The following is a 57,671-nucleotide window of genomic DNA, read 5'->3' as shown; positions in this document are numbered from 1 at the left end:
GGGCACAGCCTGGCGTTAGCGATTGAACGTTGGCAGCGCGCGGGGCTTTGGGTGCTAACGCGTTCTGATGCTGATTACCCAAGGCTGCTTAAGCAACAATTGCGCACCAACGCGCCAGCGGTCCTGTTCGGCTGTGGTGATATCGCTCTGTTAAATCAACCCGGTCTTGCGGTAGTAGGATCGAGAAATGCCAGCGAGCTGGATTTAGCGTTCAGTCGTCAGGTTGCGGGAAAAGTGGCCTCTGCGGGGGTAAATCTGATTTCAGGTGGCGCACGAGGCATCGATGAAGCCGCTATGCTGGGCGCATTGCAACACAACGGAACCGTCGTGGGTGTCCTCAGTGATAGTCTGCTGACCGCTGCGACCAGCGCCAAATGGCGAAAGGGGTTAATGGCGGGTAAATTACTGCTGCTTTCACCGTTCTATCCTGAAGCGGGCTTTACTGTGGGTAATGCAATGGCGCGCAATCGATACGTTTATTGCCTGGCGAGGAGTGCGCTGGTGGTGCACGCGGGTCACAAGGGCGGGACGCTGGTCGGTGCAGAAGAGAATCTGCGCAATAAGTGGGTGCCGTTGTGGGTTAAGCCTACCGACGATGTACAGGCCAGCAACGCTGAACTGGTTAAACAGGGGGGGCAATGGTGCGCTGCTTACCCCGATGACATTGATGTTGCGCAATGGATGTCGCCTCCCTGTCATCAGCCCCATCAGCAGGAGGATTTATTGAGCCGCGCAGGGTACAAGCTGCCCGACATGACCGCTGTGGTTAATGTGGCTCAGGAACCAGAAGGAATCTGGCATCCATCCGATTTTTATCAAATTTTTCAGGCGCAATTGCCGGCACTGGCCGCCCATCCCGTTACGATCGAGGATCTGGGCTCGCGGACGGGCCTGCATCAGATTCAGCTGACTGAATGGTTGCAGCGCGCGGTGCATGAGGGACTGATTGAACAGCCGACAGGAACAAACTGTTATCAATGGAAGCGGAAAATGTAGCTGCTGTGCGTCTTCCATCATGAAGCCGGACAAATCCGTCCGGCTTCATCGCTTCTAATGCGGCCGCCACTCCCGCAAAAGCACCTCAGTATCACGCACTAACACCGGGTTGCCCGGCATAATCAAATCCGCCCAGACTTCATTATGCTGATTGATCTGCTGCTGTGCGGAAACGTAAGTCCGATCGGCCGTGGTATGCGCATCGGCGGCAACGGTGATGCGATAGCCCAGGCTGGCACCCACCTTGATGGTGGTATCGACACAGTAATCGGTCGCACAACCGCAAATTACAAAGCTCTCAATGCCATGTTGATCAAGCTGAGCCGCCAGGTCGGTTTGCCAGAAACTGTCGCAAGCGGTCTTGTTAACGTAGATCGCGTTGGCTGGCTGATCCAATTCCGGCACGATCTGCCAGCCTTCGCTGTTCACTTCGAGGCCTGGCTCAACGTGCTGGATAAAAATCACCTGATCGGCCGCTGCCGTCAGTTGATTGATGCGCTGACAACGTCCGTCACGATCAAAACGTGGCGAAGCCAGCACGCCGTTTTGCATATCCACTACCACTACCACCCGATTAGCCATCATCGCCTCCTTTATATAGTGGATGACAGTATCGCGATTGTTACGTATGCAGGTAAAGCAAATCTGTTTTGCATTTCAGCTCGCCGCCGCGCATGCTAATTAGCCTGTTTTTAGGAGGTGTGATGTGAAGGTGGTTCCGGAAATCTTTCCTGATAAGTGCGATCAAGCGCAGTTCCAGCATTTTGCTGAACTGCCGGGTATCGAGCTGTATCAGGCGCACATCTCGCGTTACGCCTTTGAGCCGCATACCCATGAAGCTTTCGGTATCGGCACCATTGAATCGGGTGCACAGCGTTTTCGCTACCGCGGCACGCACTATACGGCACCGCAGCATTCACTGGTGATGATGAACCCTGATGAATTGCACACCGGGGAATCGGCCTGTGATGAGGGCTGGCGTTATCGCATGATCTATATTGATCCGCAGGAGATGGAGCGGCTTACCGGCGATCGTCACTGGTGGTTTAGTGAAGCGCTGCGTACAGACGCCCGTCTGGCACAGCCGTTTTCCCAGCGACTGGCGCAGATGTGGCAGGCCACCAGCGCGCTGGAACGCGAGAGTCTATTGCTGGAACTGCTGGAGCTATTACGCCCGCTGGCTCATCAGGGAAAATCCCGACCCGAAGAGGGCGCCCATCGCTTTGATGCGGTAAAAACCTATCTGCGTGAAAACCTGGCGGAGCCGATTCGTCTTGATGAGCTGGCCGCACTGGCGTCGTTGTCGCCGTGGCATTTTCTCCGCAGTTTTAAACACCACTTCCATGTCACGCCACATCAGATGCTGATGGCCTTTCGTCTGTTCGATGCCAAGCAACGTTTGGGGATGGGGGAAAGCGCGGCTTCGGTGGCGGCCGCCGTTGGATTGACCGATCAGGCGCACCTCACGCGCGCTTTTGCCCATCGCTATGGCATCACCCCTGGACGTTATCAGAAGCAAGTTTTCCCCTCACGTTAACCGCAATCTGCTACAAGCCTTTATTATCCGGTTACACCACACTGCGACGGAAAAGTGATAAAGGAAAAGAGAATGTTTGCAGGAATCGTGTTTGCACTGGCCGCAGGATTGATGTGGGGGCTCATTTTTGTGGGGCCGCTGCTGATACCTGACTATCCGGGTACCTTACAATCGGCCGGACGTTACGTGGCTTTTGGGCTGGTGGTATTACCGCTGGCATGGCTGGATCGCCGCCGTCTGAAACAGCTGGCACGTAAAGATTGGCTGGAAGCGCTGAAATTGTCGCTGGTCGGTAATCTGCTCTATTACGCCTGCCTTGCCAGTGCTATCCAGCGCACCGGTGCGCCGATCTCGACCATGATCATTGGCACCTTGCCGGTGGTTATCACCGTAACGGCCAACCTCTGCTACGGCCATCTTGAAGGGCGACTTTCCTGGCGTAAACTCTTTCCGGCGCTACTGATTATTGCAGCTGGGCTGGGCTGCGTGAATGCTGCGGAGATGCAGATGCAGATGCAGGGGCCGGATTTTGACTGGTCGCGCTACCTGACAGGGCTATTACTGGCGATTTTAGCGGTCGCCTGCTGGACCTGGTATCCGCTGCGTAATGGCATTTGGCTGCGCGCGCATCCACAGCATAAAGCCGGTAGCTGGGCGACGGCACAAGGGTTGGTGACCTTACCGCTGGCGTTGGTGTTCTATTTATTAGTCTGCGGTCAGCTTTACTGGCAGCAGCCTGAGTTCGCTCTGCCATTTGGCCCGCAGCCCACGCGTTTTCTCCTCATCATGCTGGCGATTGGGCTGATATGTTCATGGTTAGGCACGCTATGCTGGAATGCGGCTAGCCAGCGTGTGCCAACGGTCATCATGGGGCCGCTGATTGTGTTCGAAACGCTGGCTGGTCTGCTGTGGACCTTCCTCTGGCGACAGAGCTGGCCGCCACTGCTCACTGGCATCGGGATTGGCTGTCTCATCGTCGGCGTGATCTACGCCATGCGTATTAAACCGCAGCCGCAAGTCAGCGCGCTTTAACATGAATTTCTGGCTGCTGAGGAGAAGGGCTCAGCAGCCCTTTCTTCAGTGTTTTTAGGAATTTGCCGCCTCTCTCTTGCGCTCCTCTTCGCCTTTTTTATCTTCAGACACCACCGCGATATAACTTTCCCTCGCTTATCCTTGCCTGTTTTTACCCCACTTTGTCATAACCCATGTTGCATTCAGGGGGGACTCCGGTCACTCAAGCGGATGGTTGAGGGGTGAAAATCCGCGGGGAAGGGTAAAAAAACCGGCGCCGGGAGGGTTAAAAAGGTGTTCTATCTGCATTTTTATTGCGATTTGGCACTGAAAATCACCGCTTCAAGCCACGATTTTCTCAAGATGCTGCTCCGGTGTTGAGAAACATCCGCTGAATTTGCATGAAAAAATGATTAAACACAGCGATGAATTACCGGGCGATATTTCCCATAAGTCGCCATTTTTTACTGTTATTGTTTAGGCGTGATAACGTTTCTAATCCGGAACAATCCTGGTGCGATTATCAGCGCATCACTCTGGCAAAATAGTGAGCTGTGATCATCACCTGAAGTGACAGGTCCAAAAAAAATAAGAGTTTCTGTGAGGGTGATTACATGTCGTTGTTCATGATTGCTTAACAGATTTATCTGTATTCAGTTCTGATCATTAATATCAATTAAGTAATAAAACGAAGCGCCAATCTCACCGTAATGAGATTGGGCTGCGTATGAAAGGCTTGAATAGCGAGACTTTTGCTGATGTGAATCAATTTTACCGCAAAAAAGGAAGCAAATCCGCGATGATATTCATCAGGAAAAAATGGTGCGAATTGTTATGTTACGAACGCCGAATTAAATGATCTTCATCTCTTCTGGTAAGAACAAATCTCAGCATTAAGTCAAATAACAACGGTCTTAATGGTGTCAGCGATTATCGGAGCCTGAAGGATAGTGGTAAACACTACGGCTAATATCCAGCAAGCGGCAGCTACGACGCGTTCCAATGTCGAAGGTGGTTTGCAGGAAGTTAACAGCTTGCCGCTTCTCATTTGTAGTGAAGAAGTTTTTCAGCACGCTTTGCAGCATCTCTTTGTCGGAACTCAGTGACTGCAGTTCACGGGTAAGGTTTTGTAGTTTATCCTCCAAATCTTTGATTTTTCTACCTTCTTCTGAAGAAAGCCCAGAAAATTTTTTCTTCCAGCTATAGAAGGTGGCCTCGGAAATGCCAAGCTCTTCACAAATCTCCCTGACTTTCACTCCCGTTTCAGAAGCTTTAATGGCATTTGTGATTTGCTCTTCGCTATATCGTGACTTTCTCATAAATGCTCTTACCTTTCTTATCAATTAATGGATGAGAATTACTGTATTAATATCTGGTACTGCAAAAAGAGTATTAATGCAGTATTAAAGTGCGCGATTAGAATTGCGAGGTCTAAATTAAGTTATTTGGAATAAATATCATCATGGGATAAATCTTATTTTATTCTGAATGCCATTGAACACCTTCCTGGCTTTGGGTTTTTGATATAGATTCATTTCATCCCAAATGCAGAAAAATACTACAATCATTGGAAATACGGCATAACCTGTTTATGAAAATCACAGGGTGTGCCAGTAAACCTTTGCTTCGAATTTAGGCTGAAATCGTTTACATCCGCAGAGTTTCGCACCAGATTTAATCGGAATTTTCCTGAATTCATTCAAAGAATCCTGATGGAAGTCTCATTTTTCGGACCAGTTTGGTTTGAAGTTATTAATTTCAGTCAGGCCCACTGAGCGCTTGTTAATTCATTTCAAGGACGTTTTAGCGAAAGGCAGTTGCTGTAAGTAATACTAAGGATCAGTCGATGAAATTGAGCGTAATGTCTAATGCCGCCTGGATGATGTCTGAGAAGATCGTCTCGGTGTTCGGCGTCATATTTGTGACCTCCTACGTGGCTAAGTCATTTGGCCCGACCATCTTCGGTCAGATGGCGTTTTCAACCTCGTTGTTTTCGATGGTGCAGACCGTAGCGATTTTCGGTACCGAAACCATCCTGTTCAAACGCATCAGCAAGAGTGCGCCGAAAGGCCTGCGGCTGATGGCGGTGGCGCGCACCTTGCGGTTGGTCTTATTGCTGCTGACCTCCATCCCGGTGTTGATTTGGGTGTGGTACAACATGCAGGAAAATTTCCTCGCATTTGCCCTGGCCTCATTTATCTCCTCCGTATTTGTGACGCAGGATACGTTTAGCGTCTATAACAACGCGCGTCTGGCTTCCCGGCTTAACACGGTGGCTAACTCAGTGGGTCTGCTATTGGGCTTTACCCTGAGTTTCACCATTGCCTGGCTGCACCTCAATCCCTTGTGGCTGACGCTGTCGATTGTGCTGGTCACGCTGGTGCCATACGTCATTAAACGGTCTAACTTTTACCGCGAAAATCAGGACATGTCGCCACCGCAGGAGAAGCGCAATACCTACCTGCGTTATCTGCTGTACGCCGGTCTACCGTTGGCCATTTCCAGCATCTTCATTTCCGTGCAGGTTAAGGCCGCTCAGATGTTTCTGGCGGGTATTGCCTCCGCTCGCGATCTCGGCCTGTTTGCTGCCGCCAATACCATTTCGGCGTCCTGGATATTCATTCCGGTTGCCATCATCACTTCCTGCTTCTCGGAGATCTTCCGGGAGCGCGGAGCAGCCGCCATCAAGCTCACTGCGCGGCTGAACGGCTATGTCATGGGTGTTTCATTGTTGTTGTTAGCGGTGATCGCGCTGTATGGCGAGCAAATCATCATCGCTTTGTATGGTCACGAGTACACACAGTCAGGGAGTCTCATTACGTTACTGTCGTTAGCAACCTGCTTTTCGGCAATGGGGACCGTAGCGTATCGCTACATGGTGAAAGAGGGCGGATTTAACTATCTGCTGAAGAAGATTATCTGCCTGATGGTGATCAGTCTGCCGCTGTCGTGGTGGCTGATCCAGGGCTACGGCATCATGGGTGCCGCCTGGAGCGTCTTCATCTCTGAACTTCTGTCCCTCACCGTAATGAATTACTTCTTCAATAACGGCGTCATTCAGAAGATTCAAGTTTCCTCACTCAACTACAAAACCTACAAATGAGGTCCGATATGCTCAAGTTGAAAGATGAACTCAGAAGAAGTGTCCAGTACTTCATCAAGAAGATGCCCTGGGCTTACCAGGACCGCATCTATTACTTTCATAAATTCCGCAAACTGCCCAATTTGCGTCAACCGAAAGTGTTTAATGAGAAGGTGCTGTACCGGAAATTCGTTTTTGGCGATTACCAAATCTATGGCCGCCTGTCGGATAAATATTCGGTGCGCGAATACATCGCCGAGAAAGTGGGCAGCGAATACCTGATCCCACTGGTGTATGAGACCAGCGACCCGCACTCGCTGCATACGTTGCCGAGCTGGAAGAACACGGTGATTAAGCCCAATCACGGCTCCAATATGGTGGAAATCCTGCTGGAAGAGCCGGATGCGCTGAAGAAGCAGAAAATTATCAGTGACTGCCATCGCTGGTTGAAGACCGACTTTGCCAATGAAGCGCGTGAGATTCACTATCGCTACATCAAGCCGCGTATTCTGGTGGAGCAGTACATTGGTGATGGCAAAACCGCGCCGATTGATTACAAGTTTCACATGTTCAACAAGCGTGACGGCAGCTTTGAATATGTGCTGCAGGTGATTTACAACCGATGTAACCCGTTACTGTCGATGAATTTTTATGTGAACAACCTCAATGAGGCGTACCACAAAATTCGCGATACCGGGCTGGATGTGAATCCACAAATGGCGCAGTTACAGCACGCATTAGCGCTGAGTAAAACCCTGGCGAGCGATTTTGATTATGTGCGTGTGGACTGGTACATCGATGGTGATCGGATTTACTTTGGCGAGCTGACGTTTACGCCAGGTGCCGGGTTGGTGACCGGGTTGGACCGTGGATTAAACCAGATGATGGGTGATATGTGGATTCAAGACCGCCGCGGTACGCAGATACCGGGTGTGACGGTGCCGGAAGTCGTTATTCCAGCCGTATTGAAGAAAATTTGAGTATCACACAGCAAAATAAAAAACCCCGCTTAGCGGGGTTTTTTATTGGCTGCGATTAAGGCATCGGCCAATCAGTAGGCGTCTGGCTCATCACTTCAACGAAGGCGTTTTTGGAGATTTCCATGAAGTTGTGCAGATTTTCCATGCTCAGGGTAATGCCGAGCAGGCCGGTGACAAACCAGCATGACATGCCTACACCAATACCGCCGCACATCAGTGCCATCACGTGGTGACTGTTCTGACGCAGTTTAATTTTCATGGTGCTGGCAAAGAACATCATGATGGCGCTGAGCAGCTCCCAACGCATGACGATTAAACTAGTGGTTAACGTAGCCATCTCCAAAAACCTCTTCAAATCAGTAATATCCCTGACATTAATTGGACATCACTGGCGGCAAGAAGGAGGGTCAGGGAGGCCCTTCTGGCCGTCTTACGCGGGGGTAAATCTGTGACTTGGGTCACATTATATCACTCGATTTGAAAGTTTGAACAAAATTTATACCTGGTATGGTAGAAAGATTTTTATCGAAGCGGGGGAGATGGCAGAGGCAAAGCGGGAAGGTGCGCCCGCGAAGGGCGCGCAGAATGTCACTGAACCGGGCAGCACTCGCCGGTTGTGCGCTGGGCAAAGCTGTTCATGTTTTCACTGCAATCGAAACTCAGCAGACGCGGACGCTGAATCATCGCCTGACGGCGCATGGTGTGACGATAGGCGGTCGGCGTCTGGGAAAACTGACGGCGGAACACGCGCGAAAAAGTTTGCTGTGAATCGTAACCGTATTGCATCGCGATATCGAACACTGGACGCTGGGTCTGGCGTAACGCTTCAGCGGCCAGAGTCAGGCGGCGCTCACGAATATAGCCACCCAGCGTTTGTTTCGTCACGGTACGGAACATACGCTGCAGGTGCCATTTTGAGTAGCCGGATTTTGCTGCCACTTCATCGATCGACAGGGCCTTATCCAGATTTTCATCGATCCAGTGTGTCAGTGAATGAATGATTTCCTGTTGCATCATAGCCTCATCCTTCTGAAAGGTTTATCGGGTGTGAAATTCGAAGTTTTGATGGGGTGCGAGTATAATTCCTCAAGTTAACTTGAGGTAAAGGCCCTAAATGAAAAAAGAACGCAATTACCCAAAACCGGTGTTAACCCCGGGTGAAGTGGCGAAACGTAGCGGCGTGGCCGTTTCCGCGCTGCACTTTTATGAAACCAAAGGTTTAATTTTCAGTTCGCGCAATGGCGGCAATCAACGGCGTTACAGCCGCGATGTGCTGCGCCGGGTGGCGATTATCAAGATTGCGCAGCGCATCGGCATTCCGCTGGCGACTGTCAGCGACAGTTTGATGCACGTGCCGGCCAACAAGCGTATGTCGACGCAGGAGTGGGATGCGCTGACGCAGCACTGGCGTGAGGAGCTGGATAAGCGTATCGAGACCCTGACGCGCCTGCGCAACGATTTGGATGGGTGTATTGGCTGTGGCTGCTTATCGATGCGTGATTGTCCACTGCGCAATCCCGGTGACCGTCTGGCACAGCAAGGTTCGGGGGCGGTGTTACTCGATCCTGAGCAAGACGAGCACAAAGGTTAATCCGCTATACTTGCCGGGAGACTTTGACCGGCAAGGAAAACCGCATGATTACCGTTCACCATCTGGAAAATTCCCGTTCGCATCGCGTGTTGTGGCTGCTGGAAGAGCTGTCGGTGCCGTATCAAATTAAGCGTTATCAGCGCGAGGACACGCTGCTGGCGCCAGAGTCATTAAAGAAAATCCATCCGCTAGGGAAGTCGCCGGTGATTACCGATGGCAATCGCGTGATCGCCGAGTCAGGGGCGATTTTGGAATATCTGCTGCAAAAATATGATAGCGAGCACCTGTTTGCTATCACGGATGAGGATGAGCAGATTCAGGCACGTTACTGGCTGCATTACGCGGAAGGGTCGCTGATGCCGCTGCTGGTGATGAAGCTGGTGTTTGGGCAACTGGGGAAAAAGCCGGTGCCATGGATTTTACGTCCGGCAGGCATGGCGTTGAGCAAAGGGATTCAGAAGGCCTGGCTGAATAAGCAACTGAAGCTGCACGGTGGCGTGATTGAGCAGCATCTTAGTCAGCATCGTTATTTCGCCGGTTCGCGGTTTAGCCTCGCCGATGTTCAGATGAGTTTCCCGCTGCTGGCGATGCAGATGCGGGGATCGTTGCAAGAGATGCCCGCCACCGCGCGCTGGCTGGAAGCGATGCAGCAGCGTGCTGCATGGCAACGTGCGATTGAGCAGGGCGGGGCGATAACGTTCAGCTAATTGGTTAGTTGTTGTGGGCTGTGTGCTGTGGATTGGGTGTTGTTGGTTAGTTGCTGTGGGTTGGGTGCCATGCCCAACAAAGGCCCGCCCGATCGCAAAGGAATAACGCATCCATGCAGATCGGCCGCGCCGTCCATGGCGCGGACGCTTTGCTCTTCGGGCGGGCCTTTGCTGGTCCTCAAGTTGGTCATCGCTTCACAGGGCGGCCACTTCTTACCCCTTGTGCAGCTGGATAGAGACAATTATGCGATAAATGGCACAGGCCACGATTTTCCATCCATTCATCGCGCGGACGCTTTGCTGCGCTTCAACTTGGTCATTGCTTCAAGTCGCAGCAATCTCATACGTTTGGTGCCGTTGGTGAGGAAAAATTTGGCGATAAATAGAAAAAATCGAGATTTTCCAGCCAGTTCCACTCTCTTAAATTTCGCCTAAAGCAGTGTAACCACATTGTTAATCCGCATCAGTCTGCGCTTTATCCTGCCTGATAATCGATTAGTAGTTGAAAACCCCATAACAAACGCCAGATAATCGTTTGCCTTTTCCCGTGTCCCCTTTTACGACCTGGAATACGCGGCTACGTAAACGTTTGCCTCTTTTCTCACTGAGATACCTTCACCAGGATGATGCGCAAACGCGGGCCGTGGGGCTCATTACATCTTAAAAAACGCAGAGGATTTACTATGTCTGGCGATTCACGCCCGGCCAGTGGAAAACTGGACGCCTGGTTCAACATCTCGGCACGCGGCAGCAGCGTGCGTCAGGAAATTTTGGCGGGGCTAACCACCTTTTTAGCCATGGTTTACTCCGTCATTGTCGTACCGGGTATGCTGGGTAAAGCCGGCTTCTCGCCGACTGCCGTGTTTGTAGCGACCTGCCTGGTCGCCAGCTTTGGTTCGATCATCATGGGATTGTGGGCCAACCTGCCCATGGCGATCGGCTGTGCGATTTCCCTGACCGCCTTCACCGCGTTTAGCCTGGTGCTGGGCCAGCACATTAGCGTCCCGGTTGCCCTTGGCGCGGTATTCCTGATGGGCTTGCTGTTCACGTTGATTTCGGTCACCGGGATTCGCGCCTGGATTTTGCGTAACCTGCCGATGGGCGTGGCGCACGGCACGGGAGTCGGTATTGGCCTGTTCCTGCTGCTGATTGCGGCCGATGGCATTGGCCTGGTTGTGAAGAACCCGGCGCCGGGCTTGCCGGTGGCACTCGGCCACTTCACCTCGTTCCCGGTGATTATGGCGCTGATCGGGCTGGCGGCCATCTTTGGTCTGGAAAAACGTCGTGTGCCAGGCGGGATTTTGCTGACCATCGTAGCGATTTCAGTGGTGGGTCTGATCTTTGATCCGGCTGTGACCTATCAGGGGCTGTTTGCCATGCCAAGTTTGAAGGATGCGAACGGTCAGTCGGCTATGTTTAGCCTGGATATCATGGGCGCGTTGCAGCCAGTGGTTTTACCAAGCGTTCTGGCGCTGGTGATGACCGCGGTATTTGATGCCACCGGCACCATCCGTGCCGTGGCGGGGCAGGCGAATCTACTGGATAAAGACGGTCAGATCATTAACGGCGGTCGCGCGTTGACCACCGACTCCGTCAGCAGCCTGTTCGCCGGTTTGGTCGGCGCTTCGCCTGCGGCGGTGTATATCGAATCGGCTGCTGGCACAGCCGCAGGCGGTAAAACCGGACTGACGGCGATTGTCGTCGGTCTGTTGTTCCTGTTAATTCTGTTTATGTCTCCGCTGGCCTATCTGGTACCGGCCTACGCGACGGCACCAGCGTTGATGTACGTTGGCCTGCTGATGCTGAGCAACGTGGCGAAGATTGACTTCAATGACTTTGTCGATGCGATGTCGGGTTTGGTCACTGCCGTGTTCATCGTCCTGACTTGCAACATCGTGACCGGCATCATGCTCGGCTTTGGTTCGTTGGTGATCGGTCGGGTGTTTGCGGGTGAGTGGCGCAAACTGAATGTCGGGACCGTAGTGATTGCGATTGCGCTGGTGACTTTCTACGCCGGTGGCTGGGCTATTTAACTTTTATAACCACTGATTTCCAGATAAGTCTCTTTCTGGTCCACGCCGCACGCAGGGTTGCCCCTTCGTGCGGCGTTTTGTTTTACACTTTCCTTCGCAACAACATCGCTTGAATAAATACGATTCGCCTAAGGAAAGCATGGAAATCTTCTTTACCATTCTCATTATGACGCTGGTGGTGTCACTCTCCGGCGTGGCGGCGCGCATATTGCCGTTCCAAATTCCCCTGCCGTTGGTGCAGATTGCCGCTGGTGCATTGCTGGCTGTGCCGAGCTTTGGCTTGCATGTCGATTTTGACCCCGAGCTGTTCCTCGTGCTGTTCATTCCGCCGCTGCTGTTTGCCGATGGCTGGAAAACGCCGATTAACGAATTCCTGCACCACGGACGCGAGATCATGGGCCTGGCGCTGGTGCTGGTACTGATTACCGTGGTCGGAATTGGTTATCTGATTTACTGGCTGGTGCCGGGTATTCCACTGATCCCTGCCTTCGCGCTCGCTGCGGTGCTGTCACCTACCGATGCCGTGGCGCTCTCCGGTATCGTCGGGGAAGGGCGTATCCCGAAAAAGATCATGTCGATTGTGCAGGGTGAAGCCCTGATGAACGACGCATCTGGCCTGGTTTCATTGAAGTTTGCGGTCGCGGTGGCGATGGGCACCATGGTGTTTACCTGGGGTGGTGCCAGCGTGGAGTTCCTCAAAGTGGCGGTCGGCGGTCTGGTTGCCGGCGTGGCAGTATGCTGGCTGTATGGTCGCTCGTTGCGTCTGCTGAGCCGCTGGAGCGGTGACGATCCGGCGACGCAAACCGTGCTGCTGCTGCTGCTGCCTTTCGCCTCTTATCTGATTGCTGAGCATCTGGGCGTGTCAGGTATCCTCGCGGCAGTTGCGGCGGGTATGACCATCACGCGCTCTGGCATTATCCGTCAGGCGCCGCTGGCGATGCGTTTACGTGCGAATAGCGTGTGGCAGATGCTGGAGTTCGTCTTTAACGGCATGGTGTTCCTGATGCTGGGCCTGCAGCTGCCGGACATTCTGGAAACCTCCGTCGCGCAGGCCAATGCCGATCCTAACGTTGAGCTGTGGATGTTGTTCACCGATGTTGCGCTGGTGTATGTCGCCTTGATGATTGTGCGCTTTGGCTGGCTGTGGATGATGCAACGTGCCAGCCTGCGCTTTCTGAAAAAGAAACCGCTGGAGTTCTCCAACTACTCTTTCCGTGAGTTGCTCATCGCTTCCTTTGCCGGTGTGCGCGGTGCAATTACGCTGGCCGGTGTGCTGTCGATTCCGCTGTTCCTCAGCAATGGCGAACCGTTCCCTGCGCGTTATGAACTGGTATTTATCGCCACCGGCGTGATTCTGTTCTCGCTGTTTGTCGGGGTGATTCTGTTGCCGATACTGCTGCGCGGTATGGAAAGCCATGACAAGTCCGGGCACCGGCGGGAAGTGCAGCATGCGCGTGCGGCGATGGCCAATGTGGCGATCGAGAGCTTGCACAAGATGGAGCAGCGACTGGAGAACGATACCGAAGAGAATATCGATCCTGAGCTGTTAAAAGAGGTGAGCTTACGCGTGATCGGCAATCTGCGCCGTCGCGTGGTGGGTAAAGACGAGGTTGATCAGGCGTTGTTTGCCGAAAACCTTGAGCGTCGCTTCCGCCTGACTGCGCTGCGTGCTGAACGTGCCGAGGTTTACCATCTGCGTGCTACTCAAGAGATTTCGAATGAGACAATGCAGAAACTGCTGCGCGATCTCGATTTGCTGGAAGCGTTGCTGATCGAGAAAGAGGAATAACGCAGGCGGCGTGCGGGCCTGAGCACCGTTGCTGCTGCCGGGCCTTCCTCGCGCCGCTGACGCGTTGCCTTCGGCTTCCACGTCGTGCCGAAGGACTGTTCGGGTAAGGCCGCCTTGGCCAACCCGAACTGCCAGTCGCCTCCCTGCGCCAGGCTCCTGGCCCAACGTAAAAGCCTCAGCGCTGCGGATAGCCCTTGCAGCAGCAGAGGCGCCCTGGCCTCTACTATCCTGCACTTTTTAACAACACGCACTGAAGCTTCAGAGCAGCCAGCCCCTGAACGACACCAGACTGCGTTATCATCCGTCAGCTTTGCTGACAATCATTGCGCCTCTATGGGGAATTTTAATGTGCTCCGGGATTGCTACACCGACAACCGTGGCGGCGCGTCAGGCCAATGTTGGCGGCAGCACTCGATCCACGCCTGCGCACTGCGCGACAGATAGCTGCCTTCACGCCAGATCAAGCCCAGGCTCCACTGCAACTCCGATTCCAGAGGCAGCCACAGCAGCGATTGCTTATCCAGCCGCTGGCAAATCGGCTCGGGTAAAATTGCCAGTCCCATTTCGGCTTGTACCATTGCTGCCAGGAAATCCCACTGCGCGCTGCGCACCGCAATCTCCGGCGTCAGCCCCTGACGCTGAAATGCTTTCATCAACTGACGATTAAGCGAGAACTCTTCATTCAGGATCAGCAGTGGATGAGCCGCCAGTTCCTTGAGACCCAGGCTGCTGCGATTGAGCCACTGCGCGCTGCGCGGCAGCAGCACGCACAAAGGATGACGCATCAGTTCCAGCGTTTTAAGCGGCAAATCGGCATCAACAGGCAGCGCGGTGAGCGCAATATCCAGTCCGCCGTTCAGCACGGCCTGCTGCACGGTTAAGCCGCCGGATTCGACAATCTTCAATTGTACACCCGGATAGCGGCGGCGAAACGCGGAGATCGAACCGGCGATCTGCATCCCGACCATCGGCGGGATGCCCAGCCGCAGTTCACCGGTTTTCAATTCATTGATATCGCCAATCTGCGCTTCCAGTTGATGAAACTCCTGCAGAATCGCCAGCCCGCGCTGATACACCGCCTGACCGCTGTCGGTGAGATGCAGCTTGCGTCCCTCACGCAGCAGCAGCGTGCAGCCGAGTTCTTCCTCTAACTGGCGCAGCATTTTGCTGATGGTAGGCTGCGTGACAAACAGCTTCTCAGCGGCACGGGTGAAACTTTGCTGGCGTACCACCTCGGTGAAATAGCGTAGGGCGCGGACGTCCATAAAGTATTCCTTTTTGGCATAGTTTGAATAATTTTAATTCATTTCTTTCACAGTTTGGCGCGGATTTATACTAAGCCCAACGTTTAATTCTGGGGAGAAAGAAAATGGCGCTTGCATTGAGTCCGCGCAGAACGGACATCCTGCAACGTGTTTTTGTGCCATTGCAGTTGGTGCTGTATATCGGCCTGTTTATGGCCAGCGACAAACTGGTGAGCTGGCTGCATTTGCCGCTGCCCGCCAATGTGGTGGGAATGGTGCTGCTGTTGTTATTGATCATGACGCGCGTGGTGCCGCTGCGTTGGGTGAAAGCCGGGGCCAACTGGCTGCTGGCAGAAATGCTGCTGTTCTTTATTCCTGCGGTGGTGGCGGTGGTCAATTATAGCGATTTGCTGCGCAGTGAAGGCTGGCGTATCTGTGTGGTGATTGCGGTCAGTACTTTGTTAGTGCTGGCGGCGACCTCGCTGGTGGTGGATCGTCTGTACCGCTTCGAACTGGCGCGTGCGGCGCGTAAGCAGGCACATCATGGCTGATTTCATCATTAGTCTGCTGTGTCTGGCTCTCACGCTGCTGGTCTATTACGTCAATAAACGCCTTTATCGTCGCAAACAAACACTGTTGCTGATGCCACTGGTGATGACGCCGGTAGTGCTGGTGGCGCTGCTATTACTGACGCACGTTAGTTGGCAGGATTACATCGCCGAGAGCCACTGGCTGATCTGGCTGCTGGGCCCGGCAACGCTGGCGTTTGCCGTGCCCGTGTATGAGAACCTGGAGATTATTAAGCGTCACTGGCTGTCGTTGAGTGTCGGCGTGTTAACTGCCACGCTGGTGGCGGTGTGCAGTTCGGTATGGCTGGCGCGACTGCTGATGCTGCCGGAAACCATCCAGCGCAGCCTCGCAGTGCGTTCGATTACCACGCCGTTTGCCCTCGCAGCCGCGCTGCCGATTGGCGGTCAGCCGGATTTGGTGGCGCTGTTTGTGGTGATCACCGGGGTGTTTGGCATGGCGGTGGGCGATGTGCTGTTTCTGCGGATTGCCATCAAGCAGGGCGTGGCAAAAGGCGCGGGTTTTGGTGCTGCGTCACACGGTGCGGGCACGGCTCGCGCTTATCAATTAGGTCAGCAAGAGGGCGTGGTATCGAGCCTGGTGATGATGCTGTCAGGCGTGGTCACGGTGATACTGGCTCCATTGCTGAGTCACTTGCTGTGGGCGGCCTGATGGTCGCTTTTTGCGCACTGTCATCGATTTTTACGTAAAGGTTTCCAAATAAAGTTGTCTCCTGCTGCCAGGCTGTTACCCTTTGCGCCGACTTATTTGTCCTTCATGGAGTGGAATCATATGTTTAAGCAACTTGTTACTGGAAGCGTATTGGGTCTGGCACTGCTGAGCAGCGGCGCGCAGGCGATTGAGGGCAGTGTTGACGTGGGTGAGCATAGCACCAACCTGAACCTTGGCCTCGGCACCACCTCTCCTGGCCTGTTCCTGAAAGGCAACTGGCTGCGCAGCGATCACGATGGCAGCACCTACGGTCTGGGCGCGGGCTACAACATCGATTTTGGCGACTTCCGCATTGCCCCTACCGCCAAAGCGCTGTTTACCCACCCAGAAGATGGTCGTGATGGCTTCACTGTGGCCGTTGGTGCTGGTGCGCAATATAACTTCAACAGCATGTGGGGCCTGTACGGCGAATACTACTATGCGCCAGAAGCGTTCTCCGATCGTCTGGACAGCTATAAAGAAGCGTCTGGTGGCCTGAGCTTCACGCCGATCTCACTGCTCAACCTGCGTGTGGGTTATCAGTACATCGAGCTGAACAACAAAGGCGACCGCAAAGACAACGTGCTGGTCGATGGCCCGTATGTGGGTGCGTCACTGCGTTTCTGATGATGACATCCGATGCACCTGATGGCGCAGCGGATTCATTATTACGTATAAGGAATGCCGCCCATTTGGGCGGCATTTTTTGTTTAGTGCGCTTTACCCTGCGAAATCCCTACGCCAGTTTGTGAACGAATAAACTGACCGCGGAATTTAGCCCGCTCTTCAGCACCCTGTCTGGAGTGATCGGTAATCGAGAACAGCCAGGTACCGATAAACGCCGCCGCCATTGAGAACAGCGCCGGATACTCATACGGATAGACCGGCGTGGCATGCCCCAACACCTGCACCCAGATGGTCGGCCCGAGGATCATCAACACTACCGCCGTAATCAATCCCAGCCAGCCGCCAATCATCGCGCCGCGCGTGGTCAGCTTCGACCAGTACATTGAGAGCAAAATAATCGGGAAGTTACAGCTGGCCGCAATCGAGAACGCCAGACCGACCATAAAGGCGATGTTCTGTTTCTCAAACGCGATACCCAGCACAATCGCCACCACACCCAGAATCAGTACGGTAATTTTCGAGACGCGCAGCTCATCACGTTCGGTCGCCTGACCTTTACGGATCACGCTGGCATACAGGTCATGTGATACCGCAGAAGCCCCGGCCAGCGTCAGCCCGGCAACCACCGCCAGAATGGTGGCGAAGGCGACCGCCGAGATAAAACCAAGGAACAGGCTGCCGCCGACCGCATTCGCCAGATGCACCGCCGCCATATTGGTGCCACCAATCAGAGCGCCAGAAGCATCTTTGAAGGCTGGATTTGCGCCGACCAGCAGAATCGCGCCAAAACCAATGATAAAGGTGAGGAAGTAGAAATAACCCATAAAGCCGGTGGCCCAGAACACGCTCTTACGCGCTTCACGTGCATCCGCCACGGTAAAGAAGCGCATCAGAATATGCGGTAAGCCCGCGGTGCCGAACATCAATCCAAGGCCAAGAGACAATGCCGATATCGGATCTTTCACCAGACCGCCTGGTTGCATGATCGCAGCACCTTTCGGATGGACCGCCATCGCTTCGGTAAACAGCGTGTTGAAGCTGAAGCCGGTGGCTTTCATGACCATAATCGCCATAAAGCTGGCCCCAAACAGCAGTAGCACGGCTTTGATGATCTGTACCCATGTGGTGGCCAGCATGCCGCCAAACAGCACATACATCACCATCAAAATCCCCACCAGTACCACGGCGATATGATAATCGAGGCCAAACAGTAGCTGGATGAGTTTGCCCGCACCCACCATTTGCGCAATCAAATACAGCGCCACGACGACAAGCGAGCCACAGGCCGACAGGGTACGAATCGGTTTTTGCTGCAGGCGATATGACGCCACATCGGCAAAGGTATAGCGCCCGAGGTTACGTAAGCGCTCCGCAATGAGGAACAGAATCATCGGCCAGCCCACCAGGAAACCGAGCGAGTAGATCAACCCATCGTAGCCCGAGGTGTAAACCAGCGCTGAGATACCGAGGAACGAGGCCGCAGACATAAAGTCACCCGCCATCGCCAGACCGTTCTGGAAGCCGGTAATATTGCCGCCCGCCGTGTAGTAGTCGCTGCGTGAACGGGTGCGTTTGGAAGCCCAATAGGTGATGCCGAGCGTCGCCGCCACAAACACCACAAACATAATGATGGCTTCGTAGTTGGTGGCCTGTTTTTGCACCGCGCCGGTAATGGCGTCGGCGGCAAAAACGCTGGCGGGCACTACCGCTAACAAGGCTGAGAACAGGCGCTTCATGATTTCACCTCGCTCAGGATCTGTTTGGTCAGGCGATCAAACTCGCCGTTAGCGCGCCAGACATAGACGCCAGTGAGCAGAAACGACACCACAATGAGGCCAACGCCGATGGGTATGCCGCGTGTGACATTGGTGCCTTCATGCAGCGGCGTACCGAGCCAGCCAGGGGCAAAGGCAATCAGCAAAATAAAGCCGACGTACAACACCAGCATGATGATACTGAGCAACAGCGCAAAGGCCTGGCGCTTGTGCACCAGTTCCTGAAAACGCGGGTTACTCTCGATTTGTTGCCAGACTGCTTCCTGTTGATTTAGGGCTTCGTTCATCACAGTTTCTCCAGAGGAAAGGCAGGCAGATATCTCACGATTAAATGATTTAAACTGCTGAATATTCTAGTTATATATACCCTTCATCTTTCGAGCAGCAGGTGCGTTGACTGCGTATGTTCATCCCAGTCACTTACTTCAGTAAGCTCCTGGAATTCTCATTTTTGCCGCCTTCCTGCAGCTCAAATTATTTTGGGTATAGGTTTTGCGATGGTGAAAAGCGTAAGGTGGGGGTGACGGAGAATAGCCTGCCGTGAACAGGCTGACACTCTCCGTCGCGTCGATGCCGATTACGGCATGGTGATGGACTGCTTCTCCTCCAGCAATTTCTCTACCACGCCCGGATCGGCCAGGGTAGAGGTATCGCCGAGATTACTGGTATCGCCCGCCGCGATTTTGCGCAGAATACGACGCATAATCTTGCCGGAGCGGGTTTTTGGCAGCGAGTCGGTCCAGTGCAGCACATCCGGCGTGGCAATCGGGCCGATCTCTTTACGTACCCAGTTGCGCACTTCGGTATACAACTCTGGCGATGGCTCTTCGCCGTGGTTCAGCGTGATATAAGCATAGATTGCCTGGCCTTTAATGCTGTGAGGAATCCCCACAACGGCCGCTTCCGCAATCTTCGGATGCGACACCAGCGCCGATTCAATCTCTGCGGTGCCGAGGCGATGGCCCGAGACGTTCAATACGTCATCGACGCGGCCGGTAATCCAGTAGTAGCCATCTTCATCACGGCGTGCGCCGTCACCGCTGAAATAGCGGTTTTTGAAGGTGGAGAAGTAGGTTTGCTCGAAGCGGTCATGATCGCCGAACAGCGTACGCGCCTGGCCTGGCCACGAATCGTTGATCACCAGGTTGCCTTCGGTCGCCCCTTCCAGCGCATTGCCTTCGTTATCCACCAATGCGGGCTGCACGCCAAAGAACGGCTTGGTCGCCGATCCGGCTTTTAGCTCAATCGCGCCTGGCAGCGGCGTAATCATGAAACCCCCGGTTTCGGTCTGCCACCAGGTATCCACAATCGGGCAGCGGCTGTCGCCAATCTTTTTGTAATACCACTCCCAGGCTTCCGGGTTGATTGGCTCGCCGACCGATCCCATGATGCGCAGGCTGCTGCGACTGGTACCTTCAATGGCCTTGTCGCCTTCGGCCATCAGGGCGCGGATGGCGGTTGGCGCGGTATACAACAGCGTCACCTTATGCTTATCGACCACTTCTGCCATTCGGCTCGGCTTCGGCCAGTTCGGCACGCCTTCGAACATCAGGGTGGTGGCGCCGCAGGCCAGTGGGCCGTAAATCAGATAGCTGTGTCCGGTGATCCAGCCCACATCGGCGGTGCACCAGTAGACATCATCCGGATGGTAATCAAAGACATATTTGAAGGTGCTGGCGGCATACACCAGATAACCGCCGGTGGTGTGCAGCACGCCTTTCGGTTTGCCGGTGGAGCCGGAGGTATAAAGGATAAACAGTGGATGCTCGGCTTCAACCGCGACCGGTTCGTGCTGATCGCTGGCCTTCGCCACCAACTCGTGCCACCAAAGATCGCGGCCTTCGCGCCAGCCGGTGTCTTTACCGGTGCGCTTGAACACCACCACGTTTTTCACGCTGGTGACGCTCGGGTTATTCAGTGCGTCATCGACGTTTTTCTTCAGCGGAATGCTGCGTCCGGCGCGCACCCCTTCATCTGCGGTGATCACCAGTTTAGCGTTGGAATCCACGACGCGACCGGCCACCGCTTCCGGTGAGAAACCGCCGAAAATGACGGAGTGCACTGCGCCAATACGCGCACAGGCCAGCATCGCCACGGCTGCTTCCGGCACCATCGGCATATAGATGGCGACGACATCGCCTTTCTTCACGCCGAGGCTCAGCAGCACGTTGGCAAAGCGGCACACGTCGCTATGCAGTTCACGGAACGTAATGGTTTTACTTTCGCTGGCGTCATCGCCTTCCCAGATAATCGCCGGGTGATCGCCCCGCGTCTGCAAATGACGGTCAAGGCAGTTGGCGGCGAGATTCAGCGCACCGTCTTCATACCAGCGAATCGAAATATTGCCGGGGGCAAAGGAGGTGTTTTTCACCTTGCTGTAAGGCTTGATCCAGTCGAGGATTTTACCTTGCTCACCCCAAAAGGCGTCGGGATCGTCAACCGATTGTTGATACAGCGCCGCATACTGGTCGGCATTAATCAGGGCATTCGCTGCGACGGCAGCGGGTACAGGATGCTTATGTATTTGGCTCATGGCTGACCTCCTTGAAGATGTTAATCATATGTCAATCAAAGGTTAATTGAAGAGCGTGACTGGGCTTTGTTTCTGTTTTGTAGTCTGGATCACGACCTTTTGTATGCCTGAAAAGCGCCCGAATTCATACTGTTCATCACCGAAACCAATGAGACCCAATCTGTGGTTTTTCGCGGAATCAGACGTTGTCGCTGGTTAAATAATCAGCAAACGCGCCAGGCGGTTTTTTGCCCGATATTGAATAGCTATGCGGAAAATTATCGAATTAACACTTTTCATAACAGCGAGTTATGATTAAACGTAAATGTCAGCATTTTATGCTACTAACCTGCGCAGGATTTAAGCTAACCCCCCAGGGCTTGCAATTACCGTAGTGAAAATGGTACTTATCTCGGCCCTGTTCAGCAGGTATCTACTCAGGCTACATCATCGCGCAGGCGCAAAATGCTTACGCAGTCGTGTTTGATGCAGTCCACTATAACCCTCTATTTTATCGGGCTTTTGCTCACTTCCCTGTGTGTCATGTCTCCTGCACCTTCGCAGCGGAGCAAAGGGGTTTTTACTGAGGAAAATAACGCGTTATGAAAGGTTTTAAGCTCACCCTTGCCTGGCAAATTTTGATTGCCCTGATTCTCGGCGTTATCATCGGGACCGTGCTGCATAATCAGCCAGACGATCGTGAATGGTTAATCACTAACATTCTTACCCCTGCAGGCGACATCTTTATTCATCTGATCAAGATGATTGTGGTGCCGATTGTGATTTCATCTTTGATCGTCGGCATTGCTGGCGTCGGCGATGCGAAAAAGCTGGGACGTATTGGTGTCAAAACCATCGTCTATTTTGAAGTGATCACCACCATTGCCATTGTGGTCGGCATCACGCTGGCCAACGTATTCCAGCCCGGTAGTGGCATTGATATGTCGACGCTGGTAACGGTGGACATCTCTAAATACGAAGCCACTACGGAAGCGGTGCAGGGTGCCCCTCACGGTCTGGTGACCACCATTCTGTCGCTGATCCCGCAGAACATTTTCGCTTCGCTGGTGAAGGGCGATATGCTGCCAATCATCTTCTTCTCGGTGCTGTTTGGTATGGGCTTGTCAGCGCTGCCTTCAGAACATCGTGATCCGCTGGTGACCGTGTTCCGTTCCGTGTCTGAAACCATGTTTAAAGTGACGCACATGATCATGCGTTATGCGCCAGTCGGCGTGTTCGCGCTGATTGCGGTCACTATCGCTAACTTTGGTTTTGCCTCGCTTTATCCACTGGCCAAGCTGGTGCTGCTGGTGTACGTGGCGATTCTGTTCTTTGCCTTCGTGGTGCTGGGAACAGTCGCGCGCATGTGTAAACTGCGTATTACCACGCTGATGCGCATCCTGAAAGATGAGCTGATTCTGGCCTATTCCACCTCCAGTTCAGAAACCGTGCTGCCACGCATTATGCAGAAGATGGAAGCTTACGGTGCACCGAAAGCCATCACCAGCTTCGTGGTGCCGACCGGTTACTCATTCAATCTCGATGGTTCAACGCTGTATCAGAGCATCGCGGCAATCTTTATCGCACAGCTCTATGGAATCGATCTGTCGCTGACCGATGAAATCATTCTGGTGTTGACGCTGATGGTGACCTCGAAAGGGATTGCTGGCGTGCCGGGCGTGTCCTTCGTGGTGCTACTGGCAACGCTGGGCAGCGTGGGTATTCCACTGGAAGGTCTGGCGTTTATCGCCGGTGTGGACCGCATCATGGATATGGCGCGTACCGCATTGAACGTGATCGGTAATGCGCTGGCAGTGCTGGTCATTGCTCGCTGGGAAAACCAGTTTGACACCCAACAAGCCGAAGCCTACGAGCTGGAACTACGCACGCAGAAAGCCAGTTAAGGCATAACGGTCGCATTAATGGCGACTTCGGAACCTCAGACATCGTTCTGTTTCTTAAACCCGCCATCCGGCGGGTTTTTTTATATCATTTCAAGACGCGTCCTGGATGTTTCACTGCCATAACTGCGCTTTATTTTATACCCACCATAACCACTATTGATTTTGTCTTTGTGGTTATGGTGGGTATATAATTAGCGCTAAGATGACAGGAGGCTTAATTGAGCAGCAGGGAGCTGATCAGGATGTTGTTGGACCGCGGCTGGGTATTAGACCGCGTGAAAGGCAGCCATCATGTGTTTGTGAGAGCAGATAAGGCTTATCACATTTCACTTCCTCATCCTGAAAAAGACCTGGCAACTGGAACATTACGTAAATTAATGAAGTTAATGGACTGAACGTATACGGGGGCTCAGCCCCCGATTTGGAAAAATTAGCAATGCCAGTTGCAGCAGGCATTGCAATGAATTCCTACCTAAATATTACTTTTAGAGAGGACTGAACATGAGATTCCCCGTTTATCTGCATAGGACAGAGGACAATAGTTGGTCAGGTTTTGTGCCGGATGTAGAGGGATGTTTTTTTGCAGGTAAAAGTGTGGACGATGCGCTGCGCGACGCACTTAACGCGATTGATTCACACGTAGAATCTTTAGCGGATGCAGGTAAAACCATCCCTAAGGCGGCAGCCATTGAGACACATATTCACGATGAAGAGTGTCAGGGAGGATACTGGGCATTCGTAGAGATCGATCTGAGTCGCTATGAAGGTAAAGCGATAAAGCTCAATATCACTCTGCCACAAAATCTACTCAGCAAAATTGACAGCTATGTCGAGTCACATCGCGAATATGGATCGCGCAGCGGTTTTCTGGCGGAGTTAGCGCGCAGAGAATTAGCGAACGCGTAGAGATCACATCTAACAACTACCCGCCATCCGGCGGGTTTTTTTCGTCTGCTTCAGTAAAAAGTACAAAAACTTGACCGCCAGGCAGGAATTAACAATTCAAAATGGGTTATAGTTTTTTGAATAAATTATTCTTTCACAGGAGTGCGTGATGCAGATTGACCTCAGCCAGATGATCACCGAAGGCCGTAACCCGGCGAGCCAAAACATTGACGAGCTATCCACCGAAGCGATGCTGCGCGTCATTAATGATGAAGACAAAAAAGTGGCGCTGGCGGTGGAGGCGATTGTGCCGCAGATCGCACAGGTGGTGGATGCGATTACCGCAGCCTTCAGCAAAGGCGGACGCCTCATTTATTGCGGAGCGGGCACTTCGGGCCGTCTCGGTATTCTCGATGCCAGTGAGTGTCCGCCAACTTTCGGCACGCCGCGCTCGCAGGTCGTCGGTTTAATTGCTGGCGGCCACACCGCGATTTTGCAGGCGGTGGAGAACGCGGAAGATAACGTTGAACAGGGTGCACAGGATTTAAAGGACATCGATTTCAACGCTAATGATGTACTGGTGGGGATTGCTGCCAGTGGCCGTACGCCCTATGTATTGGGCGCGTTAGCCTATGCGAAACAGCAGGGTGCTTTCAGCGCGGCATTAACTTGCAATCCCAACAGCCCCATGTCGCAAGCCGCCGATGTGGCGCTCACCCCGGTAGTGGGGCCAGAAGTCGTCACCGGTTCCTCGCGCATGAAAGCGGGTACAGCACAAAAGCTGGTGCTCAATATGCTGACCACTGGCGCCATGATCCGCAGTGGCAAGGTGTATGGCAACCTGATGGTCGATGTTGAAGCCACCAACCAAAAGCTGGTGCAGCGCCAAATCAATATCGTGAAACAGGCCACTGACTGCGACGAAGCCACCGCGCAGCAGGCGCTGAACGCGTGTCATGGGCACTGCAAAACCGCCATTGTGATGGTGCTGGCAGGATTGGATGCCAACGAAGCCAAAGCGCTGCTGAAGCAAAACAGCGGCTTTATCCGTAACGCATTGCGTGACGCAGGAGCGCAATAATGGCCGCCATCACCGAAGGACTGCTGCGCGATATCCTGCAAGCGGTAGGAGGCGCGCATAACATCGTGCAGTGCGGTAACTGCATGACGCGCCTGCGCCTCACGCTCGCGGATGCCGCTCTGGTGGATCACGCAAGGTTGAAAACGCTGCCCGGCGTATTGGGGGTGATCGACAGCGATGCGCAACTGCAAATCGTTCTTGGTCCCGGCAAAGCGCAAACTGCCGCAGAGAAAATGCAGGGATTACTGAATAACGATGAAGCGGAAAAGCCGCAGGATCTCAGCACCCTTGCCGCCGCTCAAAAGCAGCAGATGAAAGCGAAGCAAACCAGCGCACTGCACCGTTTTCTTTCCTGTTTTGCCACCATCTTCACCCCCCTGATCCCCGGTTTTATCGGTGCCGGTTTGCTGCTGGGATTTGCCACGCTGATTGAGCAGATTTTCCACCTCAACCAGCCCGGCGAACATGCGCAGTGGCTGCTGGATACCGTGGCCTACATGAAAGTGTTCGGCAAGGGGCTGTTTACCTTTCTCAGTATCCTGATTGGCTATAACGCGCAAAAATCCTTTGGTGGCACTGGCGTAAATGGTGCCATTATCGCCTCGCTGTTTGTGCTGGGTTATATGCCAAAAGCCACGGTGGGTTATTACAGCGGAATGTCAGATTTCTTTGGCATGGCGATTGACCCGCGCGGTAATATTATCGGCGTATTATTGGCGGCGATATTCGGTGCGTGGATTGAGAAACAACTGCGTAAAATTATCCCCGATAATCTCGACATGATTTTGACATCGTTACTCACGTTATTAATTACCGGTGCCATTACCTTTATGGTGATTATGCCGATTGGCGGTGAGTTATTTAAAGGCATGTCGTGGTTGTTTATTCATCTCAATAACAATCCCTTTGGCTGCGCTATTTTGGCCGGTCTGTTTTTGATTGCGGTGATGTTCGGGATTCATCAGGGCTTTATCCCGGTCTATTTCGCGTTGATGGAAACTCAGGGATTCAACTCGCTATTCCCGATTCTGGCGATGGCGGGCGCAGGCCAGGTGGGCGCGTCATTGGCGCTGTGGTGCAAGGCCGATAAGCATTCTCTGCTGCGTACGCAAATCAAAGGCGCAATCGTGCCGGGCCTGTTGGGCGTGGGCGAACCTCTGATTTATGGCGTTACGCTGCCGCGCCTGAAGCCATTTATTACTGCCTGTTGTGGCGGTGCGTTGGGTGGATTCTTCATTGGCTTGGTGGCCTGGCTCGGTCTGCCGGTGGGGATGAATACGGTGTTTGGGCCTTCCGGATTGGTTACGTTGCCGCTGATGACCTCTTCACAGGGGATCTTTGCCGGTATGGCGGTCTATCTCGCGGGGTTAATTGTCGCGTGGGTCGGTGGATTTGCCTTTACCTGGTGGGGCGGGACCAAAGGCGTCGATTTAAGCTGACATCGTCGCTGTTCACCGTAGTGGCGCAACGTATTGTGTCGCTGCGGTGGACCGGAAAGTGAGTCTGATATCGCCCGCTGCAGCGAGGAAAAGCCGGTGTCCCCCTCGATATCGCGCGCTCGAAAATGTGATTTTTGTCACATTTTTGCATTTCACCGTATCGCTTAGCCTGGTGCTAATGTTGCCAATAATGCCGTGCCATTCGTAAGTAAACTGCTAAGGAAAAATAAAGAAATTATTAATAAGATAGCAGGCTAATGATTGTAAACTTCTGGACTCAATTATCGCCCAAAGTATTTCCCGTCTCACAAATATTTCGCCATGATGACAACGGGTTATCCCGAATTACCTTTTGCGTCCGATGGCAGAAAAGTCTATACCTAAAGCCAATTAATCTATAAAAACAGAATTAACTCTTTATTCGCTGCACCAGACTTTCTTCACACAGTGGTTCTCTGAAATGAATTGCACATCGGGGTTGGTGTTATTCCTGCCGCTTTATCCCCTCGCGATGAATTTAACGCTGTTGCAATAACAGCGTGGACGCTGCACGCCCACTGGAGGAAGTATGAAGTTCACATTAAATCCGATTGCGTTCGGAATATTAGCCGCGCAAGCGCTGTTTTATCCGGCAATAAGCGCGCAAGCCATTACGTTGGGAAGCTATTCACCGCAGGTGAATGACAACCTTTTTGGCGAGCAGAATATTAACGTCAACGGCAGCAATGAAACGCTGACCGGCAATCCAGATTTTGCCCCGGGAACGGATGGTTCCGTGAGTTCGAGCCTGGGGCAGGTGAATATTACATCGGGTGCGCAGTTTCTGAATCAGACGCGTCTTGATCCCGGTCCACAGAACTTCGCCATCACCGTACCCGATCCGACCACGGGCGGTAACACCACCTTCCAGGTCTACAACTCCGCCAGCCTGGTGGCACAAACGCCAGTGACTTCCGATACCGCCGTGCCGGACGTGGTCAACGTTAACGGCGATCAATACATCAACACGCGCATCGCGGATGTTTCCAACGGTGGCCTGCTTGATGTGAATATTGGGCAAGCGAATGCCGCCAGCAGCGCCAGCACCAACAGCTGGAGCATGGCAGCGAAGCAAACCACGCTGTTTCAGGTGGGCAGCAACAGCACGCTGAACTGGAATTCCAACAATCGCATCAGCTTCTTCGGCACTGCCGCGACACCGGATGGTGCAGGCGCCACGCAATCCTTTCAGGTGCAGAACCTTGCGACCTACAACGGCAGCGTGAATGTGCAAACGCTGGATGGCGTCACGCACACCTTCACCGTCACCAGCGCCAGCGAATTGCAGACTTACAATAACTGGCTGATTGGTCAGTTGCAGACGGGCAATCTGGATAAAGCCAACTACCTGACCGAGTTCAACAAAGCGGTTACCGTCACCAATGGCAATATTGTGTACGACGTCAGCGCCACGCCGCCGGATGAAGTCACGCAGCCGATTGGCAACCGCATTGTGGTCAATGCCGATGGCCCAGACGCTCGCGTCACTCTCGCGGCGGGCAACACACTGGAAGTCGTGGGTTCGACAGGCGGGGCGATTAAAGCCTCCAACGGCGCGCAGGCGGTGATTGATGGCAAGCTCGCCAGCCGCGGCACCCTCGCCAATAACGGCACGGCACTGGTGCTCTCTGACCAGAGCAGTGGCAGCACCAGCACCACTGGCGTCATTAATGGCGGGTTCCTCAATCGTCAGGATGGCACCGGCATCGGCTCCACCGGTTATGGTGCCAACGGTGTGCTGGTGCAGAGCGGCAGCGCGTTTAACAACAACGGCATCGTGAATCTCGCGACCATCGGCAGTAACTCGCAATATGGCGTGGCGGGGATTCGGCTGGAAGATGAGGCAACATCCAGCAACAGCGGCAATATCAACGTTGGCGTAAATGGTTCCAGTGCACGCGGCACCGCCTCTGGTGTGCTGCTGACAGCACCGACCTCCCTCTTCACCAACAATGCCGATGGGCAAATTTATATTGGCCTTGGCCCGCAAAATAGTCTCACCGACAGAGTAGCGGATACCGCGATGAATCAAAGTGGACTCACCAGCGGGATTGCGCTGGTGGCCAACGGCAGAGCGATCAACAACGGCAATATCGTGATTGGCTCAAAGGTGCAGAACGCGGCAGGTATGTCTGCAACGGGTGCCAGCGGAGTCACCATGGTCAATAACGGCACTATTGATGTGAATGGTGCTGCCGCGAGCGTGCCGCGTGAGAACATGGGGATGTTGGTGACCAACAGCAGCGGCACCATCGATAACAGTGGCACCATCAACCTTAACGGCGTCAACGGTACGGGTGTGAAGGTGGTTGCCACCAATGGCAATACCGCGTCTGCCAGCTCAACGGGGGCCATCAACGTGGCCGGGGGGGCCGATCCGGCCAGCGGCACGCGTAACTTTGGTGTGTGGGTGGAGGGTCAGGGCTCCGGGCAGGCGAGCGCGGACGTCAACGGCCCGGTGAACCTGAGCGGCACGGGCGCGATTGGCGTGCACGCGCGCGGCAATGCCACAGTGGAAGTTGATGCCAACGCGATACCGACGTTCAGCAACGGCAGCAATCAAATCGCTTTCTTCGCCTATGGCCCGAATGCGCGCATCAACGTGGCGGGCAATAATCCCTTCAATGTCACGACTTCCAATTCGACACTGTTCCGCGTTGAGCAGGGCGCAGATTTTGATGGCACCGATCTGTCGCTCACGGCATCAGGTGCAGGTTCTGTGGCGGTAAACGGCAGCGGCACAGGCGGTACCGAAGTGAACACCCGCAATGCCACGCTGAACGTCAGTGGTGCGGGGGCGACCGGCGTCAACATCGAAGGCGGCGCAACAGGCACCATCGACAATGACACCACTATCAACCTCACCGGCAATAACGCCATTGGCGCAATCGTTGATGGACAAAAACATACGCTGGCGGGCAGCAACAGTGGGGCGCCGGTGGCCAGCACCACCTTAAGTTCTGCAGCGGCACTCAATTCGTCGCAAAGCGGGTTGATCGGCTATCTGGCACGCAATCGGGCCCAGCTCAATAACACCGGCGACATTGCTTTCAGCGGCGCGAATGCCACCGGCATACGCGTGGAGAGCGGTGCGACTGGCACCAACAGCGGTAACATCAATATTAATGACGGCGGAACCGGCATTGCGCTCAACAGCAGCGGCAGCACGGCCAATACCACGGCTAACAACAGCGGCAATATCAATGTCAACGGCGGCAGTGCCACCAACCGTAGCAGAGGCGTGAGCGCCAGCGGTAGCCGGGCGATTGCTAACCTCAACAGTGGCAGCTTGAATCTTAACGGTACTGGTGCGATAGGCGCGGAAGCGCTCAACGGCGCATTGGTGAATATCGCGACTGGCTCGGCGCCTAACTTCAACAGTAGCGATCAGATTGCTTATCACGCGGCGGGCAGTGGTTCACGTATCAACTCTGCCGCCAACGCGCTGGACGTGAATACGCTGAATTCCAGCGGATACCGTATTGATGATGGCGCAGGGCTGAGCTTCAGCAACCCAGCGACGCTCACCGCCAGCGCTGCCAACAGCACCGGCGTGATCGTCTCTGGCCGTGGCAGCACGCTGAACACGGCGAATGTCAATCTTACCGCCAGCGGCCAGGGCAGCACCGCGATCCGTACCGAAGGCGGCGGCGCGACCACACTCGATAGCGGCAGCAGCATTAACCTGAGCGGCAATCGTGCCGTCGGTGTGCTGGTCAATAATCTGCGCACCGATCTGAGCAACGCGCTGGATGGCACGTCAGCAGCCACTATCGTTACCAGCAATGCCAATCTCAGTGGCGCAGGCAGTAATGCCATCGGCTTTGATGTCACCAACGGTGCCACGGTGGTCAATAACGGCACGTTAGACCTCACCGGCAGCAACAATATCGGTATCCGCTCGCGCGCGGGCAGCACACTGACCAATAACGGCACGGTTAATGTGGCGAACGGCACCGGGTTGGATGTGTCTGGCAGTGGCAGCACGCTGGCCAAAGGCGGTGTGATCAATGTCGATAATGGTGTGGCAGGCGTGCGCATCAGTGACGGCGCACAGCTGGCATTAACCGGCAGCGATACCGTGATCACCACGCGTGGCAGTGCGCACGGCATCCTGGTCGATAACGGTGCCAGCGCGCTCAGTGCCAGCGATGCCACAGTGAATGTCTTGGGGAGCGGCAACGGCATCGAAAACCGCGCCGAACTCAGCAATGTTAGCTTGAGCAACCTCACGCTTAATGTGGCGAATGGCAACGGTATCCGCACCGCAGTGCCGTTTGATCCTGACTCAACGGTGACCACCAATGTGTCAGGCAGCGGCACCGGCTTGAACATCGCCAATGCGGATGGATCGACTACCCGTGGCGATTTAACGCTGGGCTCGGGCTATCAATTTAATGTCACCGGCGCGGGTGGCACCGGTATTCGCGCCAACACCACCGGCAATGTCACCACCGCCGCAGATGTCACCATCGATAATCCGGCGGGCGGATCGGCACTGATCTCCAGCACGGCGGGCACTATCATCAACACCGGGACGTTCACCTCCAACAGTCTGACCGCGCCGGTGGTGGATTTGCGCGGCGGTAAAACCCTCTTCGAAAACTTCGGCAACATCATCACCGTCAATCCACAAACCGTGGCGGTGGCAGGCAGCAATGCCAATGATGAAATCCTGCTGACCGAAGGGGAGGTGCGCGGCGATATCAACCCCGGCGGCGGGTCCGATGTGTTCCGCTGGACGGGCGGATCGCTTAACGGCAGCCTGACCATGGGCAATGACAATAACAATAATGCGGAGGTCAATAAGGTGGATCTCGGCACCACCTATCACCTCACCAGCGGCAGCGGAACCGGAAATACGCTGACGTTTAATCAGATCGATTCTCGTGGCGGCAGCCTGGGCGCTGACGATCTCAATAAAGGGGTAAACCTGGGCAGCGGTTGGAGCACCATTAACTTTGCCGATACCCAATGGACGCTCACGGACAACCTCAAACTGGCGCACAGCACCATTAATATCGATGAAAATTCAACGCTGTATGCGGGCAACAATGTGCATCCGACGTTAGCGGGAGGCACGGCGGATTCACTCACGGTGAACAACGCCGGTATTCTCGACCTGACTAACGGCGCGGGATCGCCTGGCAACACCTTGAATATCAATGGTTCGCTGGCTTCCAGCGGCGGTCAGCTTAATCTGATCACTGACCTTAACGCAGGTGGCGCGCTGAGCAACCAGTTCACCGACCATCTCAATGTCACGGGTAATGCCACCGGCACCACGCTGGTCAACGTCAAACTGACCGACAGCAGCACCGGCGGATTATCGGACTTGAATCGCAATGGCGGCATTGAGGGTAACGAGGGGATTTCACTGGCACAGGTCGCGGGTAACGCTGGCCCTGATAGCTTTGCCCTGAAAGACGGCTATCTCGCTGCGGGGCCGTGGCAATACCGTCTCTACACTTTCGCACCGGGCAGTACCGATCCCAGCCAGCGTTTGGTTAGCGGCAGTGGCAATAATTATTGGGATTACCGGCTGGCGAATTATTACGTGTGTGAAGATGGCGACAGTTGCCCATCGACCTTTATCACCGATGCATTTGGTTCTGAGCACTCCTACGATACGCGTCCCGCAGTGGTGCCGCAGGTACCCTCCTACATCTCCGCACCGGTTGGGCTGGCGTATTACACCTCCGCGATTGTCGACGATTTGCATAAGCGTCTCGGCGAATTGCGTCATGAGCAGACACGGCCGGAAGGTGAGGGCGGCGAGATGTTCCTGCGCTACATCGGCTCCAACCTGAAGTACAAAAGTGACCAGAGCTTCCGTGATTACGGTTACGACTTCGATCTGGATTACAGCGCGGTGCAGGTGGGTGGCAACGTTCTGCGCCTCGACGGTGACAAAGACAGCCTGCGCGGCGGCTTAGCCTACACGCGCTGTAATACGCGAATTCGACCGGATGCCGCCGACGGCTACAGCAGCACCACCTTCGACAGCGACAGCCTGGCCTTTTACGGCACCTGGCAGCGTCAAAACGGGTTCTATCTGGATGGCGTGCTGTCGTTCGACTGGCATCGTGGTGAAACCGATATCGCACGACAAAAACAAGAGGCTAAGCTAAAAGGTCATGGCTGGACGGCCTCACTGGAGAGTGGTTATCCATTTGATCTCGGCGATGGCTACAAACTGGAGCCGCAGGCGCAGTTGATGTACATGAAGCTGAACATGAACGACTTTACCGATGAAGACGGTAACAAGGTGCGCTACGGCGACTACAACCAGACCATCGGACGTTTAGGCGCAAGGCTGGATCGCACCTGGACGGATGACAGCAACCGCCAGTACACCCCTTACCTGCGCGCCAATTACTACAAAGGGTGGGGCGGCACGGTGGACACCAACGTCTCTTCGGTGGAGAACCCTGCATTGAGCGCCACTTTCACCAGCGGCCACTTTGGTCAGATGTGGGAAGTGGGCGCAGGCGGGACCGCCACGTTGCAGAAAGATGTTTCACTGTATGCGGAGGCGGATTATCGCAAAGAGATCAGCGGCAACGGTGCCAAAGGTTGGCGCTATAACGTGGGCGTAAGGTGGCAGTTTTAAGTGCGGACATTGCAAGAGTCGCCTTAAATATCGTCGTCAATGGACTGCGGTATGTGGACAAGTCGCGATAAATAGCGTCAATAAGCGGATGCGGTGTTCGGCCTGGTCGCCATCAATTATGGGATGGGCTTAGGTACACATTGATGTGCACCTTGCTCATTTTGCGCCCCGGCAAAACCTTGATTTCATATACTCTAAATAAAATTTTATCGATCGATTTCCGCCATAAAAAACAGGGATATTATTCACTGCGGCTTTAATTCAGGATAAAAATTAATTCTCATCGCTAAAGACCGCTCCCTGCGCTGCCGAAAAGGTAAAAAAGTGTAATTGATTTTTTCCTTTAGCCTGCATCTTGCAAGGACAACACACATGCGGAACAACCAGCCCATCACACAGCGTGAGTTCATTTTTGATGATAACGCTACGCTGATGTCGACCACCGACCTCAACAGCTATATCACCTATGCCAACGACGCCTTTATTGAGGTCAGCGGTTTCGAGCCGGAGGAGGTCAATGGGCAACCGCATAACATGGTGCGTCACCCGGATATGCCGCCGGAAGCGTTTGCCGACATGTGGGCCACCCTGAAACAGGGCGAACCCTGGACCGCGCTGGTGAAAAATCGTCGTAAGAACGGTGATCACTATTGGGTGCGAGCCAATGCGATTCCGGTGGTGCGCGAAGGAAAGGTGCAGGGCTTCATGTCGGTGCGCACCAAACCTTCCGCCGAAGAGATCCGTCAGACCGAAGCGCTGTACCGTGATTTCCGTGAAGGGCGTGCTAAAGGCCGTTGTTTCCATAAAGGGCTGCTGGTCGGCACCGGCTGGCGTCGTCTCGGTTCGCTGCTGAAAACCTTGCCGCTGCGCTGGCGCATTCGATCCACCTTGATCGCCGTGCTGCCGTTGTCCGTGATCGGCGTCTGGCTGCTGGGAGTCGCACCGATGGCGCTGGGCGGTTTTGCCGCTGGCATGGCCGGTTTGTTGCTGTTGGCGAGTCTGTGGCTGGAGCAGCAGATTTCCCGTCCAATGGAGCGTATTTGCCGCCAGGCATTGAGCGTCGCCACTGGCGCCAGTCATAAGGTGGATCAGTTAGATCGTGTGGATGAAATCGGGATCACGCTGCGGGCGATCGGACAGCTCGGCCTGATGTTCCGCTGGCTGGTGGATGATGTCAGCGGCCAGGCGATCAATGTACTCAGTGCCAGCGGTGCGATAGCGCGCAGCAACGACGAATTGAGCCGTCGCACTGAGCAGGCAGCGGCCAACGTGCAGCAGACCGCCGCCACCATGAATGAAATGACCGCCACGGTGAAAAGCAACACCGATACGGCTAATGAAGTGAATAAGCTGTCAGAAAATACCAGCCACGCCGCGCTGAAAGGCGGTGAAGTGATGCAGGAGATGGTGGGGATGATGGCGGATATCGCCGACAGCTCGAAACGCATCGCCAATATTACCAGCGTGATCGACGGTATCGCTTTCCAGACCAACATTCTGGCGTTAAACGCCGCGGTGGAAGCGGCGCGTGCTGGTGAGCAGGGCAAAGGGTTTGCAGTGGTCGCGGGTGAGGTGCGCAGCCTGGCGCAGCGTAGCGCCAAAGCCGCCAGTGAAATCAAAACGCTGGTGGAAACCAGCGCGGGTCGCGTGCAGTCGGGTAGTCATCACGCTGATGCGGCCGGGCGCACCATGCAGGATATTGTCGACCAGGTGCAAAACGTCACGGCATTGATTGCCCAGATCAGTTCTGCCACGGCGGAACAGTCCATCGCGCTAAGTGAAGTGAGTACTGCAGTGGAAGATCTCGACGATATCACGCACCAGAATGCCGCTCGCGTGGCGGAAAGTGCCGAAGCGTCCGGGCGCATGACGCGTCAGGCGAATCGCCTGGTGGAAGCGATCAGCGTATTCCGTTAAAGGAACTCGCACGCTGCGCGAAACGCGCCAAAGCGTCAGCCGAATCGCGTGCTGGAAGCGATCGGCGTGTTCCGTTAAAAGGTTTCGCACGCTGCGAGGAATACGCCGAAGCGTCAGGCGAATCGCCTGGTGGAAGCGATTAGCGTATTCCGTTAAAGGAACTCGCACGCTGCGCGAAATACGCCGAAGCGTCAGCCGAATCGCGTGCTGGAAGCGATCGGCGTGTTCCGCTAAAGCGTCTCGCGCGCTGCACGTAATGCGCCGGGTGGTGAGCCGACAATGCGTTTAAACGCCCGGCTAAATGCCGCCAGCGAGCCATAACCGAGGTGGAAGGCGACGCTTTCTACCGCTTCGCCCTCATTGACGATCCGCTCTACCGCCAACCGCATGCGCAGTTCGGTGAGATAGCGCAACGGTGTCATGCCGGTGGCCGTTTGAAAGCGAGCAGCAAACACCGAGCGTGAACTGCCTGATTCGCGTGCCAGACGTTCCACCGTCCAGTTTTCGCCCGGCGCACGATGCATGGCCGCCATCGCCTGGCTCAGACGCGGGTCGCGCAGCGCCTGCACTAATCCGCTGCCCTTACCGCAGCCGTTCTCAACCCAGCCGCGCACAATCTGCGCTGCCACCACATCTGCCAGACGGGAAAGAATGCCAGCGAAACCGGCTTTGCGGTCGCGGGTTTCACGCTCCATCGCATCAAGAATCGGCTGGATTTCAGGGTACTGCGCCAGCAAGGTACTCACCAGCATGACATCCGGCATGGTGTGTACCAGCGGCTGCATACCGCCGAGTTCAAACGCCATGCAGGCGCTAAACAGAATCACATCGCTGTCATCCGGGCAGCCTTCGCTGCTGTCACCAATGTCACAGACGCTGTCACAGATCGGTTTACTGTTGAAGGTGTCGATCGGTTCACAGATGGCCTCCTCGCTGGAGATCAGCGCGTGCGCTTTGCCATGCGGGATCAGCAGCGCATCACCCGCCTGCAACGGATAGATTACGCCAGACGCTGAGCGGATCATTAACGATCCACGGCCAACAAAGTGCAGCTGTGCCTTGCCCGGCGCGTCATCGTATTGCAAACCAAAAGGGGTATGTAAGGCGATACGCTGATATTTCACGCCATACAGGCGCATGCCCATCAGCAGTTCACTGGTCAGATCTTCATAGCGGCTCATACGAATCCAGACGAATTATCAAAAAACAAAGTTTTTGTATCATAGATCGTCTTGCGTCGTCTCACTATGCTTACAACCTGAATTTTTGTGATGGGGATCGCAGATGAGTCTGGATACTGAAGTAGTCGAAACAAGTATAGCGGTGGATAAACCCGCATGGGGCGCGGTGTTTGCCATGGCTTTTGGCGTGTTCGGTCTGATAACTGCCGAATTTCTGCCGGTGAGCTTGCTGACACCGATTGCCGACTCGCTGCAAGTGAGCGAAGGGCAAGCGGGACAAACGGTGACCGTGACCGCGCTGGTGGCGCTGCTCACCAGCCTGGTGATCGGTAATATTACGCGCCGTCTTGATCGTCGCCTCGTGATGCTGGCCTTCACGCTGCTGCTGATTGCCTCGGCGCTGCTGGTGGCATTTGCAGAGAACCTGCCGATGATCCTGCTGGCGCGCGTGCTGCTCGGCATGGCGATTGGTGGCTTCTGGACGCTCTCGACCGCGATTACCATGCGGCTGGTACCGAGCGATCAGGTGCCGAAGGCGCTCTCGATAGTGTTCAGCGGTATTTCACTGGCGACCATTATTGCCGCCCCGTTGGGAAGCTATCTGGGAGGCCTGATTGGCTGGCGTAACATTTTCCTGCTGACCGGTGTATTGGGTGTGCTGGCGCTGTTCTGGCAGTTCTTCACGCTGCCTGCGATGCCGCCAGAGAATAAAGCGCGCAGCGGCGGCGTGCTGGATCTGCTGCGCAACAGCCTGATGCGCTGGGGCATGCTGGCGGTGATCATGATGTTCACCGGACACTTTGCCTTCTTTACTTATCTGCGTCCGTTCCTGGAAAATAGCGCACAGCTCAACATCAATCAGCTGTCGCTGGTGCTGCTGGCGTTTGGTGTGGCGAATTTCTTCGGTACTTCGCTGGCGGGCTTCCTGGTGACGCGTAGCGTCTCTCTGACGCTGACCGGCATGGCGCTGGTGATGAGCGTGACGGCGGTGGTGCTGGTGAGTTTTGGCAATCTGCCGTGGCTGGTCGGTGCGGGCGTCGCCATGTGGGGACTGGCGTTTGGTTCGATGCCAACGGGCTGGTCAACCTGGATCTCCCGTGCGGTGCCGGATGATGCCGAATCCGGCGGTGGTTTGCTGGTGGCAACCATTCAGCTGGCCATCACTGCGGGTGCTGCGGCAGGTGGCTGGATGTTTGATCTTAACGGTGCGGGCGGTGTATTCCTCGCCAGTGGCGTGCTGATGCTGCTGGCGGCGATCACTATTTTCACGCGCGTCAGGCATCACGGTTAAGGCTTGGGCGGTATCAATGCTGCTCAAGCGAAGATGCACTGGACCGGAAGGTCACCCTTAGGGTGACCTTTTTTTATTCTCTCTATCACAGCCATAAATCCTGCCTTTCAATCAAAACATGGATTTTTAACCCTTTGTACAGATGTTAATCCAAACGTGCTTTTATTGTTCAAATTAATAGAATGACATTGCCAAATCTCTCCGCTTTTTTGTGATCAATTTCACGCCTATTATTTATCTCAACAAGGTGATGACGCCTTACCTGATAAAACATTCACTGAGGAATTGACCATGAAATCTATCAAAACTTTTGTTGCTGTTATCGCTCTCTCTGCTCTGCCATTTGCTAGCTTCGCGCAAAGCGTCACCGCATGTGCTTCAACGCTGGATGGTGCCGAAGCGCAAATCGCTGCTCAGGCGCATAAAGTTGGTGCTTCCTATAAAGTGACTGAAGCCAACTTCAATAACGGCGTGCACATGACTGCCGAACTGACCAAATAAGTCTGCGTTAACGTTCTGTGCTGACAGGGTGCCTTAGGGCGCCCTGGCGGCGTTGGTAACCTGATAAAAACCTGTCGCTTTCCTCTCTAAATGATTACTATTCTCAAAAAAAATCATCCTTCGTCAGCTCGCCTCGGGCTGTCTTTTTGAAATTGGTTGCACTGTCGAGCTTTCACTTCACTGCCATGAGGCGGTGGATTTGCTATGGAGAAGTTATGAAAGCGATTAAAACAACATGGGCGCTGCGTCCATTGCTGCTGGCAACGGCGCTGTTATCTTCCTCTGCTGTGCTGGCTGCGGAGTCTCAGCCGCTGAACCAGGTGATTTCCAAAGGGGCCTACGAACTGGCGTTCAGCAACAGCGATAACGCGCTGTTCCTCGCCACGGCGCAAAACGCCAGCGGCAAAGGTGGCACCGTCTACCGTCTCGACCCGCAGGATCTGTCGGTGAAGCAGACCATCAGCACCGATCTGCCCACCTTTGGCGCTGCCATCAACCAGAAAACCAACACGCTGTTCTTTGGTAACACGCGAGACGCGGCGCTGACCTCGGTGGATGCCAGCAGCGGTAAAGTGCTGAACTCGCTGGTGCTGGATGCGCGTCAACGCAGCGAAACTGTCCGTCCACTGCAGCCGCGTGAAGTGGTCGCCGATGCGGCAACTGACCGCGTGTATGTCACTGGTCTCGGTGAGCAGAGCGTGGTGTGGGTAGTGGATGGTAAAACCCTGAAGCTGGTCAGCACCGTCCCAAACACCGGTAAGATGGGCACCGGTTTGGCTATCGATTCTGCGGCGCAGAAATTGTATGTGACCAACGCCGATGGCGAACTGGTGACCATCAACACGCGCCTCAACGCGATTGAAAAACGCCAGAAAATTGAAGGTGATAAAGATCACTTCTTCCTGAATATCGCGCTGGATACCCAGGGCCATCGCATCTTCCTGAGCGACTCTAAACAGCCTCAGGTGCTGGTGCTGGATTCCCGCACTCAGCAGGTGATTCACAAGATTGATGTGCCAGAATCTCTGGCGGTACTGTTCAATGCCGATCGCAACGAACTGTACGTCACGCATCGCAAAGCGGGTGAGATCAGTATCATCGACGCGAGCAGCTATAAAGTGAAACGCACGGTGAAAGCACCTGGCCTGCCGAACAGCCTGGCGCTGTCAGCAGACGGTAAAGCGCTTTTTGTCAGCATCAAGCAGCCGGGCACGCGTAAAGAGCCACCAAAAAACCCGGATAGCGTTTTGAAAATCGATCTCTGATCGTAGTTTTCCGAATTAAAGGGCGGCGCGTGCCGCCCTTTGCATTTCCGCACTTTCCTTTCCCGATCCCCCCGCGATATACGCTACCTTTACCTCGACAACACCAATGGAGAGGAAGCAATGAGCCAGTTTTTTATGCATGAGAAAAACGATCTGGTGAACGAAGCCATCGAAGGGGTTTTGCTGAGCACGCCATGGCATAACCTGAGCCGTCTCGATCTCGGTGATGAGATCCGCGTGGTGGTGCGTACGGATTGGGATAAGAGCAAAGTGGCGCTGATCTCCGGCGGCGGATCGGGGCATGAACCGGCGCATGCCGGTTTTGTCGGCAAAGGCATGCTCACGGCGGCGGTGTGCGGAGACATTTTTGCCTCACCGAGCGTCGATGCGGTGCTCAATGCCATCATCAATGTCACCGGCGATGCCGGTTGCCTGCTGATTGTGAAGAACTACACCGGCGATCGATTGAACTTCGGCCTGGCGGCGGAGAAAGCGAAAAATCTCGGCTACAACGTCGAGTTGGTGATGGTGCAGGATGATATTGCGCTGCCGGAAAATCCACAGCCACGCGGCATTGCCGGGACGGTGCTGGTGCATAAGATCGCCGGTTTTGCCGCCGAGCAGGGGCAATCGCTGGATAAGGTCAAAGCGCTGGCACAACGCGCGATTGATGCTACCTCATCGATTGGTCTGGCGTTCGCGACCTGCCATATTCCTGGCGAAAAGCGTGATGAACGCGTGGAAGCAGGCCATAGCGAACTGGGCATGGGCATCCACGGCGAGCCGGGCGTGGTGACGCTGGATACCCAAAACAGCCGAAAAATCAGCAGTATTATGACCGATAAACTGGCGCAGTCCTTGCCAGACGGCAAACAGGCGCTGCTGTTGATCAATAACCTGGGTGGCTTCTCCCAACTGGAGCTGGCGGTGTTAACGCGTGAAGTGTTGCAGTCGCCACTGGCGGCGCGGGTTACCCATCTGATCGGCCCGGCAACCCTGGTCAGCGCGTTGGATATGAAAGGGTTCTCACTGTCATTGCTGGCGCTGGAGGAACCGTTCCTGGAGGCACTGAATGCGCCAGTGCAAGTGCTGGGTTGGGTGCCGGTCTATGACTTCGCCCCGATCAGTTTACAGAGTGCTGAAAAGGTTGGCAGCGTGCTGGATTTCGATCCGTCCGAGAATGCTCAGGTAGCTGAGTTGGTGGACCGCGTGACGCAGACGTTGATCGATCTGGAAAGCGAACTCAACGCGCTGGATGCCAAAGTCGGCGACGGTGATACCGGCTCAACCTTTGCGGCAGGTGCGAAGAAGATTCAGCGCGGTCTGCGCGAAAAGCAGCTGCCGCTGGATGAGTTACCCACTTTGGTGGCGCTGGTGGGAGAGCAACTGGCCACGGTGATGGGCGGATCGAGCGGGGTGCTGATGTCGATTCTGTTCACCAGCGCGGGCCAACAGCTGGAGGAAGGCAGCGCGTTACCGCAAGCGCTAATGCATGGGCTAGAGCGCATGAAACACTACGGCGGCGCACAACCGGGACATCGTACGTTAGTCGATGCGCTGCAACCGGCGCTGGAGGCGTTAGTGGCGGGTGAGTCACTGGCCGCTGCGGCGAAAGCCGCTCAGCAAGGCGCGGATGCCACGGCAAAAATGCAGAGTGCCAAAGCGGGACGTTCGGCTTATCTGAACAAACAGAGTCTGGATGGGGTGAAAGATCCGGGTGCTTACGCCGTTGAGAAGGTGTTTGCGGTGCTGGCTGGTTGATTGTTGCTGTTCTAATAGCATGCAACTTTATGGATTTTAGGGGGGGAGCCTAAAGGCTCCCCTACGCATAATGGTAGCGGCGCGATGTATCGCGCGCACCTGAAGCGATGTTACTGCTTACGACTGTTCATTGTCGTTCCCTTACTCGTTGGAGTGGTGCCCAACTTTCGGGGTTCACTTCATCAATTACGCCGCTAAAACGCAACCTTACTCAGCCGACTCGCGCATCATCTCTTGATGCGGGATATCCGCCAGAATTTGCTCGAAGCTGCGCAGACGTTTGTAGATCGACATCAGTTCTACCAGCGTTGACCACGACGAGATCAGATACTGGAACGACGATCGTACCTGATCAAACACATTGGTTATCTGGTTGAGCAAACCGAGCGTAATGGTCCCGGCCACAATCGACGGGAACAGCAGGAACAGCCCGAACACGTTATCGACCTGTAGATAGAGAATGCGGGTGATGTTGAAATAGAGATAGTGGAAATAGAGACGGAAATAGTTAAAGCGCACGCGGCTAAACAGCTCATTCACCGTCGGCGGTGACGCGCGATCGGCGTTGTCTTCGCCATACACCAACTCTTTACGATAGGCAGCTTCAACTCGCTGATTGCGGAACTCCAGCCCCGGTAATTTAATCCCGACGATCGCCAGCAGTCCGGTACCAAACACCGACCACAGCACCGCCGCAATCACCAGCGCATACGGAATGTTGCCTAGCAGCGGGATATCTTTGACGTGGTGTGACAGGGTGATCAGCACCGGCAGGAACGCCACCAGCGTCATAATCGCCTGAATAAAGCTCACGCCCCAATCTTCCAGCGTGCTGGCAAAGCGCATGGTGTCTTCCTGAACACGCTGTGCGGCACCTTCAACATGGCGCAGGCGCTGCCAGTTATGCATGTAATAGTTGTTCATCGCGGTGCGCCAGCGGAACACCCAGTGGCTGATAAAGAATGAGTTCATCACGCCAATCACTACCGCAATCAATGCGATACCTAAAAAGGCGAGAACCTGCTGGTAAAATTCAGCAATCTGCACCGATCCAGCTTTGGTTAAGGCCTTTTGAATCAAATCATAGAATGGACCATACCAGGCATTAACCGCTACGCCGACCTGCACACCAAACCAGGTGACAAAGATGATTAAAGCTGCGCCCCACACTGACCAGCGCTGCCACGGATGGTTATCAATCACCTTCCAGGCAAGGGCGAAAATCGCCGCAACAATCCAGTAATAGGCATAGAACCATAACTGGCTGGCGTGAATAAAACGGCTGGCATTGGTGGGCAGCGGCTGTTGCATCGCCGCATGCAGCGAAGGCCACAGGGCAGGCAAATCATTGGCAAAACCAAACCAGGCGAAAATCGCAATCAAACTCCAAATCGCGGCCGAGCTGAAAAACAGCGCTGGCCGCGGAAAATAGGACTTAAACATAGGCACTCCGCTGTTGTGTGTACTCTTTTATACCGCGTCAGACAGTGTTTTGTCTGTTGTGGGTTGTATCTGACGATGACAGCATCGGCGCAGTTATGTAAAGCAGCGCAGCGAGTTGTTAAGTAATTTGTGCGCATTTGTTTCTAGAAACTAAATTAATACTGTTTGTAGTGTTACACTATGCGCACTGTTACCGGTAACAGTGACGCTGTATCCCTTAAGCCACAACTAAAAAAACAATACAACGCAACGAGTTAACTTTCATACCGCATTCATGTGGTAATGAGGCAATGTCATGTCAGAACAAAAAAATGGTCACAGTCGCAGGGATTTTCTGCTGAGAACCATCACCCTGGCGCCAGCCATGGCCGTTGGCGGTTCGGCGATGGGCGCGTTGGTGGTACCAATGGCCGCAGGAGCAGCAGAGCAACCCGTCGCACCTCAACAAGCACGCGCTTATCAGCCCACCTGGTTTACGGCGGAAGAGTTCGCCTTTATCACTGCGGCAGTGGCGCGCCTGATCCCCAATGACGAACGCGGCCCTGGCGCACTGGAAGCTGGCGTGCCGGAGTTTATCGATCGTCAAATGAACACGCCTTACGCCACCGGCAGCAACTGGTACATGCAGGGACCGTTCAATCCCGACTTGCCCAAAGAGCTGGGCTATCAGTCTCCGCTGGTGCCGCAGCAAATTTATCGCCTCGGCCTCGCTGATGCGGATGGCTGGAGCAAAAAACAGCATGGCAAAGTGTTTGCCGAGTTAACCGGTGAACAGCAAGACGCACTGCTCACTGCGTTTGAAAGCGGCCAGGCGGAATTTCCGCAGCTGGCAGCTAAGACCTTCTTCTCCTTCCTGCTGCAGAACACCCGCGAGGGTTACTTCAGCGATCCAATCCATGGTGGAAACCAGGGCATGGTGGGCTGGAAGCTGATTGGCTTCCCAGGCGCACGCGCCGACTTTATGGATTGGGTAGAGCGCGGTGAACGTTATCCGTTCCCGTCAGTGGATATTCGCGGGGAGAGGGCGTAACCGTGGCAAATGAATTGAAAAAAGTAGATGCAGTGGTCGTGGGTTTCGGCTGGGCTGGCGCGATCATGGCGAAAGAACTCACCGAGGCCGGTCTGACGGTGGTCGCACTGGAGCGCGGTCCGCATCGTGATACCTATCCTGATGGTTCTTACCCGCAGTCGATTGATGAACTGACGTATAACATCCGCAAAAAGCTGTTCCAGGATCTGTCAAAAAGCACCGTCACTATCCGTCACGATGCTTCACAAACGGCGGTGCCCTATCGCCAGCTGGCAGCATTTTTGCCGGGCACCGGTACCGGCGGTGCAGGTCTGCACTGGTCCGGCGTACATTTCCGTGTCGATCCGGTGGAGCTGAACCTGCGTAGCCACTACGAGCAACGCTACGGTAAAAACTTCATCCCGGAAGGCATGACGATTCAGGACTTTGGCGTCAGCTATGATGAGCTGGAGCCGTTCTTTGATCAGGCTGAAAAAGTATTTGGGACGTCCGGCAGCGCCTGGTCGATCAAAGGCCAGCTGCTGGGCAAAGAGAAAGGCGGTAACCCTTACGCGCCGGATCGTTCTAGTGCTTTCCCACTGCCTGCACAGAAACGCACTTATTCTGCACAGCTGTTTGCACAGGCCGCTGAATCAGTGGGTTATCACCCTTACGATATGCCGTCGGCAAACACTTCAGGCCCGTACACCAACACCTACGGCGCACAGATGGGGCCGTGTAACTTCTGCGGTTACTGCAGCGGTTATGCCTGCTACATGTACTCCAAAGCGTCGCCAAACGTAAATATCCTGCCTGCACTGCGTCAGGAGCCGAAGTTCGAACTGCGTAACAACTCCTACGTGCTGCGTGTGAATCTGACGGATGACAAGAAGCGTGCCACTGGTGTGACCTATCTGGATGGCCAGGGCCGTGAAGTGGTGCAGCCTGCGGATTTGGTGATTCTGTCGGCGTTCCAGTTCCATAACGTGCATCTGATGTTGCTGTCAGGCATCGGCAAACCGTATAACCCGATCAGCAACGAAGGTGTAGTAGGCCGTAACTTTGCCTATCAGAACATCTCGACCCTGAAAGCGCTGTTTGACAAGAACACCACCACCAACCCGTTTATCGGGGCAGGCGGTGCGGGCGTGGCGGTGGATGACTTCAACGCGGACAACTTTGACCACGGTCCACACGGCTTTGTCGGCGGCTCACCGTTCTGGGTGAATCAGGCGGGTACCAAGCCGATCTCCGGTCTGCCAACGCCGAAAGGCACGCCAAACTGGGGCAGCCAGTGGAAAGCTGCTGTCGCCGATACTTACAACCATCACATTTCGATGGATGCGCACGGTGCGCACCAGTCGTATCGCGCTAACTATCTCGATCTCGACCCGAACTACAAAGATGTCTATGGTCAGCCGCTGCTGCGCATGACTTTTGACTGGCAGGATAACGACATCAAGATGGCGCAGTTTATGGTTGGCAAGATGCGCAAAATCACCGAAGCGATGAACCCAAAAATGATCATCGGCGGCGCCAAAGGACCAGGCACGCACTTCGATACCACCGTGTACCAGACCACGCACATGAGCGGCGGTGCGATCATGGGTGAAGATCCGAAAACCAGTGCGGTTAACCGCTATCTGCAGAGCTGGGATGTGCCGAACGTGTTTGTCCCTGGTGCGTCTGCGTTCCCGCAGGGCCTTGGCTACAACCCAACCGGCATGGTGGCGGCGCTGAGCTACTGGTCAGCCAAAGCTATCCGCGAGCAGTATCTGAAAAACCCCGGCCCACTGGTTCAGGCATAAGGAACACGGCGATGATCAAAAGCATTTTGGCCCTGTTTCTGGGCACGATGACGTTCGCCGCAGTGGCGGACGAAGCAGGTTCGGACGCACTGGTAAAGCGCGGTGAGTATCTGGCGCGCGCGGGTGACTGCGTGGCCTGTCACAGCACTGCAGGCGGCAAGCCGTTTGCCGGTGGCTTACCGATGGCGACGCCCATTGGCACCATTTACTCCACCAACATCACGCCGGACAAAACCACCGGTATTGGTGACTACAGCTACGACGATTTCCAGAAAGCGGTGCGTCATGGCGTGGCGAAAAATGGCGACACGCTCTATCCAGCGATGCCTTATCCGTCTTACGCGGTGGTCAGCGATGACGACATGCAGGCGTTGTATGCCTACTTTATGCATGGCGTACAGCCGGTGTCGCAGGCTAATAAAGACAGCGATATTCCCTGGCCGCTGTCGATGCGCTGGCCGCTCTCCATCTGGCGCGGCATGTTTGCGCCAGACGTGAAAGCGTTCCAGCCAGCCGCGCAGGAAGATCCGGCGCTGGCGCGTGGTCGTTATCTTGTGGAAGGATTGGGTCACTGCGGTGCCTGCCATACGCCACGCAGCATTACCATGCAGGAAAAAGCGCTGACCAATGGTGAAGGCAATGATTACCTGTCAGGCAGCAGCGCACCGATTGACGGCTGGACCGCCAGCAATCTGCGTGGTGACAACCGTGATGGTTTAGGCCGCTGGAGCGAAGATGACCTGAAACAGTTCCTGCGCTATGGCCGCAACGATCACACCGCTGTGTTTGGTGGCATGACCGACGTGGTACAGCACAGCCTGCAGTATTTGAACGACGAAGATATCAGCGCCATTGCTAAGTATCTGAAATCGCTGGGTGCGAAGGATGCCAGCCAGACAGTGTTTACGCAGGACGATGCCGTTGCCAAAGCATTGTGGAAGGGCGATGACAGCCAGCCAGGCGCATCAGTGTATGTCGATAGCTGTGCGGCCTGTCATAAAACCGACGGCAGCGGCTATCAGCGCTTCTACCCGGCGCTGCGTGGCAATCCGGTGGTGATGGCCGAGGATCCCACCTCGCTGATCCATATCGTGCTGGTGGGCGGCACCTTGCCTGGCGTGCAGGGTGCACCGTCAGCCATCACCATGCCGGCGTTCGGCTGGCGTCTGAACGACAACCAGGTCGCTGATGTGGTGAACTTCATCCGCGGCAGTTGGGGTAATGGCGCGAAGTCGACGGTAACGGCGAAGGATGTGGCGAAGCTGCGCAAGGATGAAACGGTCGAGTCGAAGCAAGGCAGCGCGGATATTAAGGTGCTGGAAGGGCAGTAAGCCAACACTGTGTTTTAAAGCACGATAAATCGCGCCGCTACAGACTGCACTGATAGCGGCGCAATTTATGAAGTGAACCCTTAACCTGGACAGTTATAACATCGCGTGTTCGTGCTGGGTTCGGTATTGTACCGGGCTCAGTCTACCTAACCCCGCATTGATCCGTTCGTGGTTGTAATAGTTTATCCAGCTTCCTATCGCTTTCTTTAACTCACCGACCTCACTGACTAAATGAAGCATTCATACTTACCGTTGCAATAATTGTGTTCTTCACCCCCCTCAAAAATTACATCCCTACAAGCCTTGTCTCATTTTTCATCCCTCTCATTGCAAGGCCATCGTTAAGCGCACATAATTCCGGTTTATAAAATTGTAAAAATTACTTTTTTTATAAACCAACGGAGGTCAGTGTGTTTGGAGAACGTTTATTGCGCGCGCGCTCCGCTGCGGGCTTATCCATGAAGCAGCTGGCTGAAAAGGCCGGCGTCAGCGCCAATATGATCAAGAAATACGAGCATAACGAAAGCATGCCGGGGTCTGCGGTGCTGGTGAAAATGTCGCGCGCGTTAGGCGTGCGTAACGAATATTTCTTCCGCCCGACGACGGTTGCACTGAAAAATATCGAGTACCGCAAACGCCAGACGCTATCGGCCAAAATGTTGGCGCAGATCCATGCTGATGTGATTGATCAGGCTGAACGGTGGCTTGAACTTGCCAATCTGTGGCCTAACTTCCCTGTTCCTATATTTGCTCAACCTCAGCTGCCTGCTGGGCAAGTTGAGAACTATGAGCAGATTGAAACGATTACCGATCACGTTCGGCTGCAGTGGGGACTGGGTCAACAGCCCATTACCCACTTGATTGATGTGCTGGAAAGCCATGGGATTCTGGTTATCGTCACGGATATCGATCACTCTGACAAGTTTGATGGCTGCCAGGCGATGATTGATGCCATACCTGTCATCGTTATTTCTGCTAAATGGCCCGGTGATCGCCAGCGGTTTACCCTGGCGCATGAACTGGGGCATTTGATTTTACAGGGTCGCCTTGCATCTCATCTTGATGAGGAGAAAGCCTGTCATCGCTTTGCGGGGGCTTTGCTTTTCCCTGCGAGTGCCGTGTTTCAGCACTTTGGTCACCGGCGTGCTCGTCTTGAGGTGAAAGAACTTTACCTGCAAAAAATGGATTATGGTCTGAGCATGTTGGCCTGCGTTTACCGCGCTGGCGATCTGACCGTGATAACAGAGGGCAAACGTAAAGATCTGATCATGATGTTCTCTGCGCGAAAATGGCGTAAACAGGAGCCTGGTGATCAGGTTGCGCGTGAGAGCACTATGCTTTTTCCCCAGTTAATTTATCGCGCGTTAGGCGAAGGGATTATCAGTGAAGGTAAAGCGGCTGAGCTAATGGGCATCTCGTTAGTCACCTTCCACCGCGAGCGACAGATGGGGTGGTCTGATGATCATTCTCGTCAGTGATGCCAACATATTAATTGATATGGAAGAGGGCGATTTATTAGATGCGCTCTTCGAATTGCCCTACCAGTTTACCGTGCCAGATTTACTCTATTTTGATGAGCTTGAAACCCACCATGCCAATTTGCTTGATAAAGGATTGGTCATTGGAGAATTAAGCTCAGCCACTATGACTTACGCCATAAAACTCATTGGGCGTGTGCGTGGGCCCAGCCGAAATGATTGTTTTGCGCTAGCCCTGGCTAAACAGGAAATCTGCCCGCTATTAACCGGTGACAGAGCGCTTAATCGAGTTGCCAAAGAAGAGGGTATAGAGGTTCGTGGAACGCTTTGGGTTGTGGAAGAAATGATTGAGCATCAGATTATTACAGTGGATGGCGCACGCCGGGCTTATTGTCAGATGCGGGACAGTGGCAGGCGTTTGCCATGGGATCTCGCCTTCGCGCAGTTAGACAAACTTGCGAAATAGTGGGCGGCATATTCCCGCCCACGGCCGATTGATTACTCAAATATTCTCCAAATCCAGCCCACGCGTCTTAGGACCGTAAATCCCCACTGACAGCATGACCATCAGCATGCTCAGCACGATAAAGGCGATCACGCCCTGACTGCCGGCGTACTGCAAAATAAGGCCAATCAAAATACTGCTGAACACCGTCGACAGGCGGCTGAAGGAGTAGCAGAAACCCACCGCGCGAGCGCGAATATGTGTAGGGAAAATCTCGGTCTGGTAAGCGTGATAGCTAAAGGTCAGCCACGCGTTGCTGTAGGTGATCAGGAAGCCGCAGATGATCATCAGCACCGGATTGGTTGCCAGCGCAAACAGCGTACCGAACACCACCGTCATCAGGGAGGAGAAAACGATCTGCCATTTGTTCTCAAGTTTATCGGCGTAGCGGCTGCAAATCAGCGAGCCCAGCGGATAGGCGAGAGTAATGAAAAAGGCATACAGCAAGCTGTGCGTCACGGTCGCACCTTTACCGGACAGCAACGCAGGCAGCCAGTTACCGAAGCCGAAGAAGCCAATCGCCTGGAAAAAGTTCATCACCACCAGCATCAGCGTACGCTTGCGGTAAGCCGGTGACCAAATCTCGCTGAAGCGACCTTTTTTCGGCAACGCTGCGGAGGCATCGCTGTCAGAGAAATCTTCGCCCGGCGCAATACCGCAGCGTTTCTCCATTTCACTCAGCACCTTATGCGCTTCCTGATGACGGCCCTGCTGTGCCAGCCAGCGTGCCGATTCCGGCAGGTTTTTACGAATCAGCCAGATTACCAGTGAACAGACGGCGCCAGCGATTACCACCCAGCGCCAGCCTTCAAGGCTCAGGATGGTTTGTGGCACCAGCCACCATGACATCAGCGCCACCGCGGGTACGGACAGGAACTGGATAAAGAAAGAGTAGGCAAAAGCGCGGCTGCGGAGATGAGCAGGCACCCATTCAGACAGATAGGTATCGATGGTCACCAGCTCAACGCCGAGGCCAATACCGACCAGGAAGCGGAACAGGATGATCATTTCAGCGCTCTGCTGGAACGCCATCAACAGCGAGAACACGCCGTACCATGCCAGTGCGCACATAAAGGTCAGACGACGACCAAAGCGGTCGGCATAGGGTGCTAACAGGCTGGCACCGACGAACAGGCCGAGGAAAGTGGCAGAAGCAAAGGCAGCCTGATCAGCAATGCCGAAGACCCCTTCCGAGCCGGTATGAAACACGCCAGCAGCCAGTAGGCCAGAGCTGATATAGCCGGTTTCAAACAGGTCGTAGAGTTCAAAAAAACCACCCAGTGCCAGCAGCGTAATAAAACGCCATAAGCCTGCGGATGAGGGCAGCGCATCGATGCGCCCGGCTAAGGTGCGGCGATCCGCTGCGATGTGATCGTTCGCCATCCCTGTCGAAGTGATTGTTGTCATTATTGGATAAACCTCGGTGTTTGCAGAACTCGCCCGGTTTTATGGGTTTTAAAAATAATTAACCGTTAGCAAGCGAAGGAATAGCAGGATAATCAATTCATCGCGGGTTGCCGAGAGGGGCAACGGTGACATTTTCGCAATCTACGTTGCAGTTCACAGAAGTGTGACCGCCGTCCATGGCGATGCATTTAGTGCAGGCTCGGGTAGACGCCTGGACCAATCGGTAAACCCAGTGCGTACCATGCCAGCAGCAGCACGATCCAGCTGATAAAGAACACCACAGGATACGGGAAGATCAGCACATAATAGGTACCAAGTTGCGCATCTTTCTGGTATCGCTGCAGGAATCCAAGGAACAGTGGCAGGAACGGCGACATTGGCGCCAGTGGCAATACGGCAGAATCCGCGATGCGGAAAATCATCTGGGCAAATGCCGGATGGAAGCCGAGCAGCATAAACATCGGCACGAATACCGGCGCCAGAATCGACCAGATGGCCGAGCCGCTGGCGATAAACATGCACAGAAATGCCGACAGGAACATCAAACCGAGGAACGCGGGCGCGCCACTGATGCCGGCACTTTCCAGCATATCGGTCAGACCGATCGCCATGAATTTGCCCATGTTGCTCCAGTTAAAGAAGGCGACAAACTGTGACAGCGGGAACACCATCACAATAAAGCCTGCCATGCTCTTCATCGGATCCACCAGCAGCTGTGGGATGTCATCAGCCCGTCGAATCTGCTTTGTCACCGCGCCGTAAGCAATCGCCACCACAAAGAAGAACAGGATGATGATCGGTACAATGCCCTGAATAAACGGCGAAGGGATGATACCGCCAGTTTTTGGGTTACGCAGCGGGGCATGTTCCGGCACCACCAGCAGAGCCATCAGCGCGATAAATACCAGTGCGGCAATCCCTGCGGCTTTCAGGCCACGGTTCTCCAGTGCGGTCAGCGGCGGCAGGCGATCGTTGTTGCCGCCATTCCATGCAGGCAGGCGTGGCTCGACGAATTTATCAGTAAGGATGGCACCGGCAATCGTCAGCACAATCACCGAGCTGGCCATAAAGAACCAGTTATCGATCACGCTCACGTGCACGGTATCGCTCACCGCTTTCGCCGCTTCGGTACTGATGCCGGAGAGCAGCACGTCGGTGGTAACGATCAGCAGGTTGGCGGTAAAGCCGGAAGCCACGCCCGCGATAGCCGCCAGTAAACCCGCCACCGGATGACGACCCACGGCGAGGAAGATCAGCGCGCCCAGCGGTGGCATCACCACCAGCGCGGCATCGGATGAGATATGGCTGAAGAAGGCGATAAACAGCACCATATAGCTGGCGTAGCGGCGGCTCACGCGTGAGGCCATCTTCACCATCAGCGATTGCAGCAGGCCGACTTTCTCCGCCAGGCCCGCACCAATCACCAGCGCCAGAATCGATCCCAGTGGGGTAAAGCCGCTGAAGTTTTTGATGATGTTAGGCAGAATCCATTGAATCCCTGCCACGCTCAGCAGATTGTTGACCCGCACCAATTCGCCATTGGTGGGATTTTTCACTGCCAGATCGAAATAGCTGATAATCGCGGTGGCGACCATCAATACCACGATCAAATAGACAAACAGTAAGAACGGGTTGGGCACTTTATTGCCGACCCGCTCAATCCAGCTAAACAGCTTCCCTGGGCTGCGGTTCTCCGTGGTCACTTCCATCGGTATTTCCTCGTCATGTCTGTTGTATTTGCATGCCCGCGTTGGGGCTGTATTTTTTATAGTGTTTTGGCTATTTCTGGGCGCATAAATGCGCCCACTACAACTGCGGTAAACCTCCAATTGCGGCATGCCCCATAACTGCAGCAAACCTACAATTGCGCTACATCCTGCAAATGCGGCAAACCTACAATTGCGGTACAACCCATCACTGCGCCCAAGCCCCGCAGTTTGCGCATTTCTGCGCACTGAATCTGAGCACCACGTTTATTTCAGGATGACAACTTCGATGGCGTCACATCCGCCGGAATTGGGCAGTTATAAGGCTGTTCGCTGCGTACGCGACGGAACTCTTCTGTGCAGCGTGCCAGTGCTTCTTCATCCTGTAACAAGGTCAGCGCGGTGGCGGCCATGACTTTGGCAGCCAGGCACATGCCTTTGTGGCCAAGCGAGGTGCGACCCTGCGCCACCAGTTGCCAGGTGTGCAGCGGCGTACCAAAGGCGAAGCAGGGCGCAAAGCACTGCGCGGTTGGCGTCACCCAACTCACATCGCCGACATCGGTTGAGCCATACAGCAACTCACGCGTCACGGCGTAGGGTGCCACTTCGTCCATCAAAATTTTGTCGCCCAGCGCCTCGGTCCAGGCGATACCGGCTTCACCGCCGGTGCGCGCTGCGTTCAAACGCGCATTGCGCAGATCGTCCTTTGTTAGCGTGGCACGAATCTCGGCGGCGAACTGCTGCTCCTCCGCGCTGTACTCGGGCAAGCCAAACTGATGCAAGTTGCGCTCCATCACCGCTTCCAGCGCACGATTCGGCACATAGTTGGAGCAGGCTTTGTCGAAGCGTACCGTCATGGTGGTGTCGGTCATCAGGGCCGCGCCTTTGGCGATGTTGATTACCCGCTGATAGATATCCTGTGCCTGATCGAGTTCTGGCGCGCGAATCAGATACAGCACTTCAGCATCGGCTTGCACTACATTGGGTGAGACGCCGCCGGTATTGGTCACGGCGTAGTGCACGCGCGCTTCCTGCACAATGTGCTCGCGCAGGAAGTTGGCACCGGTGTTCATCAGCGTCACGGCATCCAGCGCACTGCGTCCCAGATGCGGCGAGTTAGCCGCGTGCGCGGCTACGCCTTTGAAGTGAAAAGCGGCCTGGATATTGGCGAGAGTGCTGAGATTGAACATGCCGCTGAAACCTTCGGGATGCCAGGTCACTGCCGCGTCGACATCATCAAACAGGCCTTCGCGCACCATAAAGGTTTTGCCGGAACCGCCTTCCTCGCCCGGACAGCCGTAAAAGCGCAGTGTGCCGCGTTGGCCGTTTTCTGCCCACCATGCCTTGATGACAAAGGCAGCGGCCAGTCCGGCGGTGCCCAGCAGATTATGGCCGCAGCCGTGCCCATTGCCGTTTTCCACCAGCGGTTGCGGTGTGGCACAGCCCGATTGCTGGCTCAAACCGGCCAACGCATCAAACTCACCAAGGATGGCAATCACCGGCTTACCGCTGCCGATGCTGGCGATAAAGGCGGTGTCGATGTTGCCCACACCACGTTCAACGGTAAAGCCTTCCTGCTCCAGCGCATTGGCCAGAATCGCCGCGGATTGCGTCTCTTCGAAGAGCGTTTCGGGTACATCCCAGATCGCATCGCTGAGGGCAGTAAAGCGTGGCTGGTTTTCATTGATATAACGATCGATAAAGTCGTGATGGCTCATCGCTGGCCTCCAAACTGCGCCTGATTCAGCGCTAAGGTGGCGAGCGTTTGCACTGCGGTGGCCATGATCGCTTCGTCAAAATCGAACTTCGCGTTGTGGTGGCCCGCTGCCAGGTCGCAGCCGAAGATCACATACGATGACTGGCCGCCGCGCTGCTGCACGCGCTCCAGCATGTAAGTGGCATCTTCTGAACCGGCGGCCTGCTTTTTGGTGTCAATTACCGAGCTGAAAATCCCCATGGCATCGGCCTGCTGATGAATAAAGTCGACCCACGGCTGACTAGGGGTGCAGCTGCGCGCGCCGCCCATCAGTTTGATGTCGTACTCAACGCCATACATCGCTGCCGCGCCGGAAATCACGCGCAGGGCCTGCTGATAGATGTCGTCATTGACCTGATTGCTGACGCCACGGGTCTCCACTTTCATCAGGGCATAATCGGGTACCACGTTGCGACCGGATCCTGCCTGCAACACACCCACGTTGACGCGTGCTACACCGCCGCTGTGTTGTGGCAGGTTGTGTAACGCCAGTGTGGCTTGCGCGGCGGCCAGCAAGGCGTTACGACCCTCTTCTGGTTTACCGCCCGCATGGGCACCTACGCCGGTGAAATTGACATCCAGTTTGGTGGTGGCCAGGAAGCTATCGCTGCCGCAAACGATTTCGCCTGCGGGCACGCCTGTGCCGAGATGGATAGCGGTAAACAGATCCACATCATCCACCACGCCCGCAGCGACCATGGCTTTTGCACCGCGCACACCTTCTTCCGCTGGCTGAAAGATAATTTTAATCGTGCCGCTGAGCTGATCTTTCATCTCCATCAACACGCCCGCCAGCGCCAGGCCGATAGTGGTATGACCGTCGTGGCCGCAGGCGTGCATCATGCCGGAATTACAGGAGGCAAAACCTTCGCGAGTGGGGATGTGGTCAGCATCGCGGCTTTCGTTCTGGTCCAGCGCATCCATATCGACACGGAAACCCATCACCGGGCCGGGACGACCCGTCTCCAGCGTGGCGACCACGCCGCAGAAGCCGCCGGAGAAATGTGAGATCCACTGTGGCAGGGCGCCTTGCTCCAGTGCACGAGCTTCCTGCTGCGCCAGCACTTCATCAGAAGGCAGTCCCATGCGCGCATCGGCATCGATCACTTCACGGCCCAGCTCAAGCTGATAACCAAGACGATGCAGCTCTTCTGCCACTATCGTTGCGGTACGGAACTCCAGCCAGCCCGATTCGGCAAAATGGTGCAGATCGCGACGCCAGCTTTGCATCTGTGGAATCCGCGCGTTGACGAGGTCGGAGAGGGTTTTCATCGGCATATCCTTTGTGTTGGTTTTTTATGCATTATCCCGAATCTACACAATGGTATTGGTGCGCATAAGATGCGAATATCTTGTCACTGATAAACAACGGTTATCACAAAAATTATGCCTGCCAACCTTAAACTTCATCAGCTGCGCGCCTTTGTCGATGTGGCCCGCCAGGGCAGTATTCGCGCTGCCAGCCGATTATCGGGACTTTCACAGCCTGCGCTGACCAAAGCGATTCAGGAACTGGAATTGGCACTCGGTGCGCGCTTGTTCGAACGTCGTCAGCAGGGCGTCACGCTGACGGATATCGGTGATAACTTTTTCCGCCACGCCAGTCTGGTGCTGGAAGAGCTACGTGTGGCGCAGGAAGATATTCAGCAGCGATTGGGATTGGCGGGTGGAAGAGTGAATATCGGCGTGGGCGGCAGCATTGCGCGTACCATCATGCCGCAGGTGATCACTCAGTTTCATCGTGAATATCCGCTGGTGAAGGTGCGCATTGTTGAGGGGCAACTGGTGTCGATGGTGCATGAATTGCGGCAGGGCGCGCTGGATTTCACCATTAATACCTACGATCAGCATCACCTGGATCAGGAGCTGATCTTTGAAAGACTGATGCAGCGCGACTATCAGGTGGTGATGCGCAAAGGGCACCCGATGGCGCATGCCCGCTCGTTAGCGGAATTGCAGCACTGCGACTGGACCATGCCGACGCCGCAGGGCAGCTATTACCGCTTGCTGCACGATCTGTTTGGCGAACGCGGTATGGCACCAAAGATCGTAGTGACCTGCGAAACCTTTATGGCCTGCACCAGCCTGGTCGCGAAAAGTGACTTTGTCAGCATTATCTCGCGTGATGTCATCGAAGATCCGACGCACGGTGGCCAGCTCATTGCCCTCGATCTTGACGATCCGCTGCCGAAAGCGACTTTCTATTTGATCCAGCGAAAAGACACCGCGCTGACGCCAATGAGTGCATACATGGCTCAGCTGTTCCGGCGCTATTGTCAACAAAGGTAAGAGTGCGGCCTGGCTCGCAGCTGATTACTTATTGCCCACTACACTTGCACTGGACGTTCCAATTGTGGAGAACTGACCATGCAAATTACACCTTATGTGTTTTACAACGGCCGCTGTGAAGAGGCGATTGCCTTCTATCTCGCGGCCACTGACGGCGAATTGCTGTTCAAAATGACATTCGGTGACATGCCGGATGAAACCCCTGTTGAGGATGAAGGCTGCCCCTCTGGCGTGACCTTCTCGCCAGAACAAATCATGCATGCCCATTTGCGTATCGGACAGGGTGAATTGATGATGAGCGATGGTGCACAGCAAACTGACTACGCCGGATTTTCCGTGAGCCTATCCACGCCAGATGAAGCGCAGGGTAAACGCTGGTTTGACGCGTTGTCAGCGGGTGGGGAAGTGACGAAAAAGTGGGAACCGACGTTTTGGGCGCACGGTTTTGGCATGTTTACCGATAAATTCGGGGTGCCCTGGATGGTGAATGCTTATAAACCGCAAATTTGACGGCCCGGTTTTTTACAGCCCGTCAGCAACGTTGCGGCGCAATTTAATGCACTTCTGAAGCGATATTAAGGCTTCAGGAACACGCGAAAATTGCGCCGCTATAGTATCAGCGTATTAGAAGTTGTAACCCACGACCAGGTAGTAACCCCAGCCCGTCGATTTCACTTCAAACGGACCGTTGCCGAAGTTCAGCTCCTGTCCATCCGCCCACTGGCCGCCATTGTGGAAATAACGTGCCACGGTAGAAACGTGCCAGTGATCGTAGTTCAGCGAAAGAATATGGCTGGATGCGATCGAGTTGCTGGTACGGCCAGAAGCATCACCCAGATCGGAACCCCAGTCGAAGTTGGTGAAGCCGATGTAGCTCAGCTTGCCGCCCCACAGATCGGTAATCGGCACAAAGTATTTCACTTTGAAGCGATATCCATCCCAGCTATTTTCGTTCGCTGCACCGTAGTTCTGCCACTGGTATTTAGCATAAACGTTCAGAGACAGGCCGATATCGCTATGGGTATCGATGTCGGTACCCAGACCCATGTACCAGGTGTTCTGACGCTGTGAAGCGTTGCGACCCATGTCATAGATATAGTTGTTTGCGAAGTACCACTCTTTAAACGGACCAAATGCCAGGCTGGTGCCGGTCAGTTTATCAATTGAGAAACGTGGCTCAATTTCCATGAACAGCGGCGAACCGTGGTCGAAAATGCCGTTAGCGTTGCTGTTACCCACGCCAAAGAAGTTGGTCAAATCCGCATAGCCGTAGAAATCGAACCAGTCTTTTTTAGCAAAGGCTTCGTATTCGAGATACACGTCATTGTTGAACTGCGGTCCGAAGCGGGTATGGGTGCTGCCCACCACGTTAACGCTCTGGTGCCACCAGTCTGAAAGATACTGCGGATCGCTGTCTGCCGCTTGTGCCGCGCCGGTCCAGCTGCTGGCCAGTAAGGCCCCTGCTATCAATGCTTTAAATTTCATTATTTTATTAACCACATGCTAGTGATTGCTGCGGTTGCGCCGCAATCGAGTGAAATCGATCCCAGGGGATGGGCCGTGTGTTGTTTTATCCGGTCTGAATCGCCGAATTTTCAAATGTGCGTAATTTGCCTGTAACAGAGCGATAGGAAATAGATTTCGATCACGTTTGTCAAAATGTGTTGCATTTTGATTCACTGAATATGTGACTATGATCACATAAATGCTGTGTGGCGAACGGAACCCCGCAACCGTTTACGTTGTCGCGTACGGTGGCAAAGAGGTCAGATGCGGATAAAGGATAGGGCGGCACGATTCATCGTGCGTCCTTGGAATTTAATAGCGGAAAAATATGTGATTCATCGCGTGCCGAGGGAGTTTGATTATGTGGAAAATGACCCAAAGCCCAAAGCCCAAA

The 57,671-nt window shown here is 54.5% G+C and carries 45 protein-coding genes and 1 pseudogene (1 of these 46 running past the window's edge); 30 read left to right on the top strand and 16 right to left on the bottom strand.

Going from position 1 to position 57,671, the window contains the following annotated elements; genetic code table 11:
- Window positions 1–996, top strand: partial view of a DNA-processing protein DprA gene (locus tag VH86_RS07035; RefSeq protein ID WP_045832378.1) — the 3' portion only. 234 nt of this gene lie to the left of the window's left edge; only the last 996 of its 1,230 coding nucleotides appear in the window; its start codon lies beyond the left edge, outside the window; the stop codon is at window positions 994–996.
- Between the two features lie 54 nt (window positions 997–1,050).
- On the opposite strand, the gene VH86_RS07030 is transcribed toward VH86_RS07035, so the two are convergent.
- Window positions 1,051–1,578 carry an isochorismatase family protein gene (locus VH86_RS07030; protein WP_045832377.1) on the bottom strand — a complete coding sequence of 176 codons (528 nt, stop codon included), beginning with the start codon at window positions 1,576–1,578 and terminating at the stop codon, window positions 1,051–1,053.
- Window positions 1,579–1,702: 124 nt separating this feature from the next.
- Between VH86_RS07030 and VH86_RS07025 the strand changes: the two genes are divergently transcribed.
- Both VH86_RS07025 and VH86_RS07020 read left to right on the top strand, forming a co-directional pair.
- On the top strand, window positions 1,703–2,533 hold the full coding sequence (locus tag VH86_RS07025; RefSeq protein ID WP_038643618.1) for an AraC family transcriptional regulator: 831 nt from the start codon (window positions 1,703–1,705) through the stop codon (window positions 2,531–2,533).
- A gap of 72 nt (window positions 2,534–2,605) precedes the next feature.
- Window positions 2,606–3,565 carry a DMT family transporter gene (locus VH86_RS07020; protein ID WP_045832376.1) on the top strand — a complete coding sequence of 320 codons (960 nt, stop codon included), beginning with the start codon at window positions 2,606–2,608 and terminating at the stop codon, window positions 3,563–3,565.
- Window positions 3,566–4,467: 902 nt separating this feature from the next.
- Here VH86_RS07020 and VH86_RS07015 read toward each other — a convergent pair.
- Complete coding sequence (locus tag VH86_RS07015; protein ID WP_034826907.1) at window positions 4,468–4,863, bottom strand: transposase; 396 nt, start codon at window positions 4,861–4,863, stop codon at window positions 4,468–4,470.
- 527 nt (window positions 4,864–5,390) lie between these two features.
- Here VH86_RS07015 and VH86_RS07010 point away from each other — a divergent pair.
- Complete coding sequence (locus tag VH86_RS07010) at window positions 5,391–6,647, top strand: polysaccharide biosynthesis C-terminal domain-containing protein (protein ID WP_045832375.1); 1,257 nt, start codon at window positions 5,391–5,393, stop codon at window positions 6,645–6,647.
- 8 nt (window positions 6,648–6,655) lie between these two features.
- Entirely contained in the window at window positions 6,656–7,606 is a 951-nt protein-coding gene (locus VH86_RS07005) for an ATP-grasp fold amidoligase family protein (RefSeq protein ID WP_045832374.1), read from the top strand.
- A 55-nt stretch (window positions 7,607–7,661) separates the two neighbouring features.
- Here the strand turns inward: VH86_RS07005 and VH86_RS07000 are convergent, their stop codons facing one another.
- Window positions 7,662–7,943 (bottom strand): YjcB family protein, encoded by a 282-nt coding sequence (locus VH86_RS07000; RefSeq protein WP_045832373.1) that lies wholly within the window; start codon window positions 7,941–7,943, stop codon window positions 7,662–7,664.
- Window positions 7,944–8,194: 251 nt separating this feature from the next.
- A complete protein-coding gene (gene soxS, locus VH86_RS06995; RefSeq protein ID WP_034826899.1) occupies window positions 8,195–8,623 on the bottom strand; it encodes a superoxide response transcriptional regulator SoxS in 429 nt (142 codons plus the stop codon).
- Between the two features lie 97 nt (window positions 8,624–8,720).
- Here soxS and soxR point away from each other — a divergent pair, with 97 nt between their 5' ends.
- The 4 genes from soxR (at window position 8,721) to VH86_RS06970 (ending at window position 13,726) form a co-directional block, all read left to right on the top strand.
- A complete protein-coding gene (gene soxR, locus VH86_RS06990; protein ID WP_034826898.1) occupies window positions 8,721–9,197 on the top strand; it encodes a redox-sensitive transcriptional activator SoxR in 477 nt (158 codons plus the stop codon).
- A gap of 44 nt (window positions 9,198–9,241) precedes the next feature.
- Window positions 9,242–9,904 (top strand): glutathione S-transferase family protein, encoded by a 663-nt coding sequence (locus VH86_RS06985; protein WP_045832372.1) that lies wholly within the window; start codon window positions 9,242–9,244, stop codon window positions 9,902–9,904.
- A gap of 683 nt (window positions 9,905–10,587) precedes the next feature.
- On the top strand, window positions 10,588–11,937 hold the full coding sequence (locus tag VH86_RS06975) for an NCS2 family permease (protein WP_038643608.1): 1,350 nt from the start codon (window positions 10,588–10,590) through the stop codon (window positions 11,935–11,937).
- Between the two features lie 139 nt (window positions 11,938–12,076).
- On the top strand, window positions 12,077–13,726 hold the full coding sequence (locus VH86_RS06970; RefSeq protein ID WP_038643606.1) for a Na+/H+ antiporter: 1,650 nt from the start codon (window positions 12,077–12,079) through the stop codon (window positions 13,724–13,726).
- A gap of 362 nt (window positions 13,727–14,088) precedes the next feature.
- Here VH86_RS06970 and VH86_RS06965 read toward each other — a convergent pair whose 3' ends face one another.
- Window positions 14,089–14,991 carry a LysR family transcriptional regulator gene (locus VH86_RS06965; protein WP_045832370.1) on the bottom strand — a complete coding sequence of 301 codons (903 nt, stop codon included), beginning with the start codon at window positions 14,989–14,991 and terminating at the stop codon, window positions 14,089–14,091.
- 104 nt (window positions 14,992–15,095) lie between these two features.
- On the opposite strand from VH86_RS06965, the gene VH86_RS06960 reads away from it, so the two are divergent.
- From VH86_RS06960 to VH86_RS06950, 3 genes are all read left to right on the top strand, one after another.
- The gene (locus VH86_RS06960) at window positions 15,096–15,521 is read left to right on the top strand and encodes a CidA/LrgA family protein (RefSeq protein ID WP_034826883.1); all 426 of its coding nucleotides are present in this window, start codon (window positions 15,096–15,098) and stop codon (window positions 15,519–15,521) included.
- Complete coding sequence (locus VH86_RS06955; RefSeq protein ID WP_045832369.1) at window positions 15,514–16,209, top strand: LrgB family protein; 696 nt, start codon at window positions 15,514–15,516, stop codon at window positions 16,207–16,209. Before VH86_RS06960 ends, VH86_RS06955 begins: the two co-directional genes overlap by 8 nt.
- Window positions 16,210–16,329: 120 nt before the next feature.
- A complete protein-coding gene (locus VH86_RS06950) occupies window positions 16,330–16,875 on the top strand; it encodes a YfaZ family outer membrane protein (RefSeq protein ID WP_034826879.1) in 546 nt (181 codons plus the stop codon).
- A gap of 83 nt (window positions 16,876–16,958) precedes the next feature.
- Here the strand turns inward: VH86_RS06950 and VH86_RS06945 are convergent, their stop codons facing one another.
- The 3 genes from VH86_RS06945 to acs all read right to left on the bottom strand — a co-directional run bounded on the left by VH86_RS06945 (window position 16,959) and on the right by acs (window position 21,183).
- Window positions 16,959–18,611 carry a cation acetate symporter gene (locus VH86_RS06945; RefSeq protein ID WP_034826878.1) on the bottom strand — a complete coding sequence of 551 codons (1,653 nt, stop codon included), beginning with the start codon at window positions 18,609–18,611 and terminating at the stop codon, window positions 16,959–16,961.
- Window positions 18,608–18,937: a DUF485 domain-containing protein gene (locus VH86_RS06940; RefSeq protein ID WP_045815804.1), complete on the bottom strand. Its 330-nt coding sequence runs from the start codon at window positions 18,935–18,937 to the stop codon at window positions 18,608–18,610. The genes VH86_RS06945 and VH86_RS06940 overlap by 4 nt, the downstream gene beginning before the upstream one ends.
- Window positions 18,938–19,227: 290 nt before the next feature.
- Entirely contained in the window at window positions 19,228–21,183 is a 1,956-nt protein-coding gene (acs, locus tag VH86_RS06935) for an acetate--CoA ligase (RefSeq protein WP_045832368.1), read from the bottom strand.
- 581 nt (window positions 21,184–21,764) lie between these two features.
- Between acs and gltP the strand changes: the two genes are divergently transcribed.
- From gltP to VH86_RS06905, 7 genes are all read left to right on the top strand, one after another.
- Window positions 21,765–23,066, top strand: coding sequence for a glutamate/aspartate:proton symporter GltP (gltP, locus tag VH86_RS06930; RefSeq protein ID WP_045832367.1), 1,302 nt, complete (start codon window positions 21,765–21,767; stop codon window positions 23,064–23,066).
- 218 nt (window positions 23,067–23,284) lie between these two features.
- The gene (locus tag VH86_RS25005) at window positions 23,285–23,461 is read left to right on the top strand and encodes a type II toxin-antitoxin system HicA family toxin (RefSeq protein WP_072050587.1); all 177 of its coding nucleotides are present in this window, start codon (window positions 23,285–23,287) and stop codon (window positions 23,459–23,461) included.
- A gap of 106 nt (window positions 23,462–23,567) precedes the next feature.
- Entirely contained in the window at window positions 23,568–23,972 is a 405-nt protein-coding gene (locus tag VH86_RS06925; RefSeq protein ID WP_045815807.1) for a type II toxin-antitoxin system HicB family antitoxin, read from the top strand.
- A 148-nt stretch (window positions 23,973–24,120) separates the two neighbouring features.
- On the top strand, window positions 24,121–25,032 hold the full coding sequence (murQ, locus tag VH86_RS06920) for an N-acetylmuramic acid 6-phosphate etherase (RefSeq protein ID WP_038643599.1): 912 nt from the start codon (window positions 24,121–24,123) through the stop codon (window positions 25,030–25,032).
- Window positions 25,032–26,471 (top strand): PTS N-acetylmuramic acid transporter subunit IIBC, encoded by a 1,440-nt coding sequence (gene murP, locus VH86_RS06915; protein ID WP_045832366.1) that lies wholly within the window; start codon window positions 25,032–25,034, stop codon window positions 26,469–26,471. Before murQ ends, murP begins: the two co-directional genes overlap by 1 nt.
- Before the next feature lie 568 nt (window positions 26,472–27,039).
- Entirely contained in the window at window positions 27,040–33,123 is a 6,084-nt protein-coding gene (locus tag VH86_RS06910) for an autotransporter outer membrane beta-barrel domain-containing protein (protein ID WP_045832365.1), read from the top strand.
- A gap of 372 nt (window positions 33,124–33,495) precedes the next feature.
- Window positions 33,496–35,040, top strand: coding sequence for a PAS domain-containing methyl-accepting chemotaxis protein (locus tag VH86_RS06905; RefSeq protein ID WP_045832364.1), 1,545 nt, complete (start codon window positions 33,496–33,498; stop codon window positions 35,038–35,040).
- A 230-nt stretch (window positions 35,041–35,270) separates the two neighbouring features.
- Here VH86_RS06905 and VH86_RS06900 read toward each other — a convergent pair whose 3' ends face one another.
- On the bottom strand, window positions 35,271–36,221 hold the full coding sequence (locus VH86_RS06900) for an AraC family transcriptional regulator (protein WP_045832363.1): 951 nt from the start codon (window positions 36,219–36,221) through the stop codon (window positions 35,271–35,273).
- Window positions 36,222–36,324: 103 nt separating this feature from the next.
- Between VH86_RS06900 and VH86_RS06895 the strand changes: the two genes are divergently transcribed.
- The 4 genes from VH86_RS06895 (at window position 36,325) to VH86_RS06880 (ending at window position 41,039) form a co-directional block, all read left to right on the top strand.
- Complete coding sequence (locus VH86_RS06895; RefSeq protein WP_045832362.1) at window positions 36,325–37,512, top strand: MFS transporter; 1,188 nt, start codon at window positions 36,325–36,327, stop codon at window positions 37,510–37,512.
- A gap of 291 nt (window positions 37,513–37,803) precedes the next feature.
- Window positions 37,804–38,013 carry a YdgH/BhsA/McbA-like domain containing protein gene (locus tag VH86_RS06890; protein ID WP_045832361.1) on the top strand — a complete coding sequence of 70 codons (210 nt, stop codon included), beginning with the start codon at window positions 37,804–37,806 and terminating at the stop codon, window positions 38,011–38,013.
- A 215-nt stretch (window positions 38,014–38,228) separates the two neighbouring features.
- Entirely contained in the window at window positions 38,229–39,278 is a 1,050-nt protein-coding gene (locus VH86_RS06885; RefSeq protein WP_045832360.1) for a YncE family protein, read from the top strand.
- A gap of 120 nt (window positions 39,279–39,398) precedes the next feature.
- Window positions 39,399–41,039 (top strand): dihydroxyacetone kinase subunit DhaK, encoded by a 1,641-nt coding sequence (locus VH86_RS06880; protein ID WP_045832359.1) that lies wholly within the window; start codon window positions 39,399–39,401, stop codon window positions 41,037–41,039.
- A gap of 207 nt (window positions 41,040–41,246) precedes the next feature.
- Here VH86_RS06880 and sbmA read toward each other — a convergent pair whose 3' ends face one another.
- Entirely contained in the window at window positions 41,247–42,482 is a 1,236-nt protein-coding gene (sbmA, locus tag VH86_RS06875; RefSeq protein ID WP_045815970.1) for a peptide antibiotic transporter SbmA, read from the bottom strand.
- 295 nt (window positions 42,483–42,777) lie between these two features.
- Here sbmA and VH86_RS06870 point away from each other — a divergent pair, with 295 nt between their 5' ends.
- From VH86_RS06870 to VH86_RS06860, 3 genes are read left to right on the top strand one after another with little or no spacing between them, the layout of a single operon-like run.
- Window positions 42,778–43,512: a gluconate 2-dehydrogenase subunit 3 family protein gene (locus VH86_RS06870; RefSeq protein ID WP_038643585.1), complete on the top strand. Its 735-nt coding sequence runs from the start codon at window positions 42,778–42,780 to the stop codon at window positions 43,510–43,512.
- Between the two features lie 2 nt (window positions 43,513–43,514).
- Entirely contained in the window at window positions 43,515–45,299 is a 1,785-nt protein-coding gene (locus VH86_RS06865; protein WP_045832358.1) for a GMC family oxidoreductase, read from the top strand.
- A gap of 11 nt (window positions 45,300–45,310) precedes the next feature.
- A complete protein-coding gene (locus VH86_RS06860; RefSeq protein ID WP_045832357.1) occupies window positions 45,311–46,630 on the top strand; it encodes a cytochrome c in 1,320 nt (439 codons plus the stop codon).
- 93 nt (window positions 46,631–46,723) lie between these two features.
- Here VH86_RS06860 and VH86_RS25465 read toward each other — a convergent pair.
- Window positions 46,724–46,849 (bottom strand): annotated as a pseudogene (locus tag VH86_RS25465) (IS3 family transposase); the annotation flags it as partial.
- Window positions 46,850–47,040: 191 nt separating this feature from the next.
- Between VH86_RS25465 and VH86_RS06855 the strand changes: the two are divergent.
- Entirely contained in the window at window positions 47,041–48,108 is a 1,068-nt protein-coding gene (locus VH86_RS06855) for a helix-turn-helix domain-containing protein (RefSeq protein WP_045832356.1), read from the top strand.
- Complete coding sequence (locus VH86_RS06850) at window positions 48,089–48,574, top strand: PIN domain-containing protein (protein WP_045832355.1); 486 nt, start codon at window positions 48,089–48,091, stop codon at window positions 48,572–48,574. Before VH86_RS06855 ends, VH86_RS06850 begins: the two co-directional genes overlap by 20 nt.
- A gap of 36 nt (window positions 48,575–48,610) precedes the next feature.
- Here VH86_RS06850 and VH86_RS06845 read toward each other — a convergent pair whose 3' ends face one another.
- The 4 genes from VH86_RS06845 to VH86_RS06830 all read right to left on the bottom strand — a co-directional run bounded on the left by VH86_RS06845 (window position 48,611) and on the right by VH86_RS06830 (window position 54,754).
- Window positions 48,611–50,020, bottom strand: coding sequence for an MFS transporter (locus VH86_RS06845; protein WP_045832354.1), 1,410 nt, complete (start codon window positions 50,018–50,020; stop codon window positions 48,611–48,613).
- Between the two features lie 188 nt (window positions 50,021–50,208).
- Complete coding sequence (gene abgT, locus VH86_RS06840; RefSeq protein WP_038643580.1) at window positions 50,209–51,729, bottom strand: p-aminobenzoyl-glutamate transporter; 1,521 nt, start codon at window positions 51,727–51,729, stop codon at window positions 50,209–50,211.
- A gap of 269 nt (window positions 51,730–51,998) precedes the next feature.
- The gene (locus VH86_RS06835; protein WP_045832353.1) at window positions 51,999–53,444 is read right to left on the bottom strand and encodes a M20 family metallopeptidase; all 1,446 of its coding nucleotides are present in this window, start codon (window positions 53,442–53,444) and stop codon (window positions 51,999–52,001) included.
- A complete protein-coding gene (locus VH86_RS06830; protein WP_045832352.1) occupies window positions 53,441–54,754 on the bottom strand; it encodes an amidohydrolase in 1,314 nt (437 codons plus the stop codon). The genes VH86_RS06835 and VH86_RS06830 overlap by 4 nt, the downstream gene beginning before the upstream one ends.
- A 114-nt stretch (window positions 54,755–54,868) precedes the next feature.
- Here VH86_RS06830 and VH86_RS06825 point away from each other — a divergent pair, with 114 nt between their 5' ends.
- The gene (locus tag VH86_RS06825; protein WP_038643576.1) at window positions 54,869–55,771 is read left to right on the top strand and encodes a LysR family transcriptional regulator; all 903 of its coding nucleotides are present in this window, start codon (window positions 54,869–54,871) and stop codon (window positions 55,769–55,771) included.
- Between the two features lie 78 nt (window positions 55,772–55,849).
- Window positions 55,850–56,281 carry a VOC family metalloprotein YjdN gene (yjdN, locus tag VH86_RS06820; protein ID WP_045832351.1) on the top strand — a complete coding sequence of 144 codons (432 nt, stop codon included), beginning with the start codon at window positions 55,850–55,852 and terminating at the stop codon, window positions 56,279–56,281.
- Window positions 56,282–56,395: 114 nt separating this feature from the next.
- On the opposite strand, the gene VH86_RS06815 is transcribed toward yjdN, so the two are convergent.
- Window positions 56,396–57,256, bottom strand: coding sequence for a nucleoside-specific channel-forming protein Tsx (locus tag VH86_RS06815; protein WP_045815979.1), 861 nt, complete (start codon window positions 57,254–57,256; stop codon window positions 56,396–56,398).
- Between the last annotated feature and the right edge of the window lie 415 nt (window positions 57,257–57,671).

Origin of the sequence: Pantoea sp. BL1 (assembly GCF_000963985.1) — a bacterium.
In the GTDB taxonomy this organism is placed as follows: Bacteria; Pseudomonadota; Gammaproteobacteria; order Enterobacterales; family Enterobacteriaceae; genus Pantoea; species Pantoea rwandensis_B.
Note: the sequence above shows the minus strand (reverse complement) of the source record. Positions and strands in the feature narration are given on the sequence as shown.

What these genes read in the sequence shown, in the direction of transcription:
- VH86_RS06910 (WP_045832365.1), top strand. Translation starts at nt 27,040, where the DNA reads ATGAAGTTCACATTAAATCCGATTGCGTTCGGAATATTAGCCGCGCAA.
- VH86_RS06960 (WP_034826883.1), top strand. Translation starts at nt 15,096, where the DNA reads ATGGCGCTTGCATTGAGTCCGCGCAGAACGGACATCCTGCAACGTGTT.
- VH86_RS06905 (WP_045832364.1), top strand. Translation starts at nt 33,496, where the DNA reads ATGCGGAACAACCAGCCCATCACACAGCGTGAGTTCATTTTTGATGAT.
- VH86_RS06975 (WP_038643608.1), top strand. Translation starts at nt 10,588, where the DNA reads ATGTCTGGCGATTCACGCCCGGCCAGTGGAAAACTGGACGCCTGGTTC.
- murP (WP_045832366.1), top strand. Translation starts at nt 25,032, where the DNA reads ATGGCCGCCATCACCGAAGGACTGCTGCGCGATATCCTGCAAGCGGTA.
- VH86_RS06945 (WP_034826878.1), bottom strand. Translation starts at nt 18,611, where the DNA reads ATGAAGCGCCTGTTCTCAGCCTTGTTAGCGGTAGTGCCCGCCAGCGTT.
- soxS (WP_034826899.1), bottom strand. Translation starts at nt 8,623, where the DNA reads ATGATGCAACAGGAAATCATTCATTCACTGACACACTGGATCGATGAA.
- yjdN (WP_045832351.1), top strand. Translation starts at nt 55,850, where the DNA reads ATGCAAATTACACCTTATGTGTTTTACAACGGCCGCTGTGAAGAGGCG.
- VH86_RS06900 (WP_045832363.1), bottom strand. Translation starts at nt 36,221, where the DNA reads ATGAGCCGCTATGAAGATCTGACCAGTGAACTGCTGATGGGCATGCGC.
- soxR (WP_034826898.1), top strand. Translation starts at nt 8,721, where the DNA reads ATGAAAAAAGAACGCAATTACCCAAAACCGGTGTTAACCCCGGGTGAA.
- VH86_RS06940 (WP_045815804.1), bottom strand. Translation starts at nt 18,937, where the DNA reads ATGAACGAAGCCCTAAATCAACAGGAAGCAGTCTGGCAACAAATCGAG.
- VH86_RS06955 (WP_045832369.1), top strand. Translation starts at nt 15,514, where the DNA reads ATGGCTGATTTCATCATTAGTCTGCTGTGTCTGGCTCTCACGCTGCTG.
- VH86_RS07005 (WP_045832374.1), top strand. Translation starts at nt 6,656, where the DNA reads ATGCTCAAGTTGAAAGATGAACTCAGAAGAAGTGTCCAGTACTTCATC.
- VH86_RS06830 (WP_045832352.1), bottom strand. Translation starts at nt 54,754, where the DNA reads ATGAAAACCCTCTCCGACCTCGTCAACGCGCGGATTCCACAGATGCAA.
- VH86_RS06860 (WP_045832357.1), top strand. Translation starts at nt 45,311, where the DNA reads ATGATCAAAAGCATTTTGGCCCTGTTTCTGGGCACGATGACGTTCGCC.
- VH86_RS07000 (WP_045832373.1), bottom strand. Translation starts at nt 7,943, where the DNA reads ATGGCTACGTTAACCACTAGTTTAATCGTCATGCGTTGGGAGCTGCTC.
- VH86_RS06880 (WP_045832359.1), top strand. Translation starts at nt 39,399, where the DNA reads ATGAGCCAGTTTTTTATGCATGAGAAAAACGATCTGGTGAACGAAGCC.
- VH86_RS06925 (WP_045815807.1), top strand. Translation starts at nt 23,568, where the DNA reads ATGAGATTCCCCGTTTATCTGCATAGGACAGAGGACAATAGTTGGTCA.
- VH86_RS06815 (WP_045815979.1), bottom strand. Translation starts at nt 57,256, where the DNA reads ATGAAATTTAAAGCATTGATAGCAGGGGCCTTACTGGCCAGCAGCTGG.
- VH86_RS06950 (WP_034826879.1), top strand. Translation starts at nt 16,330, where the DNA reads ATGTTTAAGCAACTTGTTACTGGAAGCGTATTGGGTCTGGCACTGCTG.
- VH86_RS06850 (WP_045832355.1), top strand. Translation starts at nt 48,089, where the DNA reads ATGATCATTCTCGTCAGTGATGCCAACATATTAATTGATATGGAAGAG.
- sbmA (WP_045815970.1), bottom strand. Translation starts at nt 42,482, where the DNA reads ATGTTTAAGTCCTATTTTCCGCGGCCAGCGCTGTTTTTCAGCTCGGCC.
- VH86_RS06985 (WP_045832372.1), top strand. Translation starts at nt 9,242, where the DNA reads ATGATTACCGTTCACCATCTGGAAAATTCCCGTTCGCATCGCGTGTTG.
- VH86_RS06885 (WP_045832360.1), top strand. Translation starts at nt 38,229, where the DNA reads ATGAAAGCGATTAAAACAACATGGGCGCTGCGTCCATTGCTGCTGGCA.
- VH86_RS06870 (WP_038643585.1), top strand. Translation starts at nt 42,778, where the DNA reads ATGTCAGAACAAAAAAATGGTCACAGTCGCAGGGATTTTCTGCTGAGA.
- VH86_RS07015 (WP_034826907.1), bottom strand. Translation starts at nt 4,863, where the DNA reads ATGAGAAAGTCACGATATAGCGAAGAGCAAATCACAAATGCCATTAAA.
- VH86_RS06835 (WP_045832353.1), bottom strand. Translation starts at nt 53,444, where the DNA reads ATGAGCCATCACGACTTTATCGATCGTTATATCAATGAAAACCAGCCA.
- gltP (WP_045832367.1), top strand. Translation starts at nt 21,765, where the DNA reads ATGAAAGGTTTTAAGCTCACCCTTGCCTGGCAAATTTTGATTGCCCTG.
- VH86_RS06970 (WP_038643606.1), top strand. Translation starts at nt 12,077, where the DNA reads ATGGAAATCTTCTTTACCATTCTCATTATGACGCTGGTGGTGTCACTC.
- VH86_RS06895 (WP_045832362.1), top strand. Translation starts at nt 36,325, where the DNA reads ATGAGTCTGGATACTGAAGTAGTCGAAACAAGTATAGCGGTGGATAAA.
- abgT (WP_038643580.1), bottom strand. Translation starts at nt 51,729, where the DNA reads ATGGAAGTGACCACGGAGAACCGCAGCCCAGGGAAGCTGTTTAGCTGG.
- VH86_RS06965 (WP_045832370.1), bottom strand. Translation starts at nt 14,991, where the DNA reads ATGGACGTCCGCGCCCTACGCTATTTCACCGAGGTGGTACGCCAGCAA.
- VH86_RS06890 (WP_045832361.1), top strand. Translation starts at nt 37,804, where the DNA reads ATGAAATCTATCAAAACTTTTGTTGCTGTTATCGCTCTCTCTGCTCTG.
- VH86_RS06825 (WP_038643576.1), top strand. Translation starts at nt 54,869, where the DNA reads ATGCCTGCCAACCTTAAACTTCATCAGCTGCGCGCCTTTGTCGATGTG.
- VH86_RS07030 (WP_045832377.1), bottom strand. Translation starts at nt 1,578, where the DNA reads ATGGCTAATCGGGTGGTAGTGGTAGTGGATATGCAAAACGGCGTGCTG.
- murQ (WP_038643599.1), top strand. Translation starts at nt 24,121, where the DNA reads ATGCAGATTGACCTCAGCCAGATGATCACCGAAGGCCGTAACCCGGCG.
- acs (WP_045832368.1), bottom strand. Translation starts at nt 21,183, where the DNA reads ATGAGCCAAATACATAAGCATCCTGTACCCGCTGCCGTCGCAGCGAAT.
- VH86_RS06845 (WP_045832354.1), bottom strand. Translation starts at nt 50,020, where the DNA reads ATGACAACAATCACTTCGACAGGGATGGCGAACGATCACATCGCAGCG.
- VH86_RS07010 (WP_045832375.1), top strand. Translation starts at nt 5,391, where the DNA reads ATGAAATTGAGCGTAATGTCTAATGCCGCCTGGATGATGTCTGAGAAG.
- VH86_RS07020 (WP_045832376.1), top strand. Translation starts at nt 2,606, where the DNA reads ATGTTTGCAGGAATCGTGTTTGCACTGGCCGCAGGATTGATGTGGGGG.